The sequence below is a fragment of the bacterium genome (assembly GCA_039961635.1).
Taxonomy (GTDB): Bacteria; 4484-113; 4484-113; order JAGGVC01; family JAGGVC01; genus JABRWB01.
Genome location: JABRWB010000008.1, coordinates 57672 through 99790, shown reverse-complemented (window position 1 = coordinate 99790; position 42119 = coordinate 57672). Strand labels below are relative to the sequence as shown.

Annotated in this window: 48 protein-coding genes and 1 tRNA gene (1 of these 49 only partly in view); 16 read left to right on the top strand and 33 right to left on the bottom strand. The window is 60.0% G+C overall.

Going from position 1 to position 42119, the window contains the following annotated elements; all coding sequences use genetic code 11:
- Positions 1–7: 7 nt before the first annotated feature.
- From HRF49_01545 to HRF49_01530, 4 genes are all read right to left on the bottom strand, one after another.
- Positions 8–739: an NTP transferase domain-containing protein gene (locus HRF49_01545; protein MEP0813335.1), complete on the bottom strand. Its 732-nt coding sequence runs from the start codon at positions 737–739 to the stop codon at positions 8–10.
- Between the two features lie 140 nt (positions 740–879).
- Complete coding sequence (locus tag HRF49_01540; protein ID MEP0813334.1) at positions 880–1068, bottom strand: hypothetical protein; 189 nt, start codon at positions 1066–1068, stop codon at positions 880–882.
- A 110-nt stretch (positions 1069–1178) separates the two neighbouring features.
- Positions 1179–1580, bottom strand: coding sequence for a GNAT family N-acetyltransferase (locus HRF49_01535; GenBank protein MEP0813333.1), 402 nt, complete (start codon positions 1578–1580; stop codon positions 1179–1181).
- A 65-nt stretch (positions 1581–1645) separates the two neighbouring features.
- Positions 1646–1960, bottom strand: a complete 315-nt coding sequence (locus HRF49_01530; protein ID MEP0813332.1) for an MTH1187 family thiamine-binding protein — start codon at positions 1958–1960, stop codon at positions 1646–1648.
- Between the two features lie 83 nt (positions 1961–2043).
- On the opposite strand from HRF49_01530, the gene ybeY reads away from it, so the two are divergent.
- From ybeY to deoC, 3 genes are read left to right on the top strand one after another with little or no spacing between them, the layout of a single operon-like run.
- The gene (gene ybeY, locus HRF49_01525) at positions 2044–2484 is read left to right on the top strand and encodes an rRNA maturation RNase YbeY (GenBank protein MEP0813331.1); all 441 of its coding nucleotides are present in this window, start codon (positions 2044–2046) and stop codon (positions 2482–2484) included.
- Positions 2485–3822, top strand: coding sequence for an HlyC/CorC family transporter (locus tag HRF49_01520; protein MEP0813330.1), 1338 nt, complete (start codon positions 2485–2487; stop codon positions 3820–3822).
- Entirely contained in the window at positions 3809–4507 is a 699-nt protein-coding gene (deoC, locus tag HRF49_01515; GenBank protein MEP0813329.1) for a deoxyribose-phosphate aldolase, read from the top strand. Before HRF49_01520 ends, deoC begins: the two co-directional genes overlap by 14 nt.
- Positions 4508–4517: 10 nt before the next feature.
- Here the strand turns inward: deoC and HRF49_01510 are convergent.
- Together HRF49_01510 and HRF49_01505 are read right to left on the bottom strand one after the other, a co-directional pair.
- Positions 4518–4590 (bottom strand) — tRNA-Arg (locus HRF49_01510).
- Positions 4591–4642: 52 nt separating this feature from the next.
- Positions 4643–5197: a hypothetical protein gene (locus HRF49_01505; protein ID MEP0813328.1), complete on the bottom strand. Its 555-nt coding sequence runs from the start codon at positions 5195–5197 to the stop codon at positions 4643–4645.
- A 129-nt stretch (positions 5198–5326) separates the two neighbouring features.
- Here HRF49_01505 and HRF49_01500 point away from each other — a divergent pair, with 129 nt between their 5' ends.
- Complete coding sequence (locus tag HRF49_01500) at positions 5327–5635, top strand: HU family DNA-binding protein (protein MEP0813327.1); 309 nt, start codon at positions 5327–5329, stop codon at positions 5633–5635.
- Between the two features lie 156 nt (positions 5636–5791).
- Positions 5792–6796, top strand: coding sequence for a DnaJ domain-containing protein (locus HRF49_01495; protein ID MEP0813326.1), 1005 nt, complete (start codon positions 5792–5794; stop codon positions 6794–6796).
- A 46-nt stretch (positions 6797–6842) separates the two neighbouring features.
- On the opposite strand, the gene HRF49_01490 is transcribed toward HRF49_01495, so the two are convergent.
- From HRF49_01490 to HRF49_01395, 20 genes are all read right to left on the bottom strand, one after another.
- A complete protein-coding gene (locus tag HRF49_01490) occupies positions 6843–7478 on the bottom strand; it encodes a cysteine hydrolase (protein ID MEP0813325.1) in 636 nt (211 codons plus the stop codon).
- Between the two features lie 31 nt (positions 7479–7509).
- A complete protein-coding gene (gene pncB / locus HRF49_01485; protein ID MEP0813324.1) occupies positions 7510–8817 on the bottom strand; it encodes a nicotinate phosphoribosyltransferase in 1308 nt (435 codons plus the stop codon).
- Positions 8818–8929: 112 nt separating this feature from the next.
- Complete coding sequence (locus tag HRF49_01480; GenBank protein ID MEP0813323.1) at positions 8930–11368, bottom strand: PKD domain-containing protein; 2439 nt, start codon at positions 11366–11368, stop codon at positions 8930–8932.
- A 229-nt stretch (positions 11369–11597) separates the two neighbouring features.
- Positions 11598–12521 carry an alpha/beta hydrolase gene (locus tag HRF49_01475; protein MEP0813322.1) on the bottom strand — a complete coding sequence of 308 codons (924 nt, stop codon included), beginning with the start codon at positions 12519–12521 and terminating at the stop codon, positions 11598–11600.
- Between the two features lie 35 nt (positions 12522–12556).
- The gene (locus HRF49_01470) at positions 12557–13096 is read right to left on the bottom strand and encodes a hypothetical protein (GenBank protein MEP0813321.1); all 540 of its coding nucleotides are present in this window, start codon (positions 13094–13096) and stop codon (positions 12557–12559) included.
- Positions 13086–13415 (bottom strand): hypothetical protein, encoded by a 330-nt coding sequence (locus HRF49_01465; GenBank protein MEP0813320.1) that lies wholly within the window; start codon positions 13413–13415, stop codon positions 13086–13088. The genes HRF49_01470 and HRF49_01465 overlap by 11 nt, the downstream gene beginning before the upstream one ends.
- On the bottom strand, positions 13412–13684 hold the full coding sequence (locus HRF49_01460; protein MEP0813319.1) for a hypothetical protein: 273 nt from the start codon (positions 13682–13684) through the stop codon (positions 13412–13414). The genes HRF49_01465 and HRF49_01460 overlap by 4 nt, the downstream gene beginning before the upstream one ends.
- Positions 13685–13720: 36 nt before the next feature.
- Positions 13721–15121, bottom strand: coding sequence for a hypothetical protein (locus HRF49_01455; GenBank protein MEP0813318.1), 1401 nt, complete (start codon positions 15119–15121; stop codon positions 13721–13723).
- A gap of 8 nt (positions 15122–15129) precedes the next feature.
- Positions 15130–17058, bottom strand: coding sequence for a hypothetical protein (locus HRF49_01450; protein MEP0813317.1), 1929 nt, complete (start codon positions 17056–17058; stop codon positions 15130–15132).
- Positions 17058–17504, bottom strand: coding sequence for a hypothetical protein (locus tag HRF49_01445; GenBank protein ID MEP0813316.1), 447 nt, complete (start codon positions 17502–17504; stop codon positions 17058–17060). Before HRF49_01445 ends, HRF49_01450 begins: the two co-directional genes overlap by 1 nt.
- Entirely contained in the window at positions 17504–18130 is a 627-nt protein-coding gene (locus HRF49_01440; protein MEP0813315.1) for a hypothetical protein, read from the bottom strand. Before HRF49_01440 ends, HRF49_01445 begins: the two co-directional genes overlap by 1 nt.
- A 9-nt stretch (positions 18131–18139) precedes the next feature.
- Positions 18140–18397: a hypothetical protein gene (locus HRF49_01435; protein ID MEP0813314.1), complete on the bottom strand. Its 258-nt coding sequence runs from the start codon at positions 18395–18397 to the stop codon at positions 18140–18142.
- A complete protein-coding gene (locus tag HRF49_01430) occupies positions 18394–18783 on the bottom strand; it encodes a hypothetical protein (GenBank protein MEP0813313.1) in 390 nt (129 codons plus the stop codon). Before HRF49_01430 ends, HRF49_01435 begins: the two co-directional genes overlap by 4 nt.
- A 9-nt stretch (positions 18784–18792) precedes the next feature.
- Positions 18793–19608 carry a hypothetical protein gene (locus tag HRF49_01425; GenBank protein MEP0813312.1) on the bottom strand — a complete coding sequence of 272 codons (816 nt, stop codon included), beginning with the start codon at positions 19606–19608 and terminating at the stop codon, positions 18793–18795.
- A gap of 32 nt (positions 19609–19640) precedes the next feature.
- On the bottom strand, positions 19641–20087 hold the full coding sequence (locus tag HRF49_01420; GenBank protein MEP0813311.1) for a hypothetical protein: 447 nt from the start codon (positions 20085–20087) through the stop codon (positions 19641–19643).
- Positions 20084–20482 (bottom strand): hypothetical protein, encoded by a 399-nt coding sequence (locus HRF49_01415; GenBank protein ID MEP0813310.1) that lies wholly within the window; start codon positions 20480–20482, stop codon positions 20084–20086. Before HRF49_01415 ends, HRF49_01420 begins: the two co-directional genes overlap by 4 nt.
- Positions 20483–20490: 8 nt before the next feature.
- Positions 20491–21075 carry a hypothetical protein gene (locus HRF49_01410; GenBank protein MEP0813309.1) on the bottom strand — a complete coding sequence of 195 codons (585 nt, stop codon included), beginning with the start codon at positions 21073–21075 and terminating at the stop codon, positions 20491–20493.
- Positions 21062–21436, bottom strand: coding sequence for a hypothetical protein (locus HRF49_01405; GenBank protein MEP0813308.1), 375 nt, complete (start codon positions 21434–21436; stop codon positions 21062–21064). Before HRF49_01405 ends, HRF49_01410 begins: the two co-directional genes overlap by 14 nt.
- Entirely contained in the window at positions 21436–22347 is a 912-nt protein-coding gene (locus tag HRF49_01400; GenBank protein ID MEP0813307.1) for a phage major capsid protein, read from the bottom strand. The genes HRF49_01405 and HRF49_01400 overlap by 1 nt, the downstream gene beginning before the upstream one ends.
- A 167-nt stretch (positions 22348–22514) precedes the next feature.
- Positions 22515–23882 carry a phage portal protein gene (locus HRF49_01395; protein MEP0813306.1) on the bottom strand — a complete coding sequence of 456 codons (1368 nt, stop codon included), beginning with the start codon at positions 23880–23882 and terminating at the stop codon, positions 22515–22517.
- 383 nt (positions 23883–24265) lie between these two features.
- Between HRF49_01395 and HRF49_01390 the strand changes: the two genes are divergently transcribed.
- The gene (locus HRF49_01390; GenBank protein ID MEP0813305.1) at positions 24266–24523 is read left to right on the top strand and encodes a type II toxin-antitoxin system HicA family toxin; all 258 of its coding nucleotides are present in this window, start codon (positions 24266–24268) and stop codon (positions 24521–24523) included.
- Positions 24520–24744, top strand: coding sequence for a type II toxin-antitoxin system HicB family antitoxin (locus tag HRF49_01385; protein MEP0813304.1), 225 nt, complete (start codon positions 24520–24522; stop codon positions 24742–24744). The genes HRF49_01390 and HRF49_01385 overlap by 4 nt, the downstream gene beginning before the upstream one ends.
- Before the next feature lie 21 nt (positions 24745–24765).
- Here the strand turns inward: HRF49_01385 and HRF49_01380 are convergent, their stop codons facing one another.
- Both HRF49_01380 and HRF49_01375 read right to left on the bottom strand, forming a co-directional pair.
- On the bottom strand, positions 24766–25539 hold the full coding sequence (locus tag HRF49_01380) for a triose-phosphate isomerase (protein ID MEP0813303.1): 774 nt from the start codon (positions 25537–25539) through the stop codon (positions 24766–24768).
- A 91-nt stretch (positions 25540–25630) separates the two neighbouring features.
- Positions 25631–26119 carry a 6,7-dimethyl-8-ribityllumazine synthase gene (locus HRF49_01375; protein MEP0813302.1) on the bottom strand — a complete coding sequence of 163 codons (489 nt, stop codon included), beginning with the start codon at positions 26117–26119 and terminating at the stop codon, positions 25631–25633.
- Positions 26120–26281: 162 nt separating this feature from the next.
- Between HRF49_01375 and HRF49_01370 the strand changes: the two genes are divergently transcribed.
- Positions 26282–26860 (top strand): hypothetical protein, encoded by a 579-nt coding sequence (locus HRF49_01370; protein MEP0813301.1) that lies wholly within the window; start codon positions 26282–26284, stop codon positions 26858–26860.
- Between the two features lie 58 nt (positions 26861–26918).
- Here HRF49_01370 and HRF49_01365 read toward each other — a convergent pair whose 3' ends face one another.
- Positions 26919–27125: a hypothetical protein gene (locus HRF49_01365; protein MEP0813300.1), complete on the bottom strand. Its 207-nt coding sequence runs from the start codon at positions 27123–27125 to the stop codon at positions 26919–26921.
- A 102-nt stretch (positions 27126–27227) separates the two neighbouring features.
- Here HRF49_01365 and thiS point away from each other — a divergent pair, with 102 nt between their 5' ends.
- Both thiS and HRF49_01355 read left to right on the top strand, forming a co-directional pair.
- Positions 27228–27431, top strand: coding sequence for a sulfur carrier protein ThiS (gene thiS / locus HRF49_01360; GenBank protein ID MEP0813299.1), 204 nt, complete (start codon positions 27228–27230; stop codon positions 27429–27431).
- Between the two features lie 21 nt (positions 27432–27452).
- The gene (locus HRF49_01355; GenBank protein MEP0813298.1) at positions 27453–28232 is read left to right on the top strand and encodes an alpha/beta fold hydrolase; all 780 of its coding nucleotides are present in this window, start codon (positions 27453–27455) and stop codon (positions 28230–28232) included.
- 40 nt (positions 28233–28272) lie between these two features.
- Here HRF49_01355 and HRF49_01350 read toward each other — a convergent pair whose 3' ends face one another.
- Entirely contained in the window at positions 28273–29178 is a 906-nt protein-coding gene (locus HRF49_01350; protein MEP0813297.1) for a hypothetical protein, read from the bottom strand.
- Positions 29179–29463: 285 nt separating this feature from the next.
- Between HRF49_01350 and HRF49_01345 the strand changes: the two genes are divergently transcribed.
- The gene (locus tag HRF49_01345) at positions 29464–32361 is read left to right on the top strand and encodes a PKD domain-containing protein (GenBank protein MEP0813296.1); all 2898 of its coding nucleotides are present in this window, start codon (positions 29464–29466) and stop codon (positions 32359–32361) included.
- Between the two features lie 906 nt (positions 32362–33267).
- Here HRF49_01345 and HRF49_01340 read toward each other — a convergent pair.
- From HRF49_01340 to HRF49_01330, 3 genes are read right to left on the bottom strand one after another with little or no spacing between them, the layout of a single operon-like run.
- Positions 33268–34305 (bottom strand): hypothetical protein, encoded by a 1038-nt coding sequence (locus tag HRF49_01340; GenBank protein MEP0813295.1) that lies wholly within the window; start codon positions 34303–34305, stop codon positions 33268–33270.
- The gene (locus HRF49_01335) at positions 34305–35849 is read right to left on the bottom strand and encodes an AAA family ATPase (GenBank protein ID MEP0813294.1); all 1545 of its coding nucleotides are present in this window, start codon (positions 35847–35849) and stop codon (positions 34305–34307) included. Before HRF49_01335 ends, HRF49_01340 begins: the two co-directional genes overlap by 1 nt.
- 37 nt (positions 35850–35886) lie before the next feature.
- Complete coding sequence (locus HRF49_01330; protein ID MEP0813293.1) at positions 35887–37266, bottom strand: hypothetical protein; 1380 nt, start codon at positions 37264–37266, stop codon at positions 35887–35889.
- Positions 37267–37910: 644 nt separating this feature from the next.
- Here HRF49_01330 and HRF49_01325 point away from each other — a divergent pair.
- From HRF49_01325 to HRF49_01305, 5 genes are all read left to right on the top strand, one after another.
- Positions 37911–38678 carry a dihydroorotate dehydrogenase electron transfer subunit gene (locus tag HRF49_01325; GenBank protein MEP0813292.1) on the top strand — a complete coding sequence of 256 codons (768 nt, stop codon included), beginning with the start codon at positions 37911–37913 and terminating at the stop codon, positions 38676–38678.
- A 129-nt stretch (positions 38679–38807) separates the two neighbouring features.
- Positions 38808–39617, top strand: coding sequence for a hypothetical protein (locus tag HRF49_01320; GenBank protein MEP0813291.1), 810 nt, complete (start codon positions 38808–38810; stop codon positions 39615–39617).
- Positions 39601–40143, top strand: coding sequence for an AmmeMemoRadiSam system protein A (gene amrA, locus HRF49_01315; GenBank protein MEP0813290.1), 543 nt, complete (start codon positions 39601–39603; stop codon positions 40141–40143). Before HRF49_01320 ends, amrA begins: the two co-directional genes overlap by 17 nt.
- Before the next feature lie 28 nt (positions 40144–40171).
- On the top strand, positions 40172–41134 hold the full coding sequence (gene sppA, locus HRF49_01310; GenBank protein MEP0813289.1) for a signal peptide peptidase SppA: 963 nt from the start codon (positions 40172–40174) through the stop codon (positions 41132–41134).
- Between the two features lie 43 nt (positions 41135–41177).
- A protein-coding gene (locus HRF49_01305) for a rod shape-determining protein (protein ID MEP0813288.1) crosses the window boundary here: on the top strand, positions 41178–42119 show its 5' portion. Its footprint extends 63 nt past the window's final position; the window shows 942 of its 1005 coding nt (coding positions 1–942); it begins with the start codon at positions 41178–41180; the stop codon falls past the right edge of the window.

The window sequence follows — 42119 nt, the reverse complement described above, 5'->3', positions numbered from 1 at the left end:
CGGTTTTTCAGATAATCAAGACGCTCAAGCCCAGCAAGCGCGGCGAGCTGGAGATAACCGACGTCAACAACGCGTTTCTGAACGACCAGCCGTCGAGGATTCCGAACATCAGCCGCTGGTCGTTCAGAAACGCGTTGTTGACGTCGGTTATCTCCAGCTCGCCGCGCTTGCTGGGCTTGAGCGTCTTGATTATCTGAAAAACCGAAGCATCGTAAAAGTAGATGCCTGTCACGGCGAGGTTGGTTTTTGGCTCCTCCGGCTTTTCGGTTATGGAAGTTATCTTTCCCGCGGAAATTTCGGCCACGCCGAAGCGGTGCGGGTCGGGGACTTCCTTTAAGAGCACCATCGCGCCGTTACCGCCGCACTCGGAGAAGTAGCGCGACATGTGCGGCTCAAGCGGATCGCTGAAAATATTGTCGCCGAGGATTACGCACACGTTGTCGCCCGCCGCGAAATGCTCGGCCAGCGAAAGCGCCTGCGCGATGCCGCCCGCCTCGTCCTGGACGCGGAACGTGAACTCCACTCCGAAGGACGCGCCGCTTCCCAAAAGCTCCAGCATGTCGCCCATGTGCTCCCGGCCGGTTATGACCTGGATTTCGACGATTCCGGCCTGTTTGAGCTTCATAATCGGGTGTACGACCATCGGGTACTTCCCGACGGGAAGCAGGTGCTTGTTCGTCACCTTTGTGAGGGGGAACATCCGGGAACCGGACCCCCCGGCGAGTACGATGCCTTTCATGGTGTGCTCCTGGCCGCAGAGGAACTACGGGATGTTGATTTTATCAGACCGCGGGCAGGCCGTCGGGGATTTTGCGGGATGACGGGAATTGCCAACCCGTGGAATGGCTGCGACGGTGTCCATTAACGGCCATGCCTGGATTAATCGGCGGGCTTGCGCTTGGTTCCGCGCTTTGCCTTTTTAAGCTTTTCCTGCCTTGCGCGAAGCTCTTCCGTGGCCTTTCGCCAGAACTCAAGTCTTTGTTCCTTGCTAAGGCCCCTGAGTTCCTTCATCACTCTGCGCCCGCCTTCGTACTGCAGCTCGACACAATCGAATTCATTAGTCTTCATAGCGTATCGCCTCCGCGGGGGTGAGAATTGCAATCTGCCATTGCGTTATCCCCTTGCTTCATTCCAAATGCGGCAGGAACAGGCAATAATATTATGCGGTAATTTTTCCCTCACACCTCCTCCTCGTACATCACGTAGTTCGACTTTTTCATCCCGACGCGCTCGTAAGTCCTCTGCGCGCCCGTGTTTTCCTCCGCGACATACAGCCTGACCTCGAACGCGCCTTCCTCCCGCGCAAGCTGCATGACACGCGCGTGCATCGCGCGGTACGCGCCGCGGCCGCGCCATTCCGGACGGACGTATACGCTCTGGATCCACAGGTACCAGGCGCCGCGCCAGTCGCTCCACTCGCGCGTGAGCATCAGCGACGCGACCGGCTCCGCGCCGCCGCCCGCCGCTTCCGCGATCAGGTACCGCCCCAGCGACGCGTCCGCAAGCGCCGCGCCCACTCCGAATTCCAGCTTCGCGCGGTCAAGCTCGATTCCTTCGGTTTCACGAGCCATGGCCTGCATGTTTTCGACGATGAATCCGCGATCGTCCGGCCGCGCAAACCTCACATTGAATCGCGCGCCCGCGCTCAAGTGCCGCCGTCCTTGGCCAGCTCGCTTTCGACCGCCGCGACTTTGTCCATCATCCTCACGTCCTTGTCCACGCGGTGGTCGATCTTGGCTATCGTGTAAACGCGGTAATAGCCGTCCGCGATAAGAGCTTCGTTCACCTTTTCGATAAGGTCGAGAAGCTCGCGCAGCCCGCCTTCCACTATCGTGCTCATCGGCGTGAGCATGTTGGGCAGCCCGCTCGCGCGGATTACGCGCTCCGCGATTGCCACCGCGCCGCGCAGGCTCTCTTCGCCCTTTTTCCGCGGACTGATTGTCAAATCGAGAATCGCCATACCTGTTCCTCCGCGCGGATTTTACCAGTGTCGAGCCCGCCCGTGGTATAATATTCGCGCCGGCCCGCCGGTTTAGTGCTTATATGTGCGATGTCATAGACGACGCGGACTTGGGCGAACCCGCGAAGGCGCGCCTCGAGTCTTTCCTCGAAAGGCTTCTTTCCGCCGCGGGCGTCCGGGGGGACGCCGAATTGTGCGTCAGGGTGGTGGAAGCCTCCGAGATGCAAACCCTCAACCGCGACTGGCGGGGAATCGACGCGCCCACAGACGTGCTCTCGTTTCCCGCGGGCGGCGCGGATTTCCCCCTCCCCAAGGACGTTTTGGGCGACATCGTGGTTTGTTTGCCTGTTGTCCGAAAGAACGCGGAGGAACGGGGGGCGGATATGGAAGACGAATTGCGGTGGGCGGTAACCCACGGATTGCTTCACCTTCTGGGATGGGATCATCCCGACGACGAAGCCCTCGAAAAAATGGAAGGGCGCACTTTTGAATTGCTTTCGATTTGCTGTGCAGAGGTAGCGTAATTGGACGAGCCCCCGAGTCAAACCGTTTTCACGATTCTTTATATTCTCGCCGCGGTTGAATTTCTCGTAGGCAGCTTCTTTTCCGCCGCGCGCACCAGCCTCTTCACCATGGACAGGACGGAACTTCCGCTTTACGACGATTCGGTGCGCGGCAACAAAGGGCTGCTTGCCAGAATGCTGCGCCGGCCCGCGCGGCTGGTCATAGGAGTGGGAATCGGCGAGTTGTCCGGGCACGCTGGCGCGCTTGCGTTCGGCGCGGTGGCGGCCGCGTACAGGCTTTACCCGCTCCAGGGCGCGGCTTGGCTTTACTTCGCGCTTGCGTTGCTTGGTCTCGCGCTTTTCATCCTGCTTTTCGGCAAAGTGCTCTCGATGCATTATCTTGGAACCCCGGAGTTCGCCGTCACTTGGGCGCCGCTTATGTCTTTCCTTCTCGCGATGCTTTCCCCGATGATTTGGATAACCGAAAAGCTCGCTTTCACTATCGGCCGCCCGGAGGAATTTCTGGAGCGCGCGGGCGCGTCCCAGCTGGATCTATGGACGGAAAATCCGGAGGAGGACGCGGAGCTGGAGCGGGAAGAAAAGGAAATGATCCGCTCCATTTACGAGTTCGGAGAAACGACGGCCCGCGAAATAATGACGCCGCGCACCTATCTTCAGGCGATATCCGCCGATACGCCCGGCAAAAAGGTCATCGAGTTCATCGCGCAGAGCAGCTATTCTCGGTTCCCCGTATACGAAGGGAGCCTGGACAACGTGATCGGCGTTCTGCATGTAAAGGACATGTTCAAAGCTTTCGCGGGGATGCGGCCTGACGAAATTGACCTGCGCAAGATCTGCCGCGAGCCTTACATAGTTCCGGAAACGAAAAAGCTCGACGAACTTCTGCAGGAGATAAAGGAAAACCGCAAACAGATGGCCATCGTGATAGACGAATACGGCGGTCTTGCGGGAGTGGTTACGCTCGAAGACATCCTGGAAGAGATCGTCGGCGAAATCCAGGACGAATATGACGACGAGGTGAAACTGATCATCCGCCTCGACGACGGAAGCTACCTTTTGAGCGCGCGGATGTCCACCGAGGAGATGAACGAAGAGCTTCACACCAACATCGAAAACGAGGATTTCGACACGCTCGGCGGGCTTGTTTTTTCGTGCCTCGGACGCATCCCGGCGAAAGGCGACAGCTTCCGGTACGAAGGATGGGATTTCAGCGTGTTGTCCGTCAGCGGCAACCGCGTGGGAATGGTGCGCGTCTCGCCCTCCCCGCAGCTGGCGGCCAACCTGGAGCGCGGATGGAACGGCGCGCGCCGGAAGGAACAGGAAATTGAGCAGCAATGACATGGAATCGCCGGAGGCGATCGCCGGGGCGATAGACCACTCGCTGTTGAAAATAACGGAGCACACGCGCGCGCTCGCGCTGCGCGTCGCGGTCGCGGACATGCGGAATTACGGATTCCGCGCGCTCGTCGTGCCGCCCAATCTGGTCGCGACGGTCAAAACGCACAATCCGGACATCCGCGTCGCGGCGGTTGTTTCGTATCCGATGGGCTGCGACACGACCGCGTGCAAGCTTTTCGCGATGGAGGAGGCGCGCGAATTCGGCGCAGACGAGGTTGATGTCGTGCTCGACCTGTTCGCGGTGAAGGCGGCGAATTGGGCGAAGGTGGAGGACGAGGCGGGAAGGCTGTGCGAAAGGGCGCGCGGCCTAGGCCTTTTAATCAAGCTCATCTTCGAGACTCCGATTCTCTCGGACGAGGAAATTGCCGCGCTGTGCCGCGCGGTGCGCGGCACTGGCGCGGACTTTTGGAAAACATCCACCGGCTACGGGCGCGATGCAACAACCGAGAACGCGGTGCGGCTGCTTGCCGGTAACGCGCCGGAGGGCGTGCGCGTCAAAGCGTCGGGCGGAATATCGAATCTGGAAACTGCGAGGGCGATGCTCGCCGCCGGCGCGTCGGTTATCGGCACATCGAGCGGCCCGAGGATAGTGGAGGAAGCGCGCGCGGCCGTTGCTTCAAAGTAACGGGGCGAAATACGCCCGGCAGGATTCGAACCTGCGACCCTCTGCTTAGAAGGCAGATGCTCTATCCCCTGAGCTACGGGCGCGCAAACCGATTTTACACCGGGGACGGGCGCGCATACATCGGGCCCAGCGGGCTCACTGGTAGATTTCGATCTTCACGCGCGTTTTCGGATCCTTGGACAGCTTCTCCGCCGTGATGTCCACGAGAAGCTTGTCGTTGTCCATCTGAAGGAACTGGCCGGTCGGCATTCCTATGTTCGACCGTTGCCTGAATCCGCGGTCCAAAAGAAACTCGTTGTAAAAATCGCGCACTTCGGAAGGCGGGCGATCGGTCGTTCCTTCGACGGTGAATTTTTTTCCGGGTTTTTCCGCTTTCGAGCCGTCCTCTTTTTCTTCGGTCAAAACGCAATCCTCGACGGTCGCCTTTTCAACGGTGAATATGCTTTTCGGGAACGGAACCGAGCGAGGAATGGTGGGAGGCAGCAGGCCGTACTGCAGGTTTTCGTTTACCGCCTTCGTGTTTTTGAAGAACGCCCAGCCAACCAGCGACGCGGTCAGAATGAAAAGAAAGAAGCTCGTTCCCGCGAAATGCATTCCGCCGCGCGCTTCGGCAGGCGCGGCCGCCGGCGGCCGCGCGGGCTGAGGCGATTCGCGTTCCGCCGCGTCGTTTTGCTTTTTTTTCTTCGCCATCGAGCCGATTATATCAGGAGATTCGCCCGCCCTGTCCGCGTCGTGCAAGGAATGATGCGGTCATGCGCTTGACAATGCGCGATGCCGCGTATAGAATCCCGCGGTATCTCGGTTCTCTGGAGGAGCGGTATGAGTAAAGAGGAAAAGGCAGTCGGTAAGACCGAGCTGATCGACGAGGTCGCCAAGGTGACCAAACTCGAGAAGTCCAAGGTCAAGCTTGTCGTGGACGCGACCATCGACACGATAACCAAGACCTTGAAGAAGGGCGGCAAGGTCCAGATCACCGGCTTCGGGAACTTTTCCGTCGCGAGTCGGAAGAAGCGTTCGGGTGTGAACCCGAAGACTGGCGAGAAGATCGCCATCGCGGCGCGCAAAGTCCCCAAGTTCACGCCTGGCAAGGCGCTCAAGGAGATGATTCATCCTTCGGGGAAGAAGTAGCCTTGACCTAAAGCCAGTGTACAAGACGGCCCGGCCGAAACGCCGGGCCGTTCATTTTCCGGCCGGCGCCGCGACGATGCGCGTCCGCCAACCGTTTGACACTGCAAGCGGCAGTCTATATAATCCGCCAGCCCCGCAATAACCGGGCAAGGTCGTATGGCGACACTCAATTACTACCAGATTCTCGGCCTCAAAACCGATGCGACCCCCGACGAGATCAGGGAAGCGTTCCGCAAGTTGATGCGCAAGTACCATCCCGACCTCTCGGAGCTGCCGCGCGAAGAAGCGACGATCAAATCCGCCGAGATCAACGAAGCTTACAGGGTGCTAAGCGATCCGAAAAAGCGCGCCGACTACGACAACCTGCTTAGGCTCCGCGGCGAAAAGGTGATCACGTACAAGCAGGAGCCCAAGCACGACGAGCCCAAGATCGGCAAAGATCCGGGCGGCAAGGACAGTCCGGAGCCGTGGTCGAGCGAGGAAGGAGTGAGGAAGCGCTCGAGCGACACGTCCTTCAGCGACGAAGAATTTTTGAAACTTCTCAAGGATCGCGCGGAGTTCAAGCGCCTTATCGAGAAATACTACGCGATTCACTCCAGCCGGATACGCCTGAACTGGTCCAACGCCGATCTGAGGGAATGGCTGGGGCGGCCGTCCAACGGCGGGAAAACCCAAATCGGAGTGGAGACGGACAACCTCGACCTGTACGACGTGGAGTTGAGCGGCGCCAATATTTCGGACACCGTCCTTGAAAAAATCAATTTCCGCTCCTGCAACCTGACTGGCGCCAACCTTCAGGGAACGGTTTTTTACGATTGCGAGTTCACCGAATGCAACTTCACGGGCGCCAACTTCACCGGCGCGGTCATACAGAATCCGAAAAAAATCCAGAAGTGCCAGTTCGTCAACGCGCGTTTCGACAAGGTCGCGTTCCGCGGCCAGATAGTTTTCATACGCGACAGCAACTTCAAAGGCGCGATCGCATCCGGGATGCAGTTCACCGACCTGCTTGGCAAGCCCAAGCCGGCGTTGAAGGATCACGTGCTTGCCTGTCTCAAAGAGCAGCAGTGGCGCAACCTCAACGCCGAGCAGTTGGTCGCGCAGATCGAGGGCGAAAGGGGCGGCGCCAAAAAGGGTTTTTGGCCGTTCGGCAAAAAGTAATCCGCTTCCGCTTTGGCTTGGCGCGACGGCGACGGGGCTGAAGGACTTACTCTTCGGTTCCCAGGGACAATGCTTCGTCCGTGCTTATAAAAACCACGCCCGCGGATTTCATTTCATCCACCGCGCTTTTCCCCGATTCTTCCTCTACCGGCGCGATCGCATCCTCGACCACGAAAACCTTCGCTCCGCGCTCCGCCAGCCCAATAGCCGCCGCCTTGACGCAATAGTCCGTCGCGACGCCGAACACCACGTACGCGGCCTCGCCGGGAGTTATGCCCGCAAGCTGCGGCACCCGGCGAAGTATCAGGTTTTCCGCGTGCGGATTGGTGAAAACGCTGAACGCGACTTTTTCGATTATCACCTGAGGCGGCAAATACGACAGTTCCCCCGTTCCCTCGCGCGTGATAAGCGAGTTTTTCATTCCGATCGTCGCGGGAATCTTTTCCTGGCCGTGGGTGCCCCTCACGCAGTGCGGCGGAAAGCCGTACTCCTCGAACTCCGGATCGTTTTGCGAGTGCGCGTCCATGGTTGCAATCACCGGTATGCCGCGTTCCCTTGCAGCCGCGTACAACCGGGCGATGTTCGGCACAAGCTTGGCCGCGCCGGGCACGCTAAGCGCTCCGTCCGAGTCCATAAAATCATGTTGGGTGTCGATGTCTATGTAAATCGGCTTCATCTTCACTTCACCGCCGGAAATATTACTTCACTTCCCTTTAACAGCCAACCCCGTCGGCCACTAGCCTTGCCAACGCGGCGCCCATCTCGACCGGGTAAGGCTGCGCGGACCGCTCGTGAAGACGCGGCGGAAGCTTGGCCAGCTCGCCCATGGCGCGTTCGCGGACTTCGGCTGTGACGGGAGGTTCGAGCAAAGCTCGGCCGTTCTCCAGAACTTTGACATGCTGCGGCGCATAACCCTGCGGCGGCTCCTCGCCATAAAGAAGCAACAAGTCCGCCGCATAAAAACCGTCCGCGTCAGTTGAGCGTCCCACCTGCTTCGGGCCGGGAAGCGTGGCCTTGTCGCGCGAAAGCTTGCGTTTGTATTCCATTTCGCCGGTGAGCGGATTTTCGAGCGCGACAAGCTTGTAAACTCCGCCCAGCGCGGGAAGGTCGCGGCTTGTTATCAAATCCGTTCCCACTCCGAACGCGTCCACGGGCGCGCCGCCTTCGATAAGCGACGAAATCTTGTCTTCGTTCAGGTCTCCGCTGGCGAAGATGATCGCCTGCTTCGCCCCCCCCGCGTCAAGTATCCCGCGCACTTCCTTCGAGAGCGCGGCGATGTCGCCGCTGTCCAGCCTCACGCCCTTCAGCTTCGCTCCGAATCCGGCGGCGAGCTTCGCGCCTTCCAGCGTGTCGTAAGTGTCTATCAGCAAAACAATGCCGTCCGGAAACACCCCGGCGTAGGCTTCGAACGCCTCTTGCTCGCTTTCGAAGCTCATTATCCACGAGTGGGCTAGCGTGCCGACCACAGGGATGCCGAACCGTCGTCCGGCCGCGCAATTCGATGTGGACGCGCAGCCTCCGATATAAGCCGCGCGTGCGCCCCACTCCGCCGCGCCCAAACCGTGCGCGCGCCTCGCGCCGAACTCCGCGACGGCGCGCCCGCGCGCGGCATGCGCGACGCGGGCCGCCTTGGTGGCGATCGTGGTCTGGTGGTTGACTATCGCCAAAAGCGCGGTTTCCAAAAGCTGCGCCTGGATTATCGGAGCGCGGACGCGCAATATCGGCTCGTCAGGGAAAACGACGCTGCCTTCCGGGAACGAAAAAACGTCGCCCGTGAATTCGAGCCCCCGCAGGAGCGAAAAAAACGAATCGTCCAGGTGCGAAAGGGCCGGCAGGTTTTTCAAATAGCGGACGTCGTCGTCCGAAAATCCCCACCCGCGGATGAAATCCAGGGCGGCTTCCAGCCCGGCGTATACGTAGTAATTTCGCGCGTGGATTCGATTAGGCCCGCCTCCCCGGATGAACAGCTCGAAGTGGGCGATTTCATCGGCGCGGCCGCTGAAATAATACCCCGCGGCCATCGTAATCTCGTACAGATCTACGTGCAATCCCGATCCCGCGCCCGGAGTTTCGCGAAACGTTTTGATTGAATCTTTCAAGGGATTGAATTATAAGCGCGGCGCCGCGGGATCGTCAGTAAAGTACGACGAACCGCAGGTCGAGTTGGAGCGGATCGTAGTACGCGAGCGCCGGCCTGCCGGCGATTATCGCAAGCGACAGGTGCTCCGCCTCTTCCTGCGCAACGACTTCTGGCGCCGCCCACATGGTTCCCGCTGTATCGAGCGCGGCGACGAACTTGATCCTGTTGATGGAAGAGTCGAAATACGCGATTGCCGGTTTCGCCTGATAGGTGGCGAGCGACGACCAAAGCCCCGCCCCGCCGAACTCCAAACCAAGCGGCGTTTTCCATTCGGAGCCGGATGGATCAAGAGCCCCTGCGAACATCAGCCGCGACTGGTTGTTTTCGAAATAGCTGACCGCCGGAGCGCCCCCGACGAATGCAAGCGAAGAATAAAGCCCCGCGCCGAGTGTTCCGTCAATTGTCACCGGCTCCGGCCAGGACGTGCCTTGCGGATCCATCGCGCGCACGAAGGCGAGCGACGCGGAGGATTCTTCCACGAATGTGATTGCGGGATGTCCGGCGACCTCGGTCAGCGAGTTGCGCTCGCCCGCGGACGCGCCCGCCGCCGCAACGTGCGGAGCGTCCCAGGCCGCGCCGGTTTCGTCAAAGGAGCTTACGTACATGAAATTGTGATTCGAAATATCCAGATAGCTCACCCCGGGCCTTCCGTCTATCACGGCCAAGGATGTGTTCGCGCCCACGCTTCCTTGGGATGCAAGCATGACCGGCTCGCCCCAAGCGCTTCCCGCGCTGTCCAGGGCGCGGACATATTTCGCTGCGGAGTTTGAAGCGTCGAAATACGAAATCGCCGGCGCATCCGCTATTTCCGCGAGGGAGCTGTACGAGCCGACGGTTCCGGCGGAATCCACCAGGACTGGCGGGCGCCAGGCTTCGCCCAGTTCGTCAAGCGCGGCGATGAATTTCAAGTCGCCGGCGCCGATGTCGAAATACGAAACCGCCGGTACACCCCCGATTTCCGCAAGCGAGCAGTATTTTCCGACAAAGCCTTGGGAATCCAAAGTCCTCTTCCGCCATCCGGAAATGTACAGCTCGTCCGCGGCGATTTCGACGTCCGACGCGCCGTCGGAATCCGTCACGCGCACTGACGGCAGATAAAATCCGGGTACGGAATACTGATGTTGGATCGAACTTTGCGGTTGCCGAGGAGTGTCCCACGCACCGTCGCCGTCGAAATCGAATTCGTACGAAACAATAGTCCCGTCCGGGTCGAGGCTTGAGGAAGCGTCCAGCACGACGGTCAGCGGCGCGGCGCCCGACCGGGGATCAACCGATAAATCGGCGAAAGGCGCCGAGTTGGCCCGAACCTGCGTGGAGGCGGTCGCTTGGTTCGCCATGGAATCCGTGATTCTGACGGCGGGGAAATAAACGCCCGGAGTATTGTAGGTCGCGGATATTTCCGGCGTGCTTCCCGATGTCGACTCGTACGCGCCGTCGCCGTCCGCGTCCCATTCGTAAAGCACGATCGCACCGGAGCCGGCCGTGCTGCCCGACGCGTCGAGCAGCACTACTAGGGGAGGATTCCCCGATGCGGGAGTGGCCCTGATTTGCGCGGATGGGGCGGAATAAACCGAAACCTCGAAATCATATTCCGCCAGGCCGTACTTATTGGTAACCGCGAGGCTGCACGAATATTCGCCCGCTGCTCCCAGCACGACGGTAGGGGAAGGCACAGCCGCAACGGACGGCGACGCGGCATCGCCGAAACTCCAAGCGTACGACAGCGGCGGCGTGCCCGCGACGCTGGCCGAAAAAACCACCGCCGCGCCGGATTTTCCCCCGGACGGGCCGACTTCAAAAATCAGCGGCCTCTGTCCCACCTGAACCGGATCGCTTTGTTCTCCGGGCGTACCGCTTCCGTCGAGCGGCACGACCGCGACGAACGCGTGTGCCGCGTCCGGAAGGGGTATGACGAATTTCGGCGGATGGCCGCCGCCGTTTTGCGCGTATTCGATTTCTCCGATTGCGGTGTATTCGCCGCCAGCTTCGGACGAAGTGAGTATCCGGTACGACGCAACATCGGCAAGGTAAGAGAGAGCGATTGGATTTATGTCCTTTATATCCACCTCTCCGTCGCCGTTTCCATCCACCGTGCGCTCGCGTTGGTCGTCTCCGATGCCGTCTCCGGTTTTGGCTTGGTAATAAATCGCGATGGGAGTCAGATCGGACAGCCCGACCTCGCCCGAAAAATCGTAATCCCCTCGGTTGACGTAGCTCCAGGACAAGGTTTTCGTACCCTGGTCGTACGAAAGGTCGTAAACCTTGCCGGCTTCTCCTTTGGGGACGGAGGACCGGATTTTCCCTTCGGGATGGAATTCCTTCAACTTGTCGTCAAGCGCGTCAAGCAGCAACGCCATTATCGCGGGATCGGGACTTTCGTTCGAAATTGACGCGAAAAGTTGCGATGCCTCCTGTGAGAGACTTCCATCCATTGCAAAATGGGAATCCTTCCGCGGCGGTGCATTCCCGCCCCCGCAGGAAAGCGCAGCGGTTAAAAGCAAAGCGCAAATTGAAGCTTTTGCGCCTTTTGACGCGGCTGGTCGCGCAAGTTTCTTCCGGCCACGGGCCATTTGAATATTTGTCCGGCCGCAAAACTCGGCCGCAATTATTGTACCTTCAATTTACGGCGGTTATCCGGAACGGCGCAAAAAGGGAACGGGACTATTTCAGATGCTTTTCGAAAAACTCGACCATCAGCGCCGTCAGTTCGCGCCCGTCCGGATGGGTGCCGCGGAAATCTCCGTGCTTTCCTCCCGGTACCACGATTAGCTCGCTTTCGACGCCCGCCTCCGCAAGCAGCCCGTGCAGCCGCTCGGACTGCTCCACCGGAACCAGCGGGTCCGAATCGCCGTGGATGATCAGAAACGGCGGGTCGTCGCGGTCTATGTACGTGACCGGCGACGCCGCAATCGCCCTGTCACGGACTTCATCAAGCTTTCCGCCCAGGAAGCCCTCCAGGATCCCTTTGTGTTCTTTGCTCGCGCGCCTGCCCAGGATGGTGAAATCGGACGGCCCGAACCAGTCGCACACGGCGTCTACGCGGCTGGACATGTTGCGCTCTCCCAGATCGCCTTCTAGTGCGGCAACGCCGCCGGATGTGCCCAGAAGCGCGGCGAGGTGGCCTCCCGCGGAAAGCCCGAACACGCCGATGCGCCGCGGATCGCCGCCGTAGGACGCGATGTTCTTCCGCACCCAGCGTATCGCGGCCTTGCAATCCTCGATCTGCGCCGGCCATTTGGAGTCAGGCGCCAGCCGGTAGTTGATCGAAACGACGATGAATCCGGCCTCGGCAAGCGCGGCCATAAAAGTCTTGCCGCTTATCTTGTCGCCCCTGCGCCATCCGCCGCCGTGGATATAGACGACGACGGGCATCGGCGAATCGGGGACTATCCTAGGGGCGAATACATCCAGAAGGTGGTACTTTCCGCCGCCTTCAGCGTACCTGACATTCGCGACGTATTTGAAATCGCGCAGAAGCCCGCGGATGCGCTCGCCCGTCTGCGAAAACGCCGCGGCCGTTAGCGCCGCCAGCATGGCGAAAGCGATGGATAAAAGCAAAATCCGTTTTTTAATTGAAGGACTCAATCGCAAGTCACCGACTCAATTTTACTCCAGGCTGTTCAATACCGGACAAGCCTGTATATCCCGCGCAGTCTGCGCGTTCGCAGAATTACGCCGCCGCCTGTGCGCGATCCGCGCAGATCCGTGTTTCCCTCGATAGTCGGGATGTAACCCGATTCGTCCGGCGCGCCCGCTATGAATCCAATGTGTCCGACGCGCTTGAGCTTCGGATAATAAAGAAGGAATATCGTTCCGGGCGGAATTTCGCGAGCGAATTCCGCCGGCGAAAGCGCCGCAGCCTTTCCACCCGTCAGCTTTTCCCCGTGCGCATCCGCCCATTCGAGCCACGCGGGCGTGTACGCCTTGAGCTTGATTTTCGCGAACGGATTTTCGACGCGGAGTTCCGTCGCCGCGCTCTTAACGCAGAAATATACGAACGCGGCGCACCATGGCGCGGGCGTCCTTATCCCGGTGCTCGCGAGAAACCGCTCGATTTCCTTGCCCCAGTTGGAGCCGGGCGGCTCCTCGCGCACGCCGACGAATCCGCGCGCGACCTCAAGCGTTCCGCGCATCAGCGGCGATGCGAATTTATCCGTCATTCCTGCCATCGCCCTCCATTGTAGATGGATGCGGAATCAGAGCGGGCGCGCCCTCCGCGCGCCCCGCGCGTTTTTTGACGGGGGGCGAATTGCCGTCCGCGCCGAGGCCGCGGATGGCCCGCAATATCTTCCCCCCCATCATCAAATTCGCGCGCTCCAGTTTCGCAATCTCGGCCAGCCTCTCGTCGATCCGCTGCATGTTGCCGTTGGATATTTTGCGCAGCTCCGCGATTACACGCGCCATCCCGGCGCTTGCCGCGGTGACGAGCGCCGCGAGACCCGCAAGTATCGCTCCCGTCGTCGTGATTTCCGGATTCACAGCGCACCGTCCTTCGCGTCCGCCGCCGCGCGCTCGATCAAAAGATTACGCGTCGTCTTCGCCGTCCCGCTGCAGGCGAGCGCCCGCGCGGCGCGCCGCGCGACGAACCGGCGTTTGTCCTCGCCGGAGTCGAACGCCTCCTCGGCCTCGCCCGCGAGCCTGCGGATTATTTCGATCACCGGTGCGATCTCGTCGTAATGCTTCCACAGCCACTTCGCGTACCGCCAGACTTCCTTCAATCCGATTTTTAAAAACTTCAAGACCTTCATTGATTTCTCCTTAGTCACGCCTCGCGTGACGCGATTTCATTTCACTCCGAGTTTTCTTCCCGCGAATCCGAGAATGTGCTTCAGGCTCATCCGCATCTTCCAGACATACGGCGCGTCCGCCGCGGTGAGCGCGGCGAACAGAATCCTCCCGCCGCGGTCAACCTCGACCGGACGGAAATACGGCGCGGGCGGCGACTTTCCCGCCGCGATTTCGATAAGTTCCGCGCCGTCGTATCCGAGCAGGTAGCACCAGTCCTCGAACGTCGGCGTTGCATCAATCCGGAAGCGCACCTCGACACCGAAAACGAAAAGCCCGCCCGCCTCGATTCCGAACGCCGTGCCCGTAGAGTCCACCGCGATGTACGATGCGGGCGCCGTGAACCGCGACGGCGCGGCGAAAAACGCGGCAAGATTGACAGGCGCTGCCGAGTGCGTCTTCGGCTGGGTGTCCGCGATTCCCCAGATATTGCTGCCGTCCGAAACGTACGCTTCGCATCCGCGCACCGCGATTTCCGCGCCCGCGAGGGTTGCCAGAGGCGCGCCGCCGGGAAGGTTCACGACGGGCATGGGCGCGGCCTGACCGGCTCCGAGCTGCACGCTGTAAACGCGTCCCGCCGCGCCCGCGTTGGCGGTCACGAGAAGCTCCGACGATGCACCGATAGTCCCCGCCTGCTCGCCGCTCTGCCAGGGAAGAAGCTGAACCCAAGCACCGGGAGCGGCGCGCTGGAGCACCGTCCATCCGTAATTCGGCGCGGCGAGGTCGCCGGCGAGCGCGTAAAGCGAAGCCGCGCATACCGTCATCCCCGCGACGAAATAGTTTTGTCCGATTGCCGGAAGAACGGGCTCCCCCGCTATAACCGAGCCGTCAAACCTGTAAATATTCAAGAAAGGCCGGTTGTTCGTGCTCGTACCGATGAAAGCGTACGGTGAAAATACGCGTGCGCACGTGAACTGCTCGCCCGGCCCCGGCGCGCATCCGGGAATCGCGACGAGCGTTCCCGTGGTTTCGCCGACGCGGTAAATCTGCCCGGCGGTCAGCGCGTAAATCTGCGTTCCCAGCCGGAAAACGGTAATGAGCGGAGCGCCTATGTTGTTCGTCGTGAGTTTGCCCGGCCCTGCGCTCGCAAGCAATCCCAGCATTTCCGCCGCTTCCGCGGTGAATCCGACCGAAAGCGCGTTGTCGGCGTCGATGCGCGCGATTTCGATTCCCGCGGCTTCGCTCAATTTCACGTCGCCGGAGAGCGCGGTTTCGTCGCCGTATTCGCCGAGAGAAAGCACGCCGAAATCGAACGACGGATCGGGATTGTCGGCGGCGGGCTCGGCCCGCCAGTCGCGGTTGGACGGCGGATGCGGCACAGCGCCGCGTTTCCCCCGCGCGGAAGAGCGCGCGATACGCGCGTCGATTTCGGATGCGAGATTTCGGATTTGCTTCGCCATCTGTCCTCCTAAGAAAGCGGCGCGGATAGATAATCCACGCCGGATACGACGGTCCGCGTGCCTTCGATTACGACGCGGTGGATAAGAAAACTCATTTCTATTCCCGTCGCCGCGTCTTCCACCGCCGCGGTCATATCCACGTCCGCCGTCGGATCGACGATGCATGAATACTCGACAGCTTGGAACGCGCGGATGAACTCCGACAGCAGCGCGTCCGCGCGCGCCTTGGCCGCGTACCGGTCAAGCGCGTTTCCCGCGTCCTCGATGTATGTCAGATGTCCGATCGCCGATGTTTTCTCCAGCAGGGCGGGGAAGTAAAACGGCGCATCGGGATCGTCGTCCTGGACGCACGACTCGATTTCGTATTCGAGAGCGCCCCAAATTCGGATTTCGTTCAGCGCAAGCCCCGGATCGCTCTGGTTGGACAGTCCGTCTTTGGCCGGTTTGACGCGCACCTTGAGATACCGGAACCGGTCGAACGAAAGCGAATCGAACGTGCGCACTTCGAGCGCCTTGAGAAAACACTTCGCGCCCGGTGCTATGCGTACGAACCCGACTCCGTCCCTGCTTCCCAAAAGCTCGACGCCGTAAAGGAAAATCAAATTCGCGCCGCTTTGCGAATTCGGATTCGCGCTGTTCGCCGCAACCACGTCGACGCGCGAAATCCGGAAGAACCCTCCCCCCTCCGGAGCGCCGAGGTCGAGCAGCGCGAAATCCCGCCAGTCGTACGGCTCGCCCGGAAGGTTGTGCCGCCCGAATCCCGTGTTCGCGCCGCCGTCCGATACAAGCGCGATCGTTCCCGCGTCGAACGTTTTCTTGTTGCCTTCCCACTTGAATGTCTCGCCGACTCCTTCCTGCAAGTCGGTTATTTCCGCATCGTCCGAGAGTGGCGCGGGCGCGGGATTTTCGCCGCGGATTATCACGCGCGTGTATACCTCGTGCGCGTCCCGCGGCCCGGATACAGAAACCGGATTCAAAAGCGTCAGATCCGGCGTTTCGCTCTGCTCGATTGCGCGCAGTTTGAACCTGCCGGAATCGCTGTCGTACGAAAGCGAAACGTTTCCTGGCAGCGCGCCGCGCAGGTGCGAAATAAAATCCGCGACGCTCCCGTCCGCTTCCGCCCACTCTACGCGGTTCAGGTCGAGTCCAAGCGCCGGCAGATCGAGTTGCGCGACGGACAGCCCCGGCCCGCCTTTTTCCTTCGGATACGTCAGCGCCGAAAGCAGGACATTTGAAACATCGTTCGTTCCCTCGATGTAGCAGCGCACGCCGGAAATGAAAACATCGTCTTCCGGTATCGAATGAAACCGTACGACTCCGCTGTCCGGATAAACGGCGTAACTTCCAGGCGGAAGCTCCCCCCCCGCGGAATCAAAAACGCGGATGTCGCCCGGCTGCCATGCGCGTCTTTCACCCTCGGCCGAAAATCCGTCCGGCGTCTCCGCCATTACCAATCCGAAAGTGTGGTCGTCAAATTCTTCCGCACGCGCAAGCGGCGCGCCGTCAACAATCGGGATTTGCTCCGCTTCCATCGCGACCGCGCACACGGTGCGCGACAAAATGTGCAGCCTGTCCAGCGCGACCGCGGGCAGCCCGTAATCCCGCGGCGTTATCTCGGTCAGAATTCCGTCGAACAGCCGCTGCGACTCGTATTCCGCCGGGCCGGTGTACACGTCGCACCACAGCTCGCACTGCGCGAAGAGCTGCCAGCGCTCGGATGGATCGCTTTCCGCTCCGAAACCGCCGTCCGGCGGAACCGGATCCAGCTCCAGCCGCGCGGGAAGACCGCTTTCGCGCACGAGCCTGAATCCGTTTTCCGCAAGTGGATATTCCCTCCACTCGTTCGATTCGGGATGCGATGTTTTGAGGCGCGCGCGAAAAACGATGCGTTTGTTTCTCGCGGCGAGCGCCGCGCGCGCGGTTTCGGTGAAGCTCATCACTCGTCCTCCCATTCCACGCTCGCCAGATTGGTCCAGTCCGAATACGTGCCGAAACGTTCCAGCCAGAAAACGACGCGGACGAAATCGTCTTCGCCCGCAAGCCGGTCGCGCCTCGCCGCGATGCGCGGATCGAGCTCTTCGATAAATCCCTGGTACGCCCTGGCGCGCGTGCTTTCAAAAAATACGACCGGCTGGTTGGTTTCGAACAGCGTGATAAGGAGATTGTCGAACCGTATCGGCTGGGTGTTTTCAAGCGAAAGCGCGTTTTCGGGAAATTCGATTTCGATGCGCACCGGCCGCGGCTGATATTCGCCCGCGATCCTGTGGGGAATTCCGCTGCGGTCCAAAACAATCGCCGCGCACGGCGAGTGCTCGACGCGCGATTTCACGCTCGACAGCACGAACGTATCGGCGTCCGCGCCCGTTGTCCAAAATTTGAGCATTACGCGCCCCTCCTCGTCAGATCGACAAGCGTACGCGTTACGATGCGCGTTATTTCGTCCGCGACGTCCCGCGGCGAGCCGACGATTCCGTTCACCGTCACGTTTATCGTCGCCCTAGGCGCACGCCCGGAAAGAAACGCGGACGACGGCAAAAGCGAAAGCGGCGCGCTCATCATTTCCGGCGGACTGAATAGCTCCGGCAGCTTTGCGGGCGGAAGCTTCGCTTTCTTGTCCTTTCCGAAAAGCCCTCCCAGGCCGCGCACCAGCTCTCCCAAAAGTCCGCCGAACAAATCTGCGAAAAACGAGCCGCCCAGCGCTTCACTCACCGCGCCGGAAACGTCGTCGCCGATTTTTCCCGCGAAGTTGCGCAGGAACCTGCGCCCCGCATCGTCGAATCCGCCGCGCCAAAGCGCGTTTCCGATTCCGCGCACGCTGCCCAATACTTCGTCGCCCAGCCGCTCCCAGCTTCCGAACGGCGAATCGCTCCGCGCGCCGCCCGCATCAATCCCGGCGAATTTGGAGAACGCATCCAGCACGTCGCGCGTCCCCTCCGCCAGCTTCGCGAACTGCGCGGCAAGCTCCGCCATCGCGTCGTCCATTTCGCCGCCAATTTCAAAATCGCTCATCTTTTTGCCTCACGCCGAAAAAAACGCGGGATCGAATTTCGGCTCCTCGTTTTTTCCGCAAATTTCTTCAATCAGCTTTTCGCGGATGCGCTTTATCGCCCGCTCCGCTTCCTTCCTGTCCGCTCCGAACGCGACGGCGTGCACCACGCGCTCCTCCGCTTTCCGCGCCCGGATATGCGCCGCGAGAATTTCCAGGCCGCGCATCGTCTGCGCGTCGAGAATTTCCGCAGCCGTCCATCCGTACTCGGACGCGATGAGATCGATCAATCCGCCGATCGAGAGCTGCGAAGGAGCGCCGCGGCTTTTTTTGAGAGCGAAAGGAAATGCTCGGACATAAATTCCTGCTTCACGATCGCAAGCGCGATTTCGGCAAGGTCGTCTTTCGTGATCGTGTCCAGGAACGATTCATCCTCGCCAAGCGTTTCGCACACAACCTCGCCGATTAGCGGCAGCGAAAACAGAATCGCCTTTCCGCCGCCGCCGCCCTCCGCCTGCGATGCGATTGACACGGCCTCCGCGATCTTGCGTCCCAGAGACAGCGCTTTTCGCGCGCTCCACCGCGGCACGGTCAGTTTGCGCCCGTCGCGCAGGACGAGAGGCGTCCCTTCGCCCAAAAACACGTCGCGCTCGATTTCCAAAACCGTTTCGTTCATTTCGTCCTCCTAGTACGTCGGGCCGATTTCCGGCACGTAAGGGTTGCTCTCCACGTCGCCCGCGGCAAGCCCCATGTTCTCGAATATCGGGCCGAAGAATTTCTGGCGTCCGAAAGGCGCGGCCGCGTCGCTTTCGTCGGGCAGGCACTCGCCGGAAAACTCGATTCCGATCCAGTCCTTTTCGTCGAACGCGAGCGACACGTCGGCTTCGAGAAGCACGCGCGGCAGCGTCAGCTCGAAAAAGCTCGCGCCGTCCGGATAGCGGTGGACCAAAACGAGATGCACGGGCCGAGCGAATCCAGGAGCGGAAAGCGCGACCTCGCTGTACGGCGGGCGCTGATACGAATAGCTGAGCAAAAGCAGCTCTCCCGGAGCAATCGCCGAATTGTCCTTCAACTTGATCGCGTCGAGCGCGGCGGATACTTCGTAATCCGTGTTCTTCACGAACGTCGTCTGACCGTCCGCCGTTTTCAAAACGATGCTCGTTCCGGTGGACGGGAACCGCAGCGTGTACCACCTGCCGGGATACAACCTCGCGTACTCGGTCATCCCCTGCGCGCTCGCGGTCTCCTGCGCGGAAAGCCCGGACAGCCCCAGCGCGTTGTTGATCGTGGGCGGGTCCACTTCGCCGAAGCGCCCTCGCACGATGAAGCTTCGACGCAGCGGCACGACGTGGTCGGTCGCGAATTCAAGCCCCACATTGCTTTCATGGCGCAGAACCTCGACGCGCTTTTCGATTTCGACATCCGTCGCCCAGCCGCACTTTTCGCCGTTTATGTAAATCTCCGCCGACCCCACCGTCAGCGCGCTTACGTTGTTCGTCATAAAATCCTCCTTAAATGGACTTAACTTTCTAGTTAAGCCGTCAAAACAAACCGCAGATCGAAAATCGCGCGGCACAGCCGCAGCTCCGGCGCGTCTCGTATCGGAATTTCTGCTATCCGCGCGTCCGTCACAACCATCTCGTCGCGCATCTCCGCCCGCACCGGCTCCCCCTCCCCGTAAATCCACCGGTGTCGCGGTATCCGCGCGCCGCGGTCGGTGTCGCCAAGCAGCGCCGCGAGTATCCGCTGCGCGATTGTCCGCGCGGCCAAAGCGTCGCCGCCGTCCGCCCAGCAGTCCGCCTGGAACGTGACAGTCGCCAGCGCGGCCGGCCCGCCCGCGGGCTTCGTTTTTCCTCCCAACGTCCGCGGCACGACGACGACGCATGGAAAGCTCACAGGCGAGCCGGGCGCGAAGCTGTGCGCCACGTCCGGCAGCTTTTCCGAAATCCACGCGTTAAGAGATGTAATCGCGTCCCTCATCCCTGCACCTTCCTTGCGTACGCGATCTTCACCTGCACGCTTCCGAATAACACGGGTGCGTCGACGCGATACACGCGCCAGTCCGCGCCGCGGAAATGCAGGATCGTTTCCGCCTCGACGCCTTCATCCGCGTCCATCACGATTTTCACGTCGCCCGCCTCGATGCGCACCGATTCGATTTCGCGCGTTTTGAAAACGTAAAATTGTTGATCCGCAGCCAGAACAATCGGCCGCGGCGAAATCGGAACATCGGTCGCGATCCGCGCCGGCGGCATCCCGCTTTCGGGATGCCCGCCCGTTTCCTCGTACGTGCGGATGAAGACTTCCTCCGCGCTTCCGCCGAGCACGCGTATCATCCGCTCGAACAACGCTTTTAGTCTGGTTCCGTCCGGCATTTCAGCTCCTAGTGCGGGTAGTCCCCCCGCTGCTCGATTTCGACCGGCGCCGCGCCCATCACCTCGCGCGCCTGCCTGCGCAGCGCCTCCGCGAGCCCGGACAAGTCCACGTCCGCACCGCCCGCGCCCGCTTTGATCGCGAGCCGCGATTCGCTTCCCGCGATAAGCATCAGCGCGTCGTGGACCGCCCGCGGCAGATCTACAAGATAGGTGCGCACGCTGACCGCCGCCCCCTCCCCCGGATCCGCCAAAAGCGTCACGATTCCGGTCAGGTTGTTTATGCTTTCGTTTTCGCCGAGCGGATGCAACCCGCCGCCGATGTAAACGTCGGTCAGCCCGTCCAGCCAGCCGCCCAGGCCGCAACCCCACTTCCTGTGGTCGGGACTTAGCGCGGAAAGCGGCAGCTCCACCCAGCCCGCGCGGTTCAGGACGCTCGCCCGCGCGCCGCTTTCCAGGATCGCGCGGATGAAATTCCGGCTGACCGGAGAAAGCACCGCGCCCGCAAGCACGTCCGCGATATCGCCGTCCGACAGCGCCTGCTCGCCCTCCGTAGCGTCGCCGCATGCCAGCCGAATGTATTCACTCAAAGTCATCTGTTCCTCCGCATACCGTAACTTCGCATCCCGCTTCCAAAAGCGCCTCGGCCTCTTCTTTGGCGCACAGCGCTTCCCCGTCCGAAAACCAGACGCCGCAAATTTCGCCCGTGTAGCGCCGGTTGCGCGTCCTTGCCACGAACAGCTTTTTCAAAGGCGGCAAATCGGGTTCCGCGTCCGCGGTTTCGCCTGTTGCATTGCTTTTGCGGGAAGATAAATCAACAGCGCGCCGCGCCGCCATCCGCCTCGTCCTTAACCCGCGCCCGGCGGGCGCGCCCGCGCCGCTTCCGCGGAGCGCGAGCGCGTACGGATCGTCGAAAAGCACTTTCCCGCCGAGCATCAGGTAACCGGGGTTGACCATTACTTGTTTATCCCCTTCAGCCTAGCCGCGGCCTGCGGATGGAACACCGCCAGTCCGCAGTAGAACTCGATAAGCGTGCGGTACACGGGGGGGGAGGGGATAAGCCCCAGGTCGTCCACCTGGATTCCGCCGTTCGTAATCCCGCACACGAACTCGTCCGCTCCGTATTTGACGGCGTAGATGCTGCTCGTTTCGTCGTTTTCGCCCTCGGTTTCGTCGTTGCCCAGGATTTCCTCGTTCGTCTCGTCCTTCCCGATTATCTTCACCGGAATTCCGTCGTAGCGCGTCACCTGCCTGCCGAAGTCGTCCAGGTACACTTCGAGGAAGTTCGTTTCGCGCGCGATCTGCGTCAGTTTGCGCCTGTTGTGGCGGCTCATGTAAATCACGTCCGGCCCGCCCCACACAGCGTCTATCAGCATGTCCATGTAATCCATGGAAAGGTCGTCGCCGTTGTGCCCGCCGTCGTCCGCGGTTATCACCTGCGCGCCGGTCAGCCTTTTCGAAAGCCCTTCGAACGAATTCGGGTCGGCCGTGGTGTCGCCCTCGAAAAAGTTGCGCGTGAACGCGAGCGCCAGGCTCTTCACCTTCATCCGCGTCTGGATCGCGCGCTGGTCGTTTATGCTGCCGCGCGTTTGCTGCAGGTAGCGGTCCACGTCCACGACGCCGCCGAATATGACGAGCGGTTCGCTCGCCTGCGTGAACTCGCCCGCGCTCTCGGTGTACGCCGAATTCACCTCGCGGAATTCCACCGCGGGCAGCGACGATTCGATCGCGTACTTGTAGCTGTTGCCCTGCACCTCGATGAAGGGAAGGTCTTCCAAGACAGGCGAGAACTCGCCGAAGGTTTCGATCACCCCCTTTTTAAGCGCGTCCGTTTCAAGCTTCGCGGCGTCCGCCAAAGTCAGTGCCATACACGATCCTCCTTAAAATTACATAGTTTCTTTTTCCGGTTGATAATCCGGATTGCATCTGTAATCAAGTTCAGAGTTGACAGTTAACAGTTGACAGTTGCTTCGCATGTCCGGTGTATTTTGTCGAACAACCGCAGTTAACTGTCGAACTGTCAACTGTCCAACTGTCAACTTGTTTCCATTGCCTTCCCCGCCTGCTCCTTCGTCAAAAGTCCCGCGTCGATCGCGGCGAGCAATCTCGACTGCTTTTCCGCAAGCTCGCGCTCGCTTTCGCGGAACATCGCGCCGTACTTGATCCGCACGCCGAAGCTTTCCGGCTCGGTTTCGATCAATCCCAGCTTCCATCCCGCCCGGACGATCTTCGACAGGAACCGCTCCACCGCGCCGCCGATCGTCCGGCGCTTTTTCTCCGCAAGCGCGATCAATGGCTCATACAAAACGGACAGCGCGAATCCGGACAGCGCGCCGTATCCGGAAAGCTTCTCCGCGTCCAGCACCGTCACCCCGCTTATTTCGAAAAGCGCCCGGCGCAGCTCCGCGATATGCGTCGAGATCTCCCTCATGTCCGCGTCGTTGATGAGATACCCGACTTCCGCGCCCTCGCCGATCACCGACAGCACGCCGTTTTCGGAAATCACGTCGTTCAGAATCCGGCCGTTCACTGATTTCAGAATCGCGTTCATCGTCCGGCTGATGTTGCGCGACCTCTGCGAGTATTTCCAGTTGATGTCGTCGAATATCGTCAGCAGATCCGCGAAGTCGCTTTCGCCGTAAGCCCGCCCGACGCGCGGCCGGTTGCGCACGACGACCGCGGGTATCTCGCCCAGCGGATTTTTCGCGGCGGAGACGAGCCGCCATTCCTTCGGCTCGTCCGGCGCGGCGCCCGCAAGGTGCGCCGCGTTTCCGCCGAACCAAATCCTGCGGCCCTTCGGCGCGTCGCCGATGAATTCAAGAATCCGGTCGGGATGCAGCTCCCGCCTGTGCCGGGTTTCTTTCCCGTTCCCATCGGAGATCCGGTACTCGATGCGGATGAACGCAATTTTCGACGCGTCGTGGGGATCGCATTCAAGCGTGTAATCCTCCGCGGGGATGACTGAAACAGGGAGGGCCGGCGTCTCGCCTGCATTTCCCGCGCTCACCAATCCCGACGGATCGAACACAAGCAGCGCGTCACCCTTGATGGACGCCTCTATCGCCGCTTCGCTTAAAAGCGCATCCAGCGAGCTTATACCGCCGATCTCCAGTCCGGCGATTGCCCGCTCGACGAATTCCTGCGCCGCGGGGTCAGCCGCCTCCACGCCCGCGACCCGGTCGAACGCGAAGTGCGCCGGACGCTCCACGACCAGCCGCGGATAGTTGACTACAATCGCGGGTGCGGAAACTTCCGCCGAGTACCCGAGCAGGCTGCGCCACTCCCGCTCGTTCTCGTACGGCCTGCCCGAAAAGTACGCGTCGTACAGCGCGCACCGCCGCCTGCGCATGTACGATTCACTTCGCCCTTCCGCCGAATCAAGGTAATTCAAAGTATCGCTCAAAATAACCTCCGGGAGGCCGGGCGCCCCGCCCGGAAAACGGGCTTGGCTCGGTTACGCCTCCATCGCTTATTATAGCCAACATTTGTCAAGTATTGCCGGAAATGGACAGCCTGCGGCGGAAAAATCTTTGTGACAATCGGGGCAAGCGGGACGGGGACTGGAAAAGCCGACGCCGCGTTTTTTTCGCGAGCGACATGCCGCCGGCTCAATTTGCTTTTATGTCCACGGCGCGGCTAAATCAGGAGCCGGCTCCGTTCTGGCACGGCAGCGCGCCCTTCCCGATCCAGTTCACGATCGTGAATTACGGCGGGTAGAGGCGCTTATTAGAAATATCTAAGTTAAATTAAGATAGAATGACTCGGTTACCCGTATTTTGACGCTTAATGACCAAGATACGAAAATTGCTGGAACAGGTGTTGCGCGGTTCAGGCAACGTCTCCTTTGCAGACGTCTTAACCCTGCTCGATGCTCTAGGATTTCGCCTTGCCCGAAAAAAGGGAAGCCACCATATTTTTCGGCGCGCGGGTGTTAACGAACTGATCAATATCCAGAACTTCGGGGGTAAAATAAAGACGTACCAGCTCAGGCAGCTTGTCTCGATTATTGAGCGTTATGGGCTGGATGTGGGTGACGGCAAATGAAAGATTACCACGTCAACGTGTTTTACAGTGACGAGGACGGATGTTATGTCGCGGACATTCCGGACCTCAAATTCTGCTCGGCCTTCGGCTCGACGCCGGAGAAGGCTCTGCGCGAGGTGCTTATCGCGAAATCCGCATGGATTGAAGCGGCGCAGGCGTCGGGGAAACGGATTCCGAAGCCCAGATACCGCCCTGCGATTTACCAGGCTGCGGCGAAGTGATCCGAGGAGTCCTCGACAAACCTATCCAACACGCCCCGCGGTAATCCGGTACAGCTCGAAAAACGCGTCCGCGTCCAGCGACGCGCCCCCGACAAGTCCGCCGTCCACGTCCGCGCCCGCGGCTATCGCCGCCCAGTTTGCGGGCTTGATGCTCCCGCCGTAAAGCACGCGCATTTCCGCGGCGACTTCCGCCGACAGGAAATCCGACGCCACCGTGCGCACCCACGCGCACATCTCCTGCGCGTCCTCCGGCTTCGCGTTGACTCCGGTGCCGATTGCCCATATCGGCTCGTAGGCGATCACCAGCCGCCGCACCCGCTCCCGATGAATCCCCGACAGCGCGCCGTCAAGCTGGTTCGCGACGAAAGCCGCCGCCTCCCCCCCCTCGCGCACTTCCAAGGGCTCGCCGACGCACAGGATCGGGCAAAGCTCGCTTTCCGCAAGGACAAGCTCAAGCTTCTTCCGTATCAGCTTGTCGCTTTCCCCGAAGACGTTTCGCCGCTCGCTGTGGCCGAGTATCGCGTAGCGCAGCCCGTAGCCCGAAAGCTGGCGCACCCCGACCTCGCCGGTATACGCGCCCTCGACGTATTCCGACACGTTCTGCGCGCCGACGGCGATGCCGGTGCCCTCGAACGCGCGAATCAAATCGCGCAGGTACGGAAAGCTCGCGCAAACCGCGACGTCTATTTCTGGCTGCGTTCCGCCGAATGCGGCTTTGAGTTTCGCTGCGTAGCCGTCCGCCTCCTCGAAGGTCTTGTACAGCTTCCAGTTCGCCGCAAGCAGTTTTTTTCTCATAAATTGTACGGGCTGGGTTTATCCCCGCCCACCTAATTGTGGGGGCGGGTAAACCGCCCCCTACCACTCACCGGGCGTGCGCCGCACGCCCCTACTGCTCCGCTTCCACTTCCGCGATCTGGCGGTACAGGCTGACCACCTCGATCGCGGACACCATCGCGTCGAAGCCTTTGTTGCCCTGCTTCAGCCCCGCGCGCTCCAGCGCCTGCTCGACCGTGTCCGCGGTCACCACTCCGAACGTGACCGGGATGACGCTTTTTATCGCGATTTGCGCCAGCCCTTTAGTCACTTCATGCGCCAAAAGCTCGTAGTGGTCGGTCTGGCCGCGCACCAGGCATCCGAGCGCGACCACCGCCTCGTACTGCTTCGTGTTGACGACGCGGCGCGCCGTCATCGGAAGCTCGAAGCTGCCCGGCACCCAGAACACGTCCGCGCTGCCGCCCTCGCCGGACGTGTGGCGCGCAAGCGCGTCGAGCGCCCCTTCAAGCAGGCGCTTCGTCACCATATCGTTGAACCGCGAGACGACGATCCCGACCCGAAGCTCGGCCGCCATCCGCTTTCCGCTGAATTCCCTGTGCATCTTTGCCACCGCCTTTCCCCGCGCCAGAGGCGCACCGCCGTCATTATCCCCCTTTTGCAGCGCTCCGGTCAACAGCGCGAAGGATTGAGCGAAATTGCTCCGGGAGCAACCGTTCCGCCGGACGAGATTGACAACGCCCGCGGGCGCATTTAGAATCAGGCCATGTCAAGGGGAATATCGCTCGCGCTACTTCTGGCGGCCGCGCTCATCGCGCCGCATGCGCTTTTCGCGCAGGATACGCCGGGTGTGCTTAAAGCGCCGGGGCAGGTGGACCTTTCAAGCCCCGCCGATCAGGCCGCGTACATCCGCGCGTACAACTTCGACTGCGACGGCAGCTACGACGAAAAGAACGACATCTGGTGGCTGTCCACATCCAACCCGTTCAAATTCAAGAAGCGGTTCTCCGGCCAGTGGTACTTCGACAAGCTGTCGAGGAACATGTTCGCCGGTGATCATTTCGTGGTCAAAATGCTGATTCCCGCGTACACCCAGCGGCCCGACCGCGGCGGCAAGCCTACCAGCGGCGAGGTGCGCGTCGCGGTCAAGAATCCGCAGACGGACGAGGAGTTCGTGATTTCCGGCGTCCGCGTGGGTTTCACCCGCGAGGGTATCGAGCTTCCGAGTTACGTTTACGTGCCTATCGGCTTCATCAGCGACGACGGGCGCGTGATCGTCGAGGTGGGCGGGCTGGGCCAAATCGGCGTCAGCGAATCCCGTCTCGCATTGCTGGCCAAAGTCTAGGGGCCTCCCAACGTATCGCCGATCCCGCCTTGCGGGGCCGGTTCGCGTCCGGGTCGGATTACGTCGCGAGCTTTTCGTTGAGTTCTTCCAAAAGGCGCGCGGCCCCTTCTCTGCCTTCATGCGCGCGCAGCAGATCCCAAAGCGTTCCGTAGACAACCGGTGCTCCGGCCTGTTTCAGCCGGATGCCGCGAGCCGATAGGAATTTCTCGGCCTTCGGGTAATCTTTGGCGACGCGCTCGGTAAGCTCGTCTCCTTTAAGTGGCAACGGAGTTTTGTCCATCGCCTTTAGTTTACCATTAGTGCCGGAGGCGGCAAACGGCGCAATCGGAATCGCAATTTTTCACAAGCGCCGTGATATCATCGCGGCGTGATCGAAATCACCGTCAACGGAAAGAAGCGGAGCTACGAATCCGCTCCTGCGATTCCTGGGATTTTGGCCGAAATCGGCGCGCCGGAACGTCTTGTGGTCGTCGAAGTGAACGGCGCGGTGGTTTACCGCGAAGACTGGGAAAAAACCGAATTACGGGACGGAGACAGAGTCGAGGTGGTAACATTCGTGGGCGGCGGATAGCATTACGCCCGCGAGGTTTCGTTGCGACGGCATTTTTTGCTTTTGGCTTTTTTGGCCGCGTTCAGCGGCGCGGTTTTTGCGCCCCCGCGCGCGCTTGCGGACGAGGAATACACGACCGAGCGGATAACCTACCGCACAAGCGACGGCGTCAACATCGCGGGCACATTCTTCCGCCCGGCGAAGCTGCGGATGCAAAAGGTACCCGTGGTGATAATGCTGCACATGCTTTCGCGCTCGCGCAACGACTGGAACGCGATCGCCCCGCTGGTGATGGCGGAGGGTTACTGCGCGCTCGCGATAGACCTGCGCGGCCATGGAGAGAGCCTGGAGTTCGACCAGGCGGGCCGCACATGGCGGGAGTTCGGGGACGGCGACTTCCGCTCGATGCTTTTGGACGTGTCGGGCGCGGTTTCCTACCTCGCAACGCGCAAGGAAGTGAACACGGACAGAATAGCGATAATCGGCGCAAGCATCGGCGCGAACCTTGCGATAAACTACGCCGCGCAGGACAGGCACGTGCGCACGGTCGTGCTTTTGTCGCCTGGGCTGAACTACCGCGGAATCGAGACGATGCCCGCCGCCGAACGATACGGCACTCGGGCGATTATGATCGTCGCAAGCGAAAGCGACAACCCGTCCGCCGCGGATTCTCGCGCGCTGTACGAGCGGCTTCTCGACACCGCCGACCCGCCGAAGCTCAAGATGTACCCCGGCAACCGGCACGGCACCGATATCCTGTCCGCGGGCAACGGCCTCGACCGGATAATCATGGCGTGGCTGAACAACAACCTGCTTTTCTGAATCCGCGCGCGCACGAAATTGATTACTCCCGCGATTCAAATCACGACAGCACGCGGCGCCTGAACAGCGCGATCGTCCCCAGATACCACGCGATCGCGATCGCGATCTGCGCGCCCATGGACAGCGCGTATCCGGTCGCCGCGTCGTAGGCCGAGAATCCGCCCGACGCCTCGGCGAGGTTGATCGAGTAATAAACGGGGCCGTACGGCGCCGCGCACATCGCCGCAAGCTCCGCCGCTTCCTCGTTGACCGACGACTGGAAGGAAACGGACAAAAGCACCGCCGTGAAAACGGGCAGAGCCATCTGGACGATGAAATAACCGAAAACCGCTATGAACCGCCACGCGTGATTCGAAATCAGCACCCCGATGAACGCGGCGGCGGCAAACAGTCCATACTGCATGACAAGGGCCGCCAGCATGAACAGCGGGTAAAACGCGGGATTGAAATCGTTGAAAACACCCTCGCCCCTGAATTCCAGGTACGCGATCGCGCCGGCGACAAGCCCGGCGTACAGGATCGCCGCGGGAAAGTGCCTGTACGCCCGGCAGGCGTAAATCTCCGCGCCCACGCGCTCGGGCGCATGCCCCGACAGCGCGAACTCGGACGGCTGGTTATACTCCAAAGTCTGCGAAAGCGTGGACGCGCCCGCCGCGAGCGCGTTGAAGCACGCGTAAATCGGCGTAACCCAGAAGCACACTATCCCGAAAAAAAGCTCGCGGAAGTCCTCCCCCCCGCCGGGAAACGCGGTGGCCATCAAGTATGCGTACGCCGCCGCGGAAACGAACAGCACCGAATAGACGACGCCCTTGAACGTTCCGAGCCATTTCAAAAAACCGCGCCCACGCCGGGCCAGCCGCCTGTCCGCGAGCGTCATTTCGAGTCCGAAAAATGGAGCCTGCTCATGCCGTGCGGCCAGCAGATGCTTTGTCGCGTCGTTTCTCAAGGCGCGCGATGTTAGCATAGTCGGTTTTTTGAATATTTTGAATATTCAAAATAATCCGCCTGCCAGGGTCGTAATGCGCAGTTCTCCGGAAAGGCGCCCGGCCGTCAACCTTGATTTCTCAACGCTCGATTCCGTCTTTCTTTTTCCCTTTTGCCTTATGGCTCATCCCTCTTCACTCTTCACACTTCGCTCTGCACATTTGACATTTCCCCAATTTTCCGCAATAATCTTTCCGTCTATAATTTGCTGGTTTTGGCGGAATAAACGCCCGCCGGAGGTGCAGGGATGACAAAGTCGCTTGCCGCATTCGCAATCGCCGCGGCGCTTTTGGCCGCATCGCTCCTTGTCCCATCCTGCTCCGCGGGCAAGCATAGAAACTCCGCAGGCGACGCGGGCGGACATCGTTCCCGCGATTGGCGGGACTCGCCCGAAACGGGAATCGCAATCGCCGAACCGAAATCCGTCGCGCTCGAATCCGCGCTCGACGAAATCCGCGGCTACGAAACTCCGGACGGCGCCGATCCCGCGGTATTCGAAACGCTTCGTAGCGAACTCATCCGCCGGCTCGAAGAAATACATGGCAATGGAGCTGCAGCGCCGGGCGGCGGCGCGCGCGAATCGGGAATCGCGGGCGGCGCGCGCGAATCGGGAATCGCGGGCGGCACGCGCGAATCGGGAATCGCGGGCGGCGGCTCGCGCAATTCCGCAAGCGGGAACCGCATCGTATCAAGAGCCCCCCAGGGCGACGCCGGCCGGGTGACCGATCTCGCGTACGATCCGGGGACGAACACGCTTAGCTGGAGCTACGTGAACCTTGGCGACTTCGACGTCTCCGGCGAGGTGGGCGTAAGCGACATCACGCCGATCGCGCTCCACTTCGGCGCGCTCACAAACGACGGCATCGGCGACGACGCGCTGGAGGCATGGATAGACGGCGATGGTGACGGCGTGGTTGGAATAAGCGACATAACACCAATCGCATTAAGGTTCCTAAACGAAGTATGGGGCTATGTAGTCTTGACTTCTTCGCTTGAGCAAGGCGAATATATCCAAATCGGCGCGCCAACTCCCGTAAGCCAGCAAGTACTAGCTCAACATAAAATCACTCTAAACCTACCGATGGGACAACAAGGTTTTGTATGCGTCGTTCCGGTGGCCAGTGATAATTCGGAGGGAGATAGTAGCAATATAATCCAAATTCCGGCAAACTTAATAAGGCCAAATATTATGAGTATTGCACCCCAGAGTGCACTTGCCGGAAATTCAGTTGTATTTCGGGCAGCAATTTCCGGAACTCAGCCATTTATTTACAGCTGGAGTTTTGGAGATGCAGCCACTCCATCTGCCAGTAATCTGCAGCAACCAACCGAGCAAATTGGCTCAGAAGGTGAATATGATTGCCTACTTACCGTGTCAAATCCAGCAGGTAGCGATTCCAGGCATTTCAATCTTGATGTTGTTGCCAATCCATATGTGCCCAACATTAAGTCTGTTTCCCCACTGTTCGGCATTGAAGGCGACCGGGCCACATTTTCAGCATCGGTAAATGGCACAGAACCAATGTACTATTCTTGGGATTTTGGAGGCGGAGCTGTACCGAACCATTCATCCGATTTTTGGCCACAAATTGTATTTGCGACCGCTGGCGAATACGATGGTATTTTTAAGGCGACGAATTCTTCGGGGGAGGATGAATTTCATTTTACTTTTACAGTTTATGGCCCGGGCGCGCCTCCACAAATACTATCGGTTTCGCCTTTAAGCGGATATCGTGCAACCCAAGTTCAGTTTTCTGCAGATGTCGTTGGGTCAGAACCACTAGCATACAATTGGACATTTGGAGATTATGCTGTGCCGTCGCAATCTTCCGAAGCAACACCAGTTGTCATGCTTGGAGAGCCGGGAGATTACGTTGGAATGCTCGAACTCACTAGTCCCTTTGGCATGGCCAGCTTTCCCTTTTCATTTGCGGTATCGCATGTGGACTGGTACCATTCTTGGGGCTCCGTTTTGTCTGAGTACGCGCTAGAGGTCACATCCACATCAAATGACTCGGAATGCATAGTTGGCGATATAAGTGTTGAGGATGATCCTTTTAGAGACATATTGCTTGCTACTTTTGATCAATATGGCAACTTTTATTGGGCTACTACCTACCATACTACTTTTAACGATTGTGCAGGAGGCATTGCCGCCGACAATGAGGGCGGCGTATACGTTGCTGGATGGACAGCAACCAGCTTTGAGCCAGAGCCTCATAATGACTTGTTAATTCAACGCTATAACGAATATGGCTACATTCTGTGGTCCAAGTTATTTTTGGCTGGTGTTGAATCGGTCGCCAGAAGTGTTGTCGTTAATGAAGATGGATTTGTTTACGTGTTGGGTTTTATAAGCGATGCGGCCGATAAAATTTGTATAATATTAAATCTTGATTCATCGGGCCAGCTAATCTGGGCGCGCGCCTATCCTGGCGCGGTTGCTTATCCGAGCGAAATTGACCAGCAAAACGGATATTTGTATGCAGGAGGATACAATTGGGATGCCGAAGCAGGCCAAGGCGATTTGGAGATAATGAAAATTGATATGGATGGCAACTTTATTTGGGCGCGTAGATGGGAGACTCCGTCAAAGGAATATGGAAACGACCTGGCCATATCCGACACAGGCGATATCTACCTAGGCGGCGGAACAGAGTACTACAGCAACGGGGTTCAAAAGCCAATACTTTTGAAATTTAGCGATTCAGGTGAGCTAAAAAAAGCAGCGTGCTTCCAGGAACTACCATATTGGACTCGCGGTATTGTTCCGACTTCTGACGGGGTATACATTTCGTTTTGGCGCGCATCTTTAGCCAAAATGGACATAGATGAAAACATAATATGGGCATTTGGATTGAGTGATATTAAAGACTATATGGATGGAATGGTAATTGCAAAGGCTGGCCATGACGAACTGGTGCTGGCGGGTAACTGCAATAGCGCTAGTTTGAAATTTGAAGCACGAAATCCATACATCAGCCATCCGTCGGGAGAAGTTATTAATTTAAATGTTACTTCCGGGAATATATCCGGAATATTTGTTGATTCCGATGGGATTCAAACTTGGAGGGAGGGTGTACTTGATGTCGGTGGAGGTTCACGGGATTTTCTGGTTCAAAGGCTTGATCCTGACGAACTCTGATGATATTTTGGGCAATTTCTTCATACCATCGCCCCAAAGCCGAACTGCTAAAAGCGATCTGGACGGATTAATATCAGACAATCTTCGCATGCAAAAACAGATCTTTCCATGGCCTTCCCATGTTGACATTCCGCCATTATTCGTAGAAGGAAGAATATGTTAATCCCACCATTCAGGCAACGTTCCAAAATGGAAGGGCAGGCCGCCCCCCCTTTGGACTGTCAAACGCAGTTTTACTCAGGGGATGCGGGAATTTTCCGGGCCTTTTCCGACGTTCCGCATTAAACCATAGCCGCCTCAAATTTCCCGTAGGGGCGAGCGGCGGCTCGCCCGCCGCCCGGCCTTCCGTTTCCCACGCGTCGCGCCATAACGCGCAGGTTCCGCGTAGGTACAGCGGAGCCGGAATGGGCTGCATGTCGCGCTGGATGCCGCGCCCCGCGTCGCGGCGGTTCATAATGCCGCGTCGCGTCCGGATTGCGGCGGCCATGCTGCCGCTCGATATCCCGAAGCCATGCTTCGGGGAAATTGTTTTTCCTTTAATTTCATGTTTGCGCAATGCAATTTGAATTCCTATTTTCCGGGAAGCATGGCTTCCCGTTAACGAGCGAGAGCGCGGCTCTCGCACTCCTGAAGGCCAAGCCGTATCCGGTATCAATACCTAATATCCGCGTAGCGTCCGGGAGTACGGCACGTAAGTGCCGTCGGGTTTGTGCCGCTTAAGCGGCTAAAATAAAGATAGTCCTTTCACGCCCGCTCACGCAGGCGATGCGGGACGCCGCTCACGCGGCGTACTCCCAGAAAAATCCGCGCATTTCCGCGGCGGGAAAACGGGCGGCTGCCAGCCGCGCCTGCGAAAATTCCGCTGCGCGCCATTCCGGAAACCGGAGGGATATGAAATTGCGCCCCTCACACTTCCAGAAAATCCACCGGCTCGTCGGGCGGCACCTTGCCTCGCCAGACGTAGTCGAACCGCTTGAAATACCGCTCGTCGGTTTTAAGTCCCTCCGGCTCTTCCTTGGGCGCGGGGAGTTCGGCAATGCGGGCCAGCCGCCTTTCGTTCAGGTGCGCCGGAAAATACTCCGGCTCTATCGCGCAAAGCGCTTCGCGCTCGTCCGGGAAGTACCCCCCGATTTGGTACAGCTCCGCGATGCGCCAGCGCGCCCGGTTCATCAGCCATTTGCAGCGCTTGTCCCTGAATTGCAGCGCGCTGCGGTATTCGGAGAGCGCGCGGTTTATCCCCAGCGGGCCGATCATCGCCTCGGCGCGCAGCATCAGAAGCCCGACGTCCAGCGAATCCCGGTTCTTGTACTCCCGCGTCTGGACGAGCCGCCACGCCTCGGTGTACCCGCCCGTGCGAAGGTGCAGCAGCAGCGCGGAGTATAAAAGCTCGTCGGTGAGACCGAACTCGTCCGCCGCCTGCTCGACTGCGATTCCCGCGTCGCGGAAGTTTCCCAGCTCGCGCTGCGCGGCGATCGCGAGCGCGAAAAGCCCCAGCCGGTTCGGATAAAACGGCGCGACCAGATCGTCGTCCAGCCGGACGAGTATTCGCAGCGAGGGGAGCCACGCGCGGAAATACCGCCCCACCGCGGGATCCGGATTCGCGCCCTCGATTTCAATCGCCAGCGTTTTCGCGACGAGCGCGGGCTTGCCCTGCATGTAATACGCGATCGCGGCCAAAAGCCGCGCGTCGGTCAGCCCCGGCATCGTCGCCAGCGCGCGTTTCATTTCTTCGGCGCATTCCTCCCAGCTTCCCTCGACAAGCAGTCTCATCCCGCGCAGGACGGTTTTCTCGTGGCGCAGCATCGCGAGCGAGGCAAGCCTGCCGAAAGTTTTTATATGCAGGTCGTCGTCCGCAAGCCCCGAGGACTCTATCGGCAGCTCGTATATGTTCGGCCGCGTGCGGTAGTAATCCGCAAGGTAATCAAGTGGGCGGATGCCAGCCATCAGATTTCGAGCGCGCTGAATCCGGCGGGCAGCGGCTGGATTTCCTCTACGTTTTCGCGGCTTGACGCGAACCGCGCGCGGGTCTTCGCCCAGCCGCGCAGCGCCTCGATGTGCTCCTTCATCGTGCGCGAAAGCGGGACGGTTTCGGTAATCGCGCGCTCCAGGTTGGCCTGCGTCAGCTCTTTGCCGGAGTCGAACGCGTCGAAGAGCGCGCTGATAACGGCCTGCTCGATTTCCGCGCCGGAAAATCCGACGGCGAGTTCCGCGAGTTTTTCGAGGTCGTACTTCTCCGGATCGCGCTTTTTCTTTTTGATGTGGATTTCGAAAATCTCGACACGCTCGCCTTGCTCCGGCAGATCCACGAAAAATATCTCGTCGAAGCGCCCCTTGCGCATCATCTCCGGCGGAAGCTGCGTTATGTCGTTCGCCGTCGCGATTATGAATACGGGCTTTTCCTTCTCCTGCATCCAGGTGATTATCGTGCCGAAGACGCGGCTGGTCGTGCCCGCGTCCGAGAACGAGCTTGACTGCACTCCAGACAGCCCTTTTTCGATTTCGTCAATCCAAAGGATGCACGGCGAGACTGCTTCGGCGGACTTTATCGCGCGCCGCGCGTTGTCCTCGGACGAGCCGACTACCCCGGAAAAAAGCTTGCCCACGTCGAGCCGCAGCAGCGGGAGCTGCCACAATCCGGAGACGGCCTTCGCGGTCAGCGACTTGCCGCAGCCCTGGACGCCGACCAAAAGCACGCCTTTGGGCGCGGGCAGCCCGAATTTTTTCGCGTCCTCGCCGAACGCGCGGCCGCGCTTTGCCATCCAGCTTTTTAGCAAATCCAGCCCGCCGATGTGCGCGAACTCGTCCTGCGAGCGGAAGTATTCCAGGTATCCCGCCTTGCGCACGATCTGCTCCTTTTCCGAAAGGATCATGCTTATATCGGCGGACGAAATGGACGCGTCGTGGACAATCGCCTTGGCGAACGCCTGCTTGGCCTCGCTCGCGGTCAGCCCCAGCGCGGCCTGGACGATGTTCTCGCGGTCGGCCTGCGTCAGGTTTACCTTGACCTTCGGGTCTTTCGCGACAAGCTTGACGATGTTGTCGAGGATTTCGAGAAGCTCTTTCGAATCCGGGAGCGGAAAATCCACGACGGTTATTTCCTTTTCGAGCTCCGTCGGGATGCGCAGCACCGGCGAGAGGATGACGATCGTTTTGTAGCTGCTTTTCAGCGCCATCGCGACGTCCCGCACCTTGCGCGTCACGGTGAAGTCGTTCAGGAACGGGTGGAAGTCCTTGAGCAAATAAACCGCGTTAAGTTTCGACTGCGCGACATGCTCCAGCGCCTGGACGGGGTCGCGGGTGGCGGAGTCTATTTTCTTTTCGCCGGCCTTGAAGCTGGTGAATCCTTCCGTGCACGCCCACTCGAAATATTCCTTGCCGCGCTTTTCGCAGATGCGGCGAAGCGCGGGAATCACGCGGTCTTCCTCGAAGCTCTGGACGTAAAGGATGGGGTAGCGCGCGCGGATGAGAAGCTCGATTTCGTCCACGATGCTGAAGTCTTTTTCCACCTGGGCGCCCCGCGGCGTTTCAAGGGATCAGGAATAGTCCGCCGGAGAATTCGAATGGATGCTCCAGGCGCGGCACACCCTCCACCGCGGAAAGAGTATACCAAAGGAAGGAATCCGGCCTTCCCCTGCGGAACATATCCAAAAGCGCGGACGGGACTTCGCGCCCGGCGGATTTGTGCGCGAGCGCGAGTATTCCAAGCGAAAAACGGTGCGCGGGCGTAAGCGCAACGGACTTGGACGTGAGGAAATCGATCCAATCCGAGGCCGCGCCGCAAAGGATATGCACGTGGCCCGCCAATGCAAGCGCGGAGTCGGGAAAATCGCTTCCGGATTCGAGAATCCGCGCAGCCGCGTCGCGGGATTTTCCGGCAATGTCGCCGAATTGCCCGGTTTTCGCACTGCGTTTTTCGGCCGCGACGGCGAGATTGACAATTTCGGCCAGCGCGGCGAGCCGGGGCGGTTCGAGCTCCGCCGGCGCGGGCGCGCCGGCCATCACGCGGCACAGCGAATAAAGCGGGTATGCGCGCGCGCCGATGTCGGACGGCGTGGCGGGCGGCGACTCCGGTGCGGAAGGCGAATCGCAGGCTTCCATCGCGGCTGCGAGCGCGTGCGCGTCCGAAGCGCGTATCTCCGCGATCGCGGCGCGGGATTTATGCAATAGCTTTTCGGGATCGGCTGACAGCCCGGATGCGATTTGCGCGCACATCCACAGCAGGAAATTGAATTCGATCCGCCGCGGATCCCGTCCCAGCCGCGCTTCGAGCGCCGCCGCGGCCGAATCCGGCCCCTCCGATGCGAGCATCGACAGCGCCTCGGCGGACGCCGCGGCAATCCATCGCTCTTCCAGTGCGGCTGAATTCGCGAGCGCGGCTTCCCTGCCGGCTTCGAGCTTCGCGATCTCCGCTTCAAGTGCCGCGAGCTGTTTTTCCAGCGCGGCGTGCACTTCGCGGGCGGCCTTGACCGGTCCGGCTTTTTTCTTGAGCAGCTCTTCGCGCTTTTTGTCTTCCGAAAGCTTTTTGAGCGGATTGACGGTTCGCTTCGCCGCGGCGGCGGAAGCGTCAAGGCTCTCCAGGAACAACTCGTATTCCACTTCGGCATCGGTCTTTGCGCGGGCGGCTTTTTCTACCCGGCCGCGAAGGATTTGCAAATCCGCGAGCTTCATCTGGCGGCTCACGAACAGGCCGCGGGCCGTTTCCTTCGCATCGGCGAGCCGGCGGAAAGAAATGTCGGGATTCTCCGGCGGGCGGGAATCGGCAAGCGCAAGCCACGCCCAGTCGAGCGCGAACTCGGGCGAGCGGCGGTTGAAGCGAAGCGTGTGGTCGGGAATGGACACGGCTGGAATGTTAGCAAAGCGGAGAGCCGATGTCAGAGCAATTAAAGGCGCCCAAATTTCATTCACCACACAGCTCCGTATCGGCGGTGAATCACGTTTCACCGGATTGCACCATCCCGCGCCCCCGCGACAAAAAGGGAGGAGGGTTTTTCCCCTCCTCCCTCGGACAAAATAGGAGGGAGAAATTACATTCTGGTTTTATTTTACCACCACATGCGGTTACATGCTTGGCCGTGGTCATTGCGGGGGATTTGGAACGGATTGCTAACCATTCACAAGCGTACGGAACAAAGGGAGGAGGGTTTTGCCCTCCTCCCCTGGACAAAATAGGAGGGAGTTAATTGAATTGTGACCACATTTTATCACAAGCGAACGCGGCTTGGGCGCGCCGCGGGCGATGTGCGGGTTTTCACGGGAATGGCCGTCTTCCGGAAGTGTTCAAGCGAAAAAAAAGGGAGGAGGGGTTACCCTCCTCCCTCGGACAAAATAGGAGGGAGAATTTTGGGAGTAATCAATTCTACCACAAACTTGGGCCGTTTATCGAACCCCGTCAAGATTTTTTTCCGGAGAGCCTCCGTTAGGCCGGCACGTCATCTTTCCGGCGAACGGCCCGATGCGTCGCAAAGTCCGTCCGGCCTGCTAGAATCCCGCCGATGCATGACGCGGAGCGCTCAATCGAGGCCAGGAAGTACTCGCACTTGGGCTGTACGGTGGTTTCGCAACTCGAATTCGCCGCGGGGCACCATCTGATCAGGCTCGCGTGCCCGGATTACGGCGGCGGATTCCTGCCAGGCCAGTTCGTCAACCTCAAGTGCGACGACACGCCGTGGGGCAGGCTTTACCGGCCGTTTTCGGTGCTCGGATACGACGTAAAGCGGCATGAAATCGAGATTTACTACCACGCGGCGGGCTCAGGGACGAGATGGCTTGCGGCCCGTCCGGAAGGCACCGGACTGAAGATTCTGCTTCCGCTGGGCAAAGGATTCACGGTGCCCGAAGGCGCCCGCAAGGTTGCGCTCGTGGCGGGCGGCGTGGGCAACGCGCCGCTGATCTTTCTCGCCCGGAAATTGCGTGAAACGCGGCCGGAAGTGCGGGTGGAATTCTTCATGGGCGCCAGAAAAAAAGAGGCGCTTTGCATCCCTTTGTTCGAACGCGAAAAAATGGCTCCAAAATACTCAACGGATGACGGGAGCTTCGGGCATCATGGCTCGGTCGTGGACTTGCTCGCGAATTGCCTGGAAAACGAAAATTTGGACTACGTCGCATGCTGCGGGCCGACCCCGATGATGGCGGCGGTGCAGCGGACGGCGGCGGGGCGGGTTGCGGGCGAGGCGTCGCTGGAGGAGCGGATGGCGTGCGGAATAGGCGCGTGCTTCGGATGCGTGGCGACGGTCGTGGACGAGGACGGAACGGAGAAGCGAATAACGACATGCCGCAACGGCCCGGTTATCCCGCTGGACAGGGTGCGGTTCGGGTGACGGGTCGCGCGCGCGGGCCGCGACCTCTCTTGATTTTAGGAGCACTTGCGGTGGCGTCTTTGCGGGATTTGCGCGGACCGAACTTGCTGACTTTGCTAAAATAGTTCTGCCCGGTTCAGGGCGCATCCGATGCTTGTGACCGGCGGCATCGTGCCGCACCCCCCGGTTCTCGTTCCAGAAATTGGCTGCGACAGGCTTGCCGAAGTTGCGGCCACTTCCGAGGCGCTCTCGCGCCTTGCCGCGCGCGTTGGGGACGCCTCGCCGGATGTCGTGATAATGAGCGGGCCGCACCATCCGCGGGCGCGGCACGGCAGGGCGGGAGTGGTCTCGGCTGCAAAGCTGCGAGGCGATTTCGCCGATTTTGGATGCCCCGATGTATCTCGCTCCGTAGATGGCTCGCCGGAGCTTGCGGCGGCGGTTCTTGCGGCGGTATTACCGCTTGAGACCCACGAAATCAAATCCGGCGAGCTTGACTGGGGCTATTTGGTGTTCCTCGACGCCGCGGCGAGACTTGGGTACCGGCCGGTCGTTCTGCCTATTTCGTTGGCATGGGCGCCGCTTATCGCTTGCTTCCAGTTCGGCGCGGCGCTGGCGGAAGCTCTCCAAAAAGCCTTCCCGGCCAAGCGGTTAAGCTGGGTGGCCAGCGGCGATTTGAGCCATTGTACGAGGAAAGGAATGGGACGCGAGTACGATCCTTGGGGAAAAAAGTTTGACGAAATAGTGGTCGCGGCGGTGCGGGATTGGCATCCGGACGCTATACTGTCAATTTCGGGACCGGAGCTGGTTAAGGCGATGCAGTGCGGTGCCCCCAGTTTCGCCGCCGGAATGGGATTTTATTCCCGCGCCGAAGCCGCGCCTTGTGTGCTTTCATACGAGGATCCGTTCGGCGTGGGATACTTGGTTGCTCAAATCGAGGTGAAGGGTGGAAGCCCAAATTAAGATTCACAACCCGCTCGTGCAGCTTGCATACGACGCCATAAAGTCGTACCTGGAGGCGCGCGTCCGGATATCGCCGCCGCATGCGTATTACAAGATTCTCGAAGGCAAGTCCGCCTGTTTCGTCACGCTTCACAAAAAAGGGCAGCTGCGCGGCTGCATGGGTTCCGTGGAATACAAGGAAGTCACGCTCGGTGTGGAGATTATCTCCAACGCGATTTTGGCGGCCACCAAGGATCCGCGTTTTCCGCCTGTGACATTGAAGGAATTGGACTCGCTCGAAATCACAGTTGACGTGCTGGAGCGGCCGCGCGAATGCACGAAGGAAGTCCTCGATCCCGCGGAGTTCGGAATAGTGCTTGAGCAGGGGGAGAAACGCGCCGTCATGCTCCCGAACCAGCCCGGAATTGACACCGTGGAAAAGCAGCTCGAATCGGCGGCCAAAAAGGCCGGAATAGATTTGGGGGCCGATTACAGGCTGTTCCGGTTCAAGTCCGTGCGCTACGACAAAGACTCGGTGGTGCTCTAGTGGGCTATAATCCGTCCGAGGTGGAAATATGCGCCAAAACGTGAGATTTTTCAACGCTCTCCTCGTGTTTGCGATTGTCTGCGCCCTGCTGATAGGGGGAACGGCGCTGATGCGTTCGGGCGAGGGATTCGCAAGGCCGTCCATGTCCTTCGGCGGCGCGGAGGCGGGCCTTATAACTATCGAGGGCGTGATAATGGCCAGCGGCGGGGACGGAGGCGCGTTCGGCGGCTCTGGCGGGGTATCTTCCATGCGCGTCGTCAAGGAGATCAACGAGTACGTTGATGACAATTCCATCAAAGGAATAATCGTCCGCATTGACAGCCCGGGCGGAAGCGCGGCGGCCAGCGATGAAATATGGAGCGCGCTCCGCAAAGCGAAGGAAAAGAAGAAAGTCGTCGTTTCAATGGGCGACGTCGCGGCGAGCGGCGGTTATTACATCGCGACGGCCGCAGATTTCATTTACGCGAATCAAAGCACACTGACCGGCTCCATCGGCGTGATTTTCGAAGGGATGGAATTCTCCGGGCTTTTCGAAAAGCTGGGAATCGGCACGACGACCATCAAGGCCGGCAAAGATAAGGACATCGGCTCGATCAACCGTCCGATGACCGCGGAAGAAAAGGCGATGCTTCAGGCGCTTTTGGACGAGGTGCACGAGCAATTCATCGGGCGCGTCGCCGAGGGGCGCAATCTCGCCGTCGAGGAAGTGCGCAAAATTGCAACCGGCATGGTTTTCACCGGCGAGCAGGCCAAAGAGCTGCACCTGATTGACGAGGTCGGGAGCTTCGACGACGCGTTCGCGAAACTCGAGGAGCTTTGCGACGAGGATTTGACGCTTCGCGAGCCTCCTCCCCCCAGCTTCTGGGATTTCTTCATGAATCCGGGATTGACGAAGCTTCCTCCCACGTTCCAGGGAATGGAAAGCCCGCTTTCCAGGCTTGCGGCGGTGTTATACCTTAACGGACTTCTGGCTGAAATGAGGATGCGGTAAACGCGAAATGCTCTTCGGCGGACTCCGCGACTGGGTTTTTTCGATGCGCGACGAGATCGGCGTCGACCTGGGCACGGCCAACACCGTCATTTACGTTAAGGGCCACGGCATCGTGCTTCGCGAGCCGTCCGTAGTCGCGATCGACACGCGCACGGACGAGGTGCTCGCGGTCGGCGAGGACGCGCGAAACATGATCGGCAAGACTCCCGGGCGCATCGTCGCGATGAAGCCGCTCAAAGACGGGGTGATCGCCGACTACGACAAAACCAAGGCGATGCTCACTTTCTTCATCCGCAAAGCCACGAAGCGGGCGAAGCCTCTTACCTTTCTTTTCAAGTACCGGGTCGTGATAGGAATACCGAGCGGAATAACGAACGTTGAGCGCGACGCGGTCTGGAAGGCGTGCATGGACGCCGGCGCGAGCCACGCGCACCTGATCGAGGAGCCGATGGCCGCCGCGATCGGATGCAACATGGACATCGCGGAGGCGTCCGGCAACATGATCGTGGACATCGGCGGCGGCACGACCGAGGTTGCCGTGATCAGCCTGGAGGGCATCGTGACTTCGACCTCCATCCGCGTCGCGGGAGACGAGCTAGACCGCTCGATAATGGACTACGCCCGCAAGCGCTACAACCTGCAGATTGGAGAGCGCACCGCGGAGCGAATCAAAATCGAAATCGGATGCGCGCATCCGTCAAGCGAAGTGCTGACGACCGAAATACGCGGCATGGACCAGGTTACCGGCCTCCCGAAGAGCCTTGAAATAAACAGCGCGGAAGTGCGCGAGGCCATGCAGGAGAACATAGACTTGATTCTCAAAGCGGTGCGCGAAACGCTTGAGGACACGCCTCCGGAGCTTGCGGCGGACATCATCGAGCAGGGGATAATGCTCACCGGGGGGGGGGCGCTGTTGCGCGACATAGACCTGCTTATCAGCAAAGACACCGGAATTGTAACCAAAGTGTCGCAGGAGCCGCTTTTG

Bases quoted from the DNA above. Each gene is read 5' to 3' on its own strand.
- HRF49_01545 (MEP0813335.1), bottom strand. From the start codon at position 739: ATGAAAGGCATCGTACTCGCCGGGGGGTCCGGTTCCCGGATGTTCCCC.
- HRF49_01540 (MEP0813334.1), bottom strand. From the start codon at position 1,068: ATGAAGACTAATGAATTCGATTGTGTCGAGCTGCAGTACGAAGGCGGG.
- HRF49_01535 (MEP0813333.1), bottom strand. From the start codon at position 1,580: ATGCAGGCCATGGCTCGTGAAACCGAAGGAATCGAGCTTGACCGCGCG.
- HRF49_01530 (MEP0813332.1), bottom strand. From the start codon at position 1,960: ATGGCGATTCTCGATTTGACAATCAGTCCGCGGAAAAAGGGCGAAGAG.
- ybeY (MEP0813331.1), top strand. From the start codon at position 2,044: ATGTGCGATGTCATAGACGACGCGGACTTGGGCGAACCCGCGAAGGCG.
- HRF49_01505 (MEP0813328.1), bottom strand. From the start codon at position 5,197: ATGGCGAAGAAAAAAAAGCAAAACGACGCGGCGGAACGCGAATCGCCT.
- HRF49_01500 (MEP0813327.1), top strand. From the start codon at position 5,327: ATGAGTAAAGAGGAAAAGGCAGTCGGTAAGACCGAGCTGATCGACGAG.
- HRF49_01495 (MEP0813326.1), top strand. From the start codon at position 5,792: ATGGCGACACTCAATTACTACCAGATTCTCGGCCTCAAAACCGATGCG.
- pncB (MEP0813324.1), bottom strand. From the start codon at position 8,817: ATGGCCGCGGGGTATTATTTCAGCGGCCGCGCCGATGAAATCGCCCAC.
- HRF49_01480 (MEP0813323.1), bottom strand. From the start codon at position 11,368: ATGGATGGAAGTCTCTCACAGGAGGCATCGCAACTTTTCGCGTCAATT.
- HRF49_01470 (MEP0813321.1), bottom strand. From the start codon at position 13,096: ATGACGGATAAATTCGCATCGCCGCTGATGCGCGGAACGCTTGAGGTC.
- HRF49_01460 (MEP0813319.1), bottom strand. From the start codon at position 13,684: ATGAAGGTCTTGAAGTTTTTAAAAATCGGATTGAAGGAAGTCTGGCGG.
- HRF49_01455 (MEP0813318.1), bottom strand. From the start codon at position 15,121: ATGGCGAAGCAAATCCGAAATCTCGCATCCGAAATCGACGCGCGTATC.
- HRF49_01450 (MEP0813317.1), bottom strand. From the start codon at position 17,058: ATGAGCTTCACCGAAACCGCGCGCGCGGCGCTCGCCGCGAGAAACAAA.
- HRF49_01445 (MEP0813316.1), bottom strand. From the start codon at position 17,504: ATGCTCAAATTTTGGACAACGGGCGCGGACGCCGATACGTTCGTGCTG.
- HRF49_01440 (MEP0813315.1), bottom strand. From the start codon at position 18,130: ATGAGCGATTTTGAAATTGGCGGCGAAATGGACGACGCGATGGCGGAG.
- HRF49_01430 (MEP0813313.1), bottom strand. From the start codon at position 18,783: ATGAACGAAACGGTTTTGGAAATCGAGCGCGACGTGTTTTTGGGCGAA.
- HRF49_01425 (MEP0813312.1), bottom strand. From the start codon at position 19,608: ATGACGAACAACGTAAGCGCGCTGACGGTGGGGTCGGCGGAGATTTAC.
- HRF49_01420 (MEP0813311.1), bottom strand. From the start codon at position 20,087: ATGAGGGACGCGATTACATCTCTTAACGCGTGGATTTCGGAAAAGCTG.
- HRF49_01415 (MEP0813310.1), bottom strand. From the start codon at position 20,482: ATGCCGGACGGAACCAGACTAAAAGCGTTGTTCGAGCGGATGATACGC.
- HRF49_01410 (MEP0813309.1), bottom strand. From the start codon at position 21,075: ATGACTTTGAGTGAATACATTCGGCTGGCATGCGGCGACGCTACGGAG.
- HRF49_01405 (MEP0813308.1), bottom strand. From the start codon at position 21,436: ATGGTCAACCCCGGTTACCTGATGCTCGGCGGGAAAGTGCTTTTCGAC.
- HRF49_01400 (MEP0813307.1), bottom strand. From the start codon at position 22,347: ATGGCACTGACTTTGGCGGACGCCGCGAAGCTTGAAACGGACGCGCTT.
- HRF49_01390 (MEP0813305.1), top strand. From the start codon at position 24,266: ATGACCAAGATACGAAAATTGCTGGAACAGGTGTTGCGCGGTTCAGGC.
- HRF49_01385 (MEP0813304.1), top strand. From the start codon at position 24,520: ATGAAAGATTACCACGTCAACGTGTTTTACAGTGACGAGGACGGATGT.
- HRF49_01380 (MEP0813303.1), bottom strand. From the start codon at position 25,539: ATGAGAAAAAAACTGCTTGCGGCGAACTGGAAGCTGTACAAGACCTTC.
- HRF49_01375 (MEP0813302.1), bottom strand. From the start codon at position 26,119: ATGCACAGGGAATTCAGCGGAAAGCGGATGGCGGCCGAGCTTCGGGTC.
- HRF49_01370 (MEP0813301.1), top strand. From the start codon at position 26,282: ATGTCAAGGGGAATATCGCTCGCGCTACTTCTGGCGGCCGCGCTCATC.
- HRF49_01345 (MEP0813296.1), top strand. From the start codon at position 29,464: ATGACAAAGTCGCTTGCCGCATTCGCAATCGCCGCGGCGCTTTTGGCC.
- HRF49_01340 (MEP0813295.1), bottom strand. From the start codon at position 34,305: ATGGCTGGCATCCGCCCACTTGATTACCTTGCGGATTACTACCGCACG.
- HRF49_01320 (MEP0813291.1), top strand. From the start codon at position 38,808: ATGCTTGTGACCGGCGGCATCGTGCCGCACCCCCCGGTTCTCGTTCCA.
- sppA (MEP0813289.1), top strand. From the start codon at position 40,172: ATGCGCCAAAACGTGAGATTTTTCAACGCTCTCCTCGTGTTTGCGATT.